Origin of the sequence: Enterovibrio norvegicus (assembly GCF_002876705.1) — a bacterium.
Lineage (GTDB): Bacteria > Pseudomonadota > Gammaproteobacteria > Enterobacterales > Vibrionaceae > Enterovibrio > Enterovibrio norvegicus_B.
On record NZ_MDAG01000002.1, the window covers coordinates 128,565 to 185,137 of the forward strand.

Below are 56,573 nucleotides of genomic sequence, written 5' to 3' on the forward strand. Positions count from 1 at the left end.
TGCGGAATCGCTCGATGGGTTTGATGAGGTGGTGATCGCCACAGGCGTGAAACCGAGAATGCCAAACATTCCGGGTATTGATCACGAGAAAGCCATCGATTACCAAACGTTTATTCGCGAGCAGCCTGAGTTGGGCGGACGCATTGCGATTGTCGGTGCTGGCGGTATTGGTATTGATGTCGCGACCATGATCACTGAACCTGAAGATCAAACCTTGGATGAGTGGCTGCAAGATTGGGGCATTGATAAATCGTTGTCTCATGAGGGCGGGTTACTTCCTGCGCCACATTATGTTGCCCAACGCCAAGTGTGGCTGTTGCAACGTCGCCAAGGACGTGTTGGTAAAGGCCCGGGTAAAACGACAGGCTGGATCCACCGTAAGACGTTGGAAAAACGCGGTGTGGAACTGCTCGGCGGAGTAAGTTACGAAAAGATAGATGATGCAGGTTTGCACATTACCTTGGAAGGGCAAGAGCACATTCTTCCTGCGGATCATGTCATCATTTGTGCCGGTCAAGAATCGGTTAATGGGTTGGTGGCTGAGCTCGAAACCAAGGGCATTAATGCACACATTATTGGTGGCGCAGAAAAGGCCGGAGAGCTTGATGCAAAACGCGCGATTCGACAAGGTGTTGAGCTCGCAATCACGCTTTAAACGTTCGATATAAATCCGCAAAAGCCAGAGGGAAATATCCTTCTGGCTTTGTGTTATCTTGAGGGTAATTGTTTTCTTAAATTGGATCATTCATGGACGCTTTAAGCCTACTGACACAACGTCGCTCTATCCCTCGTCTTTCTGAGCCAGCGCCATCCGGCGATGCCCTAAACAACATGATTGCTGCGGGGCTTCGTGCTCCCGACCATGGCGGATTAACGCCTTGGCAATTTGTGGTGGCGACAGGCGAAGGGTTGGAGACGCTTTCTGACATTTTGAAACGTGCCGCTGAATCCGAAAACGCCGAAGACGCTGTGGTTGAAAAAGCGATGAAATCGCCGTTTCGTGCGCCCATGGTGATCACTGTCATCGCTCGCACCAAACAGCATGACAAAGTCCCTGTGATTGAACAGCACATTTCTGCGGGTTGTGCTGCTCAGGCGATGCAAATGGCGGCGGTGGCTCAGGGCTTCCAAGGATTTTGGCGAACAGGGAAGTGGGCGTATCACCCTGTCGTACGTGAAGCGTTTGATGTGTCCGGTGATGATGAAATCGTTGGCTTTTTGTATGTAGGAACACCGGGGTGCGAGCCTGCCAATCCACCTAAGCGTGACACCGACAAATACGTTACCTTCCTGTGATCTTCTGAATCCAACTTAACGCAAATAACTGGATGAATATCCAGTTATTTGTTGTTAATAATACGCGATTTCGCTAAATTAACGCCAATACCCTCAGTTTAGATTTCTTCATGGCTCGACTCTTTATCGCAGAAAAACCCAGCCTTGGCCGCGCAATTGTTGCCGCTTTGCCTAAGCCTCATAAAAACAATGACGGCTTCATTCAGGCCGCGAACGGTGACACAGTCACATGGTGTATTGGGCACTTACTCGAGCAAGCCGAACCCGATGCCTATGATGAAAAATACAAGACATGGCGTCTTGATGATCTGCCTATTATCCCTTCTGAATGGCAATTAAAGCCGCGAAAATCTGCCGCGAAGCAGCTTTCTGTTGTGAAAAAACTCCTACGTCAGTTCGATGACATCATCCATGCTGGTGACCCAGATCGAGAAGGGCAATTGCTGGTGGATGAGGTGTTCAGCCACGCGAAATTGCCTGCGGCGAAGAAACAAAAAATCCAACGTCTTTTGATTAACGACCTGAACGTGTCGGCAGTAAAAAAAGCACTGTCAGCATTACGCAGCAACCTTGATTTTGTCCCGCTCTCAGTTTCTGCATTAGCCCGCTCTCGCGCTGATTGGCTATATGGCATGAACATGTCTCGCGCCTACACCTTGCTCGGTAAACAGGCTGGGTATCAAGGCGTGTTATCTGTAGGGCGCGTTCAAACGCCGGTATTGGGTTTGGTGGTTCGACGTGATCGAGAGATCGAGGCTTTCATCCCCAAGCCTTTTTATCAGCTAGACGCAGTGATTCCGTATCAAGGGAGTGACATTTTGGCACGCTGGCAGCCCAGTGAATCCTGTGAGCCTTGGCAAGATGAAGAAGGACGGGTGCTGTCGCGAAAGCTGGTAGAGAACGTTGCGAAACGCATTGAAGGCCAACCTGCAACGGTGACGGAATCGGAGCGCAAGAACAGTAAACAAGCACCGCCTTTGCCATACAGCTTGTCGACCTTGCAGATAGATGCTGCAAAACGCTTTAACATGAGTGCAGCGGACGTATTGTCATGTTGTCAGTCGCTCTATGAAAAACACAAAGTCATCACCTATCCACGCTCTGATAGTCGCTACTTGCCGAAAGGCCATTTTAAAGAAGCGGGGAGCGTGACAACAGCCATCAGTAAAACCGCGTCATCACTTGGTGAGGCGGTTAAACATGCCAACTTATCGCTACGTTCTAAGGCGTGGAACGATGCCAAAGTTGAAGCGCACCATGCGATCATTCCTACGGGTAAGAGCAGCAGTGCGTTAAGCAGCTACGAACAGAATGTTTACGAGTTGATTGCTCGCCAGTATCTGATGCAGTTTTATCCTGCCGCAGAGTATGCCGAAGCCAAACTGCGCTTCGTTATTGCGGGTGGGCAGTTCATTGCGAAAGGTAAACAGCTTATTGTTCAGGGTTGGCGCGTGCTGTTATCCCGTGATAAAGCTGCACAAAAAGACGACATTGAAAGCCAAGTTCCACCGCTGGAAAAAGGCACCGTACTGACGTGTCTGCGTGGGGACATTAAAGATTGCATGACAGAGCCGCCAAGGCATTTCACGGAAGCTACCTTACTTCAAGCCATGACGGGTATTGGTCGATTTGTGCAAGATGCCTCATTGAAGAAAATTCTACGAGAAACGGATGGTCTTGGCACAGAGGCTACCCGTGCGGGTATTTTGGATTTGCTCTTTAAACGCAGCTTGCTTTCACGAGAAGGCAAACAGATTCGGGCGACAGCGTCTGGATGTGGCTTGATTGATGCCTTACCTGAAAAAGCGGCGTACCCAGACATGACAGCGCAATGGGAGCGTCAACTGCATGACATGGCAGAAAAGAAGGGTTCGTATCAGCCCTTCATGACGGCGTTGGAATCTGAACTGTTAGCGCTAATGGGCTCCGTTCGACAAGGGCCAGTGCCTGAGAGCTTGTGCTCATTGCCACAAAGTCCTTCGTCGTTTAGGAAGAAAAAAGGTCGATCATTTTCAAGCAAGAAAAAGGGCTACCAGAAGAAATCGGTGAGCAAATAGTGGCTGACATTTACGGCCAATATAAACGAAAAAATAGCGAAGTTTGCCGCGCTATTTTTTATCAATGACACCTAGAGGCAAATGCCGCTACAAGACAAACGCACAATCTTTGCCGCTGCTTTTGGCTTCATACAAAGCAACATCAGCATCAATGAATAGCTGTTGTTGGTTGCTTGCTCTATCAGGGATCGTGGTTTTACCGCCAATGCTGATGGTAACACATGGCGAAACCGGTGACGTTTCATGCATGATTTGAAGCTTGCGAACGGCATTTAACGCGCGCTGAGCAATGGCTGAAGCACTTTCTGAATCACAGCCAGGAAGCAGATAAACAAACTCTTCACCACCAAATCGTGCAAACAACGCGCCTGCGCGTCTCTCTACTTTGCTTAAAGCGCTCGCCACTTTCATCAAACATAAATCGCCCAATGCATGTCCGTATTTATCGTTGTATTGCTTAAAATGGTCGATATCGACAATCAGCATAGACAGTGGCATGTGATAGCGTCTTGCACGTCGCCATTCCTCTTCAAGCTTCTCGTCGAGCATGCGTCGGTTGGGGACTTGTGTCAGGCTGTCTTCGCGCGAAATTTGATTGAGGCGTTTGTTCGCATTTTCCAACTGCGCAGTGCGTTCTGCAACACGATGCTCCAACGATTGGTTGAGCGCTTTGAGGTCGTCTTGCGCATGTCGTTGTATCAGATGTTGAGACATGGTCACGCCAAGAAGTTTCAACAACTCGCTGTGGTAACTTTTCAACGGTGTCCCCGTCAACAAGTTGTCGCACGCAATCCAGCCAATCGCTTCATCACTGTCCCACAATGAAATGGTGGCATTCCAGCCAACGCCCACTTCTTTGCTTGCGTGATAGAGCGGTGTCCCTTCGTTGATGGTGATATGTTGACGACGGTCGAGTGTCTTTTTCGCGTGATAATGTTCATCAATGGCAGCGGAATACCACTGTTCATTGGTAACAACACCGTGAACGTCTGTGCCATACGTTCCGCGCAAAATACCCGTGCGATTGTTCACCAAGAAAATCGCCATACGGTCGAAATCTAATGCGTGGATGCATTCATAAACAGCGGTATGGAGCATGTTATCAAGGGAGTGAGCATGCCATAAACGCATCGATATTTTATGCAAGATATGCAACTGCTCGAGTAGGCCTTTTTGTGAACGGACCTCTAAGTGCCACTTTTTGAGTGTGAGGTCATGGTGGCTTTTCTCGCGCTCTAACGCGTCATGTTGCAAATGGCCATCAAGTGCACCTGCTATGAAGGTCGCTAGCATCGTAAGCGTCGAATACACATTGGCGTCTAGTGGCTGAGAGAAACGGATGGCAAGGCAGCCAAAAGTGTCTCCTCGCACTGATAAATCGATCAGTAAATGGCTTGAGCCAAGAACATCGATACGTTTATCGGCAGCAAGCCACGTGTTGATCTGTGCCACGGATGTGGAGGTCTCTTTACTAAATGCGATAGCAGGCACGTGAACATGGATATCTTGGTTTTCCATGGCCGTGAGTAAGTGCCAGCTGTTCTCAGAGCCAGAAACGACAAACAATTCGAGGTGGGAAATATCAGCATGGTTGGAGAGTGTTTGGGCGAGCGACAAACAAAAAGAGCTCGTGTCTTTTTGCTGACAAACGACTTCATTCACGCTGAGGCAGAACGCAGAATCCAAAGCTTGCATGCCCGCCAACTCCCTTTTCACGACCAAATTCAAAATGTGATCTTGCTTCTAAAGTATGTAAGGATTAAGTATGACACCTATTGGTATTAGAAATGCCTGAATATCTATCATATACGACTTATATCACAGGTGGGATGGTTGACATGTGATCATGGCAAACACTTTGATAACAAAGAGATGCGAAGTTGTTTCAGGGCTCAATATTACATGACATATAAGATCGATTTATTGTCATTAATTCTATGCACTGTAAGCAAAAACACACCCGACTAACGTCATGATGAACAAGAACCATTTCAAGGTTTTGGGTTTAGCTTTGACGGCAAACTTCACCGCAATCCATGCACCAAACATAGAGCCGGTGGCGAGCAGCAAACCTGGCAGCCAAAGAATCAAATCTTGCCAAATAAATATCGCAAGAGACACTCCCGTGAATGCAAGGGTGCAGACTAGCTTAAGAGCATTACCTCGAACCAAATCGTACCTTAACGTTCCGCACAGTGCGGCTAACAGAACGAAACCTACCCCCGCTTGAACAAATCCTCCATAAAACCCAGCGATGCCTAAACTCAGCCATGATGCAGGCGTGTCAGCCACCTTTTTTATGTCTGCTGCTTCTTCTGGCGCAACCAATGAAGGCTTCACGAGCATAATGAAAGCCATGAGTAACATGGTGCCTAAAAGCAAAGGCTTGATGATGGATGATGGCAACCACGCTGCCGCAGAAGCACCGATAGTGCCACCTAGCAAGGTTGGGATAAGAATAGGGATCAGATCGGAGGTATCCAGTCGCTTATGGTGACGAAAGCCTGCAACACCAGACACGCTTTGCATCATCACGCCCACGCGGTTAGTGGCGTTGGCCACTTCTGCAGGCATACCGAGCACGATCAACGCGGGAATGGTGAGGTTTGAGCCGCCGCCAGCAAGCGTGTTGATGATACCAGCAACAAAACCCAGCACGATGAGTAGAACACCAAATGCTATCGAGATATCCATATCATCAACCTTTGTGTTATGAAGCGAAAACCAGCGCGTAATTCTATAACTTAACATGCTGTAAAAACGGGGCATGCGGCGTTTAAACGAAAAAAGCCCGCAGCGATTATGCTGCGGGCTTTCGAAAAATGGTCGGTCTGAGAGGATTTGAACCTCCGACCCCTGACACCCCATGGGCTACCTATTACAGCTAACCCTATGATCTTATGAGGCTAGTTAGTCATGTGCAATTTGGAGTATGTACATGGCAACGTTCAGAACCCTTCCGAGCGGTAATGTCAACGCGATGATTCGAAAGCGTGGACAGAAAGCAATAACGAAGACTTTTACCTCCTTAGCCGCTGCAAAAAGGTGGGCAGAGTTAGTGGAGTCTGTCGAACCTGTCACCCTTCAATTCATCGGTAACAAGTATTTGGCAAAGCTAAAAGGACGCGGAGGCACGGAGTCTACGACATATAGGCTGCGCAATCTTTGCACTCACTTACCGAAAGACCCTAAGAAAATCAAACCAGAAGACTTGGACGTATATATAGAGGAACGTTCGAGGACTGTCTCTGATTCGACTATCCGCCTTGAGTTGCAACTACTATCTCGCATCATGAAATCAGCTAGGATGGCCAATCCAGTTGAAGGCTATACGTTGCCCAAAGCCGGTAAACCAAGAGAGTTGATACTTACTGCTGAGCAATACAAGCGAATAGTTAATGATATTGCGCCAAAGGTTAAACCGTTAGTCATTCTTAGTTGGGAAACCGCTATGAGACGCAGCGAGATGTTAAGTATCACTACCGACTGTATTGACTGGGATAGACGAACGCTACTTCTGCTCGATACTAAGAATGGACATAGTAGGGAAGTACCATTAAACACGAGGGCATTAAAGGTGTTGCAGGAGGCTTCTCATTTGGTCACAAGTGGCATTTTATTTTCAAGCAAACCATACACAGTAAGCCAAGCATTTAGGCGATCTTGCGACAGACTGGGTTTGCATAAAGCGCTGTGTTTTCATTCTTTGCGACACACAGCGATTACACGCTACGCCAGACTTGGCTTAAACGCTATGCAATTGCAGGTCATCTCAGGGCATAGGGATATAACGATGCTTGCTAGGTATACGCATCTTCAGGCGTCAGACTTGGTTTTCCTGATTGAGTAGAATTACTACAAGGTTTCGGAAGTCAGTAAGGTACCTAGCCTTTTATTTAAAAGAATTAAGGCGTGGAACGACGCGATGCTTTATCTTCTCAGTTCATCACACGGGGGAGGCACTTAACTATTATTGCGAGCTGGACTCGAGGTTAAGCGGACCCCTTCAACTGCAAGTGTCAATAGTAATATTTTGAATTTAAGAGGGAAATGATTTTTCATGGGCAACTTGACCGAAATTTTCAATCAAGCTATTCCCGCAAGCAGCCACTTCGACCTGAACTACAAATTATTGGCTAGTTTGTGTCGTAGTACGGAGTTGGCCATATCAAATTCAATTCAGCACTATGAACAGAATGGTCTTGAATTTGAGGAAATCGATGTCGACCCCGAAACAGGTCCAATTGGCTTTGAGCATTACGATGATATCACAGACCATGATGTCCTAGATCTTGATAGTACGGTGAAAGTTCACTTTCCAAGCATGCAGAGACGGTCCGTTTATTTAACCATATTTGGTGTTTTCGAACATGAGCTAGAACTTTTCTGCAAGCTTATTTCGCGTAAAAACAGTACGAAGATTGAAGTTACGGATTTCAAAGGCTCTGGCATTGAGCGTTCTGCTCTCTATCTGAATAAGTGCATGGATATCAGAGTGTCAACGACAATGTTACGTAAGTTGCAGAAGTTAAGAAATATATGTGCTCACCAAGATGCGAAATACAAACTGCCCGACGGACAAGATATCCAAGAGATCACTACGCTGGTTAATGCGAACCCTGACCTACTGGAGCTCGACCAACTAGAAGGGAAGGTCATTCTAAAAGCAGGCTTTCTCGACTGGGCTTTGGGTGTTATTTATGATTTCTTTCGGGATATTGAACAATGAGCTAGTTGAGAATGCAGCTATAGAGAACATACTCTCCTAATCATTTGCTTTTGCCCGATTATGGTCGAATTTGAGTCCAAATTTCGTCGCGGCGTATTGCTAGAAAACCGTCGCTGTTTGGTCGTGTAGAAGCTTTGCTTCGGAGGATGGGAGTTACTACAAAGTAGAAGGGTTGATCGAACTTAGGAATACTAAACACGTCCAATCGGACCTGTTCAACAACGAACCAGGGAACCCGAACTTGATGAAAGCGTTCGACTGCCTGAACAAGCGATATGGAGAGGGTGCTTTGTTCATGGCTGCGCAGGGTATTTCGCCAAAGTGGGGAATGCGTCGGGAGTATCTGTCGCCGCAGTACACAACGAACTGGAAAAACATCCCCTCAATCAGGTGCTGATACTCTGAAGTATTCCCAGTTAAGCACACTGCTCATTTCAGCTCAAATCAGGGTGTGACAAATAACTAAATTATTGGGTGCTTCAGTCTGTTCCACATGTCCATATTGGTTGTCATTATGAATAAAAGGTTTTTGGGTGAAACTATCTGATTTTAATCGATTATCGGCAGTTTTTTGCCGTTAAAATGGACATGGATGACAGAGTTTGCCACTACGTTGTGAGCGACAGATCTTTTTGTTTGGGAATACACTTCTACTTCCACTTTTTGGTGAATTTTATATTGGTACGGAAATTGCTTTAACCAGCCGTCAGCTGTCTTTATTTTGAGTCGAAAATGGTTGGAATTGCCGTCAATACAAACAAAAACGCAATGGCATTGCAGAAGCATTTGAACAAAACGAATCTTGCTCTTATCGATGATATGAAGAAAGTCTCTTCAGGTTCGAAGATCAACAGTGCAAAAGACGATGCAGCAGGGTTGCAGATTTCAAACCGTTTGATTGCGCAAAAATCTGGTCATGACGTTGCAGTTAAGAATGCCAATGATGGTATCTCTATACTGCAAGTCGCTGAAGGTGCCATGCAAGAGATGAGTGAAATGCTGATGCGCATTCGCGATCTGTCTGTTCAATCGGCTAATGGCAGTTACACAGAAGCCGAACGTACCGCAATGCAAGAAGAAGTCGACAACATATTCGATGAAATGAACCGAGTCAAACAAACGACCAGTTTTGGTGGGCAGCGACTCTTAAACGGCACATTCGAGGGGCGGTCTTTTCAAATAGGAGCTGACAGTGGAGAAGCGATTAGAGTCGAGCTTCCGGAGCTGATTGCCGATGAAGGCTACCGTCAAGATGCAATTGGAGTTTGGCACAGCAAAGGTGGTGCCGTTAAAAGTGATTGGACGGCTGGGGCTGACAACACCTTAATTATCAAATTTCGATATTCCGACTCCCCAATAGAGTCTAACAAGCCTTTCACGGTGGAGGTTCCCGTCAATGAGGGGGACGATTTACAAACTGTCATGACTGCAATCAATGGTGCTGATGAAAGATTCAACGCCTTTATTTCTGACACAGGACAAACGGTTGCTTTTGACCAAGCACTAGACAGCAATTACGTATTGCCAACACTTGTTATGCCGAAGAAGAACTCACCATATCTTTTTGTTGGGTTTGAGGGAACTGCTGCTCTAGAATTGTTCGCGACTGGTAACTCCAGACCGGGAGGACCATTGATGCAAGATACGATTTGGAAATTTGATGTATCGAGCCAAGGCAATGCACAACATACTGTAATTAGAACTGATGAAGTGCTCCGAAAAATAGACCAGCAAAGAGCTAGCCTTGGTGCTCTAGAGAACAGATTTGAAAGTGCAATTGATAATCTATTAAACGCGAAGGAAAATACCGCTGCTTCCAACAGCAGAATTCGTGATACTGACTTCGCAAAAAGTGCGGTTACACTCGCAAAGAGACAAATCAATTCGCAGGCTGGCAGCACAATGCTAGCCCAAGCGAACAAAACGCCGGAAGGTATATTGAGTTTACTTTCATAGCGCACGGTAAGAAGGGAAATGCGTGCGGCATCGACTGAATGGTTTTAGTGGTCAATTCAGAGAAAACAAAAAAGTTTCCTGACTTTTAAAATTGGATAAATTTCCGATGGGCATATTTTGACCCAGGGGAGGGGGTGTTGCCGGTGGTCCCGCCCCTCCCTTGACTGGGTTATCGCTTGGATGCTTGTTGCTCTAGCCTATCATCGAGACGACGAGTTAGCTCTTGAAGGCTAAGCGATATCTCCATCTGGGTTATCTCTATTCGTTCGAATGATTCACGGAACGCGCGCAAACTGGCTTGGTGTGAACGATCTAAAAAGAGTTTGGTCTCCGAAAAGCGTGTCTGTTTCGTTTCGGCGAATTCAAACCGAGACGTAGTAGCCTCACCTATTTGATGTGGCTTGCCATCGAGTTCCTCAGAAGTTGTGGCACTGGCAGCTAAAGCTACTGAAAGGAACAGGATTGAACAGGCAATGTTCGAAGGCTTCATTGGGGCGAATGGTATCGTACGTTGCATTTCGTATCTCCGTAAACGAAAAAACCTCGCGAGTGCGAGGTCAGTAAAAGGTATGATTTGTCGGCGTTCAGTGTGCGATTAGCCACTATGGCCATTGTACCGCACTTCACAGCTCTGCTTTCGTCTCTGTTGTCTGTTTGCGCTTATCGTCGCATCAAAAGTTTGGATTATGGCGGTTTCGGACGAATTTCAAAGCTCTCCGATTTATGCGCTTTTTATGCACGTAATATTCAGACCAAAATGACAGTAATTTGTTGTTTATACAGGTTTCTGTCATTTTCGACGACGAGTGTCTTTCGCGCAGTGCGGCTTACATTCATTATGTTAAATACGGTCATTATTTAACAAATTATCTCTATCTCGGCAGGGCTGAGCTTTCTTCTGCTTCTTTCTCTACTTCTTCCAACAAGAACGCCAGTGGGTGATGTGCATCACCAGACAATTGAATGTGTTGTTTCGGGTTCCAATTCTGACGGTTTCGGCATTTAAGCCAGAATTCCATCGCACGAACATCAGCGGGCAACTCTTCTACCGTATCAATCACTTCTCCCTTCAATGTTACTCGCTGCTTCTTTATTGTCGTCCCTACTGCGCGTTGAAACAGGCAATAGGCAACTTCAGCATCTGCCTTCATCTTACCGTTGCGTTTGGCTTGCTCGAATTCAGGGTGAAGCTTCCCCCAGTGATGGATAGTGTCACGATGAACCTCAAAAAAGTCCGCTAGGTCTCGGTCACGAGCGCCTAAGAGGCAGATCTTGTAGGCTTGCTGCGCGTATTCCGGCTGGTACTTATTGTTGTTTAAGTTTCCGTAAGGAGCCGGCATGTAAGATTCCTTATGTCAGAGGTGCTGAATTTTACCCCGCTTCACTATATCGAGGTATAGGGTATGTGTCGGAGTTAACTATTAGGTCTCTGATACTGTAAGTGAATATATATTTGCTCATTGAAGTTTCTATAATAACATATTTAGATCAGTTGGTTACGAGCGAAATGATGAATCTGTATGGGGATGCAGCCATAGAGCTGAAGTCCAAAGGTAAGAAAGTATGGAATGAGTGGGTTGAAAACAACCCAGATGCTAATGTGGACTTTTCGAATTCAACCTTTGATGAGAATTTGGGGGATTTTTCTGGCTGCAAATTCCCGCTAGGAAACGTTAGTTTCAATTCAGCGAAGTTTTTGAAAGGGGCGAAGTTCAATGGGGCCGAGTTTAAGTCAGGATTGGTGACTTTTTCATATGCTACTTTCTCTGGTAGTTTGACTGATTTTAGGAGAGTAGATTTTGGCGACAGTGTTGTTCTGTTTGAAGGAACCATCTTTTCTTCCAGCGAGGTAGACTTTTCGAAGGCGACATTTAATCGTAAATGCGACTTTGGATTTGCAAAGTTTGAAACAGAAAATTCAAGTTTTAGTGAGGCCAGATTTAATTCGGATACTGCTGATTTTAGCTTTGCAATGTTCCTTGGCAGACGAGTCGACTTCTATGGTTGTGCGTTTGATTGCGACGTTTTGTTCTTTCAAACCTCATTTTTAAGTCATGCCGTTGATTTTCAGCGCTTAACATCAAAGGGGCAGGATGTATCTTTTCGCGAAGCTAGGTTTTCCGACGATTCGGTTGTGAATTTTAGTGATTCGAATTTCGATGTTGAAACACTAGACTTTAGCTGCGCTGATTTTGGACGTCACGTTAACATGACTGCTTTAAATTTTAGTGAAAGGCTGAAGAGTTTTAGCTTAAGGAATTCAGTTTTTAAAGGGAGTTTAGAGCTTTCCCTACAAAACGCAGCAGCAGTTGTGCCAGACTTCGTCGGTTCAAAAACTTCCAGCCACACCTCCCTACAAGGTTTGACAATCAAATTGCCAACCTCTGTGTTCAGAAAAGCAAACGATGTGGATGATGCACATAAACTGCGACGTCTCAAGGAAATAGCCGAAAGCAACAAAGACCATGAGGCAGCCTTGCGCTTTCACGCTGATGAGATGAGGGCCAAGCGCTGGCATTCACTTGGTACGGGGGCGAGCTTACTTGATGCATTTTTTGATTTCACAAGCCGCTATGGACAAAGTATTGCAAGACCGGTCATTGGCCTGCTTCTATGCATGATCGGTTTAACGTTATATACAGTTGGCTTTGCGCCATTCACATCGAATTGGCTTAGTAATATGGTGTCGATAGATTGCCAAACTTGGCTAAATGGCTTGGATGTAGCGTTAAATAAAACCATCCCATTTCTAGGCAGTGTAAAAACGGAAGGCAAACAGGCTTATGATGCGTTGCATGACTCAGGGGTACTTCCAGAAAGCTATGGTGCAGTTAGCACGTTGTTTTTCGCATTGCCCAGCTTTGCCTTTCTGTTCTTAATTGGTCTGGGTTTAAGGAATCGATTTCGAATCTAAAACGACGCAAAGCAAAAACTCTCCGCTTACGCGGCGCTGTTGCTTCACGTCGGTGGAGGGTTTGGTGGAAAAAGTGATGTTTTTACGGCTAAGCTTTTCGTATATAAAACATAGTGTCTGACTGAAGTGGTATTTTCCAATGTAGAAATGTAGTCAGATTTACTCCACTTTTTCCACCAAGGGCTGTTAGGCTGCCTTAATTCCCAAAATCGTGGCTGTGCGGGACGTCAACCCACTGAAGACGCGATACCCTCCATAGAGTGAATCAGCGTTGCCAAGGGCCTCCATCTGCTGCATGAACGTCGCTTTTTTGTAAGCTCGGACGCCACACCGAATACACCAGTCACGGTACAAGCCATACCCCTCGGACACCTTCAATGGTTTCTTCATGTTCCCGTCGCCACGAAGCTCGATATAGTTATCATCGTGGTCGTTCAGCCACCCCTGTACGCTGTTGCCTTCGGCCTTCCATTTAACCAGGCACTCGGAATGAGCTGGTGAGAGGTAAATGCCATTTGCCAAATAGTCTTCCACTCCCTCAATTGCCCATGAGAGGATTGCAGGCAGTTCTTCAGCTACGATTCGTTCAAGTAGGCTAGGGTCACGCTCTGATGCTGGCTTAGTGTTGTTGAAATGGAAGATAGCCCAGCGACGGTAGAACCCCTCAGAATGATCCGTTGTCTTCGGGAAAAAGTTACCATTGAACCAGTTTGTGGCTCGCGGAGTGTAAGTAAACACCTTGCCATATGGCTCACGTGCACTGATTTTGTCACCACCAATGATTGATTTGAAATCTGCACTTGGGATGGGTTTGTCCTTATCCAGCTCTGGGACGAGATTAAAGCGCTTACCTGCGAGAGCTGCGCGTTGATAGGCATCATCCATAAACATCGGTGAAACTGAAGCAACAGCAGTATCAGGCAGCATATTAGCTAGTACCTTCAATAATACCGACTTACCTGACCCCGCTTGGCCGAAAAGCATGATGGCCAATTGAAGCATTGGCATTACACCAAAAAGGGATAAACCAAAGCACATGCGAAGTTGGCGAACCTGCTCATCTGAGTGGCAACCCGCGAATGCCTCCGATAGCATTTTTTGGAACGATTTCGCTTCAGTGCCTTTTGCTGCAGGGTTAAACGTCAAGCGATGACGGGCGCGATGCAGTGGGTTAGCCTCTTCCAAGATAATGGTGCTGCCTTTGATGCACAGGAACCCGCTTGGCGTGTTTACTCCGCAAGGTGCCTCCTCAAAGAAATCTTGCTCCTCCTGAAGGTCATACGCAAAGCCTGAGATTGATTTGTAGTCTGGAACGCGCTGGCATAAGTCTTGAGTATTGAATCGTAGAGAGACCTCAGTGCCGAGCTTTGAAAGCGTCTTCTCGACCCAAACACCGGCGCTTTCCTGATAGGTCCACATGCTGCCATATGCCCCAACCATCTCGGTATCCCCGCATTTTTTTACTAGTTCTCGTGCAATATCACCATGACTAAGCCCATCCGTGTTCTCAGCAGCTTGAATCTCACTGATATGGGCATACATATCTTTAAATGTCACCCCTGTTAGCTTCTTCAACTCTTTCATATGGCGTGATTTGAACAGTGTTTTTGCCTCGATGATCCGTTTTATCGCTTGGTCAAATGCCCACGCGTCATCAGGGTCGGTACGAAGACATTCGATAGCCTCTTCAAATAGATTGATTGGCTTTCGCGGTTCAATAATGTTTTCATTCATTACCTTGGCAACGGCACCGTTACCATGCTTAATGGCAAAATCATTCCAGTCGGTGCCTTCTGATGGGCTTTGAAACGTTGGCATCGAGTAAGGCAAGTCCTCTTTCTCAAACAGCTTCTCTGCGGTTTCCTTTCCTTTATTGCCTTTCCCTTCGGCCTCTTTAGCGGCATCGTTATCGGCGGCCACGATGACCTTGGAATCAGGAAACAGCTCTTTGACGATGGGCGCTACGACTAAAAGGTTATTTGCATTGAAGGCACAAACGACAGTTTTACCTGTAGCGTCATAGACAGTGGCTGCAGTAGCAAAACCTTCGGCAATGTAAACGGTATCAGTATCACCTTCGAACTTGAACATGCCGCCTTTCGTCGTCCCTCCTGTCATAAAGAACTTGGAGCCATTCCCCGTGATAGCCTGAAGAGAGACAACAGAACCGTCTTTATCCTCAAGAGGAATGAGCAGTACGTCGTCTAGTGAACCTTTGCTCTCAGGGTTATCAAAAAATTCAGCGCATGGGATGGATGATTTCCACTTTGCCCCTTTGACGGAGATATCGCCTTTGCTCTTGACGTAAGGGTGACAACCTTTAGCGGGCTCTGCTGACTGAACCACAATAGCTGCATATTGAGCGCGAGACTGCGCTGCTTTCTTTGCTGTTTCCTTGGCAGCATGGAGAACTTGTTTGATTGCCAGCCTATCTTCCAAAGAAACTGAAGTGTGGTTGTTTGAGCACCATGTATGTTGCTCACCAGATCGCCAGCACCCGAATACACCCACGATGATGCCATTTGGATTAGTGTGGAGGACGTAATAACCTGACTTGTCGCTCGGTTTACCATTGCTGCTGAAACGGTGAAGACGGCCGCGCCAGTAGATCTTGTGGCGCAACCAAACCAGCTTGCTCGATTGCCTGTGTGAATTTTTGGATCGTCATATGATTTCCTTTGCGCCCCTATGTTCAGAGGCGCATACAATACGATTAGAGGGTGATCAGCAGCTCTACTGAGCTGGACTTGGCTAAAGTTTGCGGTGTCTTAGATTGGCTGCTTTGAATCAGGTCAGCTTGTTCCTGGTCAGGGTGATAAAGCTCTCCAGAAGCGTCTAAATATCGGAGATAAGCCTCGTGCGTGAATAAATTACTTCCCATTGGAATCCCTCAGGCTGCCATCGGCAAAAACTCAAAAGAGCGCTGCTCTTTTCCGACCTTGATAGGCACTTGATGGCGAGTTTCGCTAGAAAGGTATTTGTCTCGGTTGGTATCAGAGATGAACCAGTACGTTGGATGTTCGCTATCTCCCTTAGCACACTCAACTTCACAGCCAATATGGTGACGAATGAAGTACACAACACGGTAAGCATTCGCTTCAGAAACGGTCATCAGCGCAATATCCACTTCAGTTAATTTTTGACCGCGAAGAAGCATGTTGTGAAAGATGTCCCATGCGACCGATTTCCAGCCCTTTCCCTTCGGAAGAAACTGCTTATACACTTTCATCTTGTTTGCTTGTGAGGTGGAAAAGAAATCATGTGGACGTGCATAGCCAGTACGTTTTTCAGACTGTTTCCTGACAGAGGAGTTAGTGCTGGTAAAGTCAATTGTTGGGTTCGATCCGCCTTTGTTCCCTGAACTAACGATGTAGGGATATTTGCGCATACAGGTTCCGGCGGCTTTTTCTGCAAAACTATCAATGATTACCATAAAATTGTCCCTCAATACGTTTTTTCCGATTTGAAATTATTTCACCAACAAATTTGGCTATCTCGGCATCAGAGTAACCGCAGTATCTTGCTTCTAGAATTGACTCAATTTCGCTCACGAGCCACGCTTTTGAGCGAGGAGCCAAGTTTATGCTTGATGGGATTAGCCCCTTTTGCACATGGCGGTATAGGGTCGAGAGGGAAACGCCAAGCATCTGACATGCTTGGCTTGGATTTAAAAGGTTGGGAGTGCTCATTGCTTCTCATTTCCTCGTTGTTAAAGAACGTGAGAAGCATTAAATGTCATAACGTATCAAGGGTGGGGGATCACCACTATTTGTTTACCTGATCCCTTGCTTTTCTCTTAATATCCTGAATGAGTTCGTGGGAGATTTGGATGTGGTGTAAGGCTTCTGGCACTTTATCTATGTTTCTCAAAAAAAGTTCAGCGATACGATTAGATAGGACAAGCTCTGCACAGCTTTGCTGGTGAGGTTCAATATCGGAAAAGACATATTCTCGGAATTTTCGTCGGCATAGTTTTAATTGAGTCGGGTAGTCTGCGCCATCCGAGATCTTAAATCCCAGAGCTTCCGCCAAAGCCATCCTATCCATTTCGTTGTTCCAATGTTCTGGAAACAAAATACTGTAAGCGATGATCAACAAGCCCTTGTGAGCAGCAATCAACGGACTTTTTTTTGTTGGGTTGGCATATGCCAAGCTGATTGGAGCGCGGGTGGGATTACCTTGAGCATCCCCACAGCTAAGTGTGTGTGTAGCTAGTGCTAAAAATTCAAAAGCGTCTATCTGGACTTCATGTAAATCAGATTGCAATGCATTGATTATTTTATCTGCCCCGTTCTTAGCAGACTGAAGATATAGATCGGTCGGAACCGGAATAGTTACGCGATCACCAATATATCTTCTTTGGCTATCGAATTGAGCGTCGTCTAATGGGTATTGCACTACTCTTGACTCATTGCTGGCGGGGACTTTTTCAAAGCCAAGTCCTAGGTTTTTGAAATCGAGTTTTAGTTTGTTAGTTACGAAGACCTTCAAATTGCTTTCTACCTTTCTGCATAGAGGGGGCTAAGTGGCGAGGAGGTTATCCTACTAGGGGAAAGGTCGAGTTGACTTGAGGCAAATGTTAATGATTGAAATTGGGAAGGTTTACCACTAGTGACGGCTGCGGTAACGGCAAACCATCGACTTTTAGAGCAAGCTGTCAGGCAGAGGTCTTGGAGCTGCTTAACTACGGCAGGTACAAAAAAAGCCAGCAAACGGAATGCTTGCTAGCTTATTTGCGCCTGAAAGGCGTATGCACCAACTAAGAGTGAGTGTACACGTGGTGTGTACATGTACACGTTTGATGCTTTAAGATAACCAATCACAACAACCTATGTGACTGATTAACCTCGAAAAATGGTCGGTCTGAGAGGATTTGAACCTCCGACCCCTGACACCCCATGACAGTGCGCTACCAAGCTGCGCTACAGACCGACTAACTGAAATTCATGTTACGAACTGAGTGTTAATGTGTCAATTGTCTTTATTCATTTTCTCTGGGCGATTCAACCAGTTGGATAAGGAATAAAAAAAGCAGCCGTTGGGCTGCCTTCTTTTTATTGTTCTTCTGGGTGATAGAACCGTTTTAGTTCGTGCATGACTTGCATTAACACGGACAGCTGCGGTTTCCCTTCTGGCTGTTGTTTATAGTTGCTGTCGTAAACACGGTAATTACCAAACTTGTCCACCACAGTGGTTTTGTCTGGTTGCACCACAACGATATCTCGGCTGTCTCCCGCGAGCACCCATTTACGTGGCTTGTCAGCAAGCTCAAAAATATTGCGACCACTGGTGTAAAGCTCCGCAGGGCTATCAACCGCCAACATCGACTCCATCAAGGTTGGCACGATATCGAGGTGTGAACTGTATGCCTCGATCACTTGTGGGGCTTTGTTTGGCCAATGCACAACCAATGGCACTTGTAACTGATATTTGCTGTAGTTGGTGTTGGCACCCCAACTGTTCGATCCTGTCTCGTTAAACTCAGTCCCGTGATTGGCGGTCACAATGACGATGGTGTTATCGAGTTGTCCGTTGGCTTCAAGAGAATCAAACAGGTCGCCTAGCAATTCGTCGACATAATACGCCGCGTTGTTGTAGCTGTTTTTCAGCACCAAGGCAGTATGGTCGCCAACACTCGCCAATTCATTGTCGAGAGAGGGCTGGAACGGGCGTGTATAGTCCCCGCCTTGTTCATAATTGGTGACGCTTTTAAGCTCTAAATAGGCGAACCAAGGGGCTTTCGTGTCAGAGGCATTGACCCACGTGTTGAGGGCATCCGTTGCTTGATCGTCAGCAACCCACGACGCTTTTTCTTCAAAACGCTGTGCGGTGTCTAAATGCTTACCAAAGACGCTTTGGTAATAAATCGGATTGCTGAAGTTGTCTGCGCTGAAAAGCCCAAACGCATATTTCTTATTGTCGAGTGTATCGATAAGCAAAGGGCTTAGTCCCTCTGTTCTCGCGCTTTGAGCGTAGCTACCTGGTAGACCATAAAACAAACCAAAGATGCCAGCCATTGCATCATTGCTGGTGCTGAAGTGGTGCTCGAATTTGGCGTTATTATTGGCAAATTCATTGAGGCGAGGCATCACAACAGGATCAAGCATGTCGGCGCGAAGGCTTTCTACCATCACGACCAACAGGTTCTGGTTGTAGCTGTTCGCATTGGAGGCGAAAGAGACACTGTCCAGTGGATAACGGATCACTTCGCTATCTTGCTGACCGAGTTCATCTCGGCGTGCTTGGTACTCTTGACGGTCAAGCAGACCGTATTTCTCCATGAAGGTTTTTGCCGTCATAGGATAAGAAATTGGGAAATTAGAACGCTGCGCCGTCACAGGGCTATATAAGAAAGCATCTGCCCATATGTGGATCAGATGACTGCCAATGAAGCAAAGCGAGAACACGGTGGCGATAGGCACACCAACACGCTTACGCGACAGCTTACGCAGTTTGCGCCATACCCATTCAGACATGGCAATTTCGAGCAAGAAAATCGCGGGCACGACGACAAACAAGTATTGCCAGTGCGCGTTCATGTCCGTTTTTTCACCGCTCAACAACAGCTCCCACACCAAAGGATTCAGGTGCAGGTGCAGTGTTTGATACGCGTAGATGTCCAGCAATAACGCGGTCAGTCCGGCAGTGGCTACGAGCACTGCAAACAGACGCATTAAGCGCTGCGACGGAATGATAAAGCTGGCAGGGAAGATAATCAGAATATAGACAGCGAAAACCAGAAAGCCGAAATGACCTATCCACGTAAAAAGTTGATAAGTTTGTCCAATCAGGGTTTCTGGCCAACCCGACTGAGCGATATAACGTGTGCCCAGCAACATGGCTGCAATGATGTTAAAAAAACTAAACCAGTGTCCCCAGCTGATAAGCTGTGACACTTTATCCCTGTAGGTATTTCCGCTGTCTACCATAAAGGTCAATTCTTCTCTTTATTCTTACTGCGCGATATCCGAATTAACGGCTTATTACTCTGTATCGATTGAAGACACGAGAGCTTGAGCAAATTTTTCCGCGATAATTTTACGTTGCGCGGCTGGCAGGTTGTTATTGATCAAATTTGTCGCAATATTACCAACAACCATCAGCGATAAGTCAGTTGATGCTTTGTGCTTTTCAAGAACATTGACCACATCGCTCAGGATCTGTTCAACGTTTTTATCTTGATATTTAGAAGTAACAGGCATAGAAACTCTTGTCTTGTGTCATCAGAAGCCGCGTATAATACCCCACACTCTAGTCTGACTTAAAATGTTTTCAATTATGAGCCTCACGCTTTCAAACGTAATTCTTCATCAACTGAAAAAAGATGGTGAAGACACGCTGGTCGTTCAGCTACGCGATCAACTGTTAAACCATTCTCCTTCAACGGAAAATTTAATCAGTGAAATCCACCGCATTTATAACGCAAAAGCCGGAAAAGGTTTTGGTCAATTTGCGCAAGAGAGTGACGTATCTGCGTGGCTGAAGGCCTGTCGCAAGCAAGAAATGGATTTTTTAACCTTTTCTTCTCAAACAGCAGAGCGTTTGAAGACGGAACTTTCAAAGTATCCTTTTGCTGATGAAGGGGTTTTGGTATTGGCAGAATACCGTTCACTTGCGACTGAATATTTGTTCATTGGCCTTTTAGAATCGAAAGCCAGCATGAAAGTGACCGATGATCTGGAAATCAGCTCAACGGATTACCTTGATGTGGCAAAAATGGACATCGCTGCACGTATCGATTTGTCGACCTGGGAAAGCGATGCGGATTCAAACCGCTACCTCACTTACATCAAAGGCCGTGTTGGCCGTAAAGTGGCGGATTTCTTCCTCGATTTCATGCAAGCCGAAGTGGGCATGGACACCAAACAGCAAAACTTGGTGCTGATGCAAGCTGTCGAAGATTACTGCGCAGATTCGCGTCTTGAAAAAGATGAAAAGCAGCAATACCGTAAGCAAGTTTACGATTACTGTAATGGCCAATTGCAATCTGGTGATGAAGTCATTGTAAAAGAATTGGCGGGTGAACTGCCTAAAAATGACCAAGGCGTGGATTTTTACCAGTTTGCGTCAGAGCAAGGTTATGAGCTTGAAGAAAGCTTCCCGGCGGACAGAACCTCAATGCGTAAGCTCACGAAATTCGTGGGTGGTGGTGGCGGCCTTTCGATTAACTTCGACAGCATGCTGCTAGGCGAACGCATTTTCTACGATCAAGACACAGATACACTCACCATCAAAGGCATTCCACCTAACCTCCGTGATCAACTTACGCGCCGCCTAAACGTTGAAGAGTAAATCTTGCTGATTTATCAATAAAAATGAAGTCGCTTATTGCGGCTTTATTTTTATATACTGCTATGCAAAAACACGCACAACATTTGCAAAATTGGGCAAAGTTTCTAACTTAAAGAAAGCATATCTAGAAAAGCTTACATAGTTAGTTTTAGCGCTGGCAGATTAATGGTTTAGGTAGTGAACAACACACAAGCTTAAGCCTTTTTTAAAGGAACTCCTGTGATATCAAAGTTATCCATGTTCGCCTTGAACAGTCGGAAAAAAACAAGAAACAGCCAACGTCTCCAACTGAGTCGGCTTTCGATGTTGGTATGGGTGCTTTTTTTCATCTCTTTTTTCTACGCGATGGCGACCTACAAAGAGATGTATCACGTTAAAGAGCACGCTACGCATGTTGTGAAGCTCAATAACGCGGCGCAGCAGTTACGACAAGCCGTGTCGGCCTCAATGCTTAATCAGCAAATTGAGCTCTCGAACATTGAAAAAGAAATCCAACATTTTCGTTATCTGCTGCTGCAGACTAAATCCCACACGATTGACGATCAGTGGAGCGATATTCAAAGCACCTTGTTAGATGCTGATGCATTCGTGGAAGATGTGGATAATTTGCTCGCTTCCATCTACTCAGTCGCGAATGTGACCAAGAAACTCAAACAACTCTCCGAATCAGAAATCAGTGTCGATCAACAATTGTTGTATCAAAGTATTAGTAGCTACCTACTTTATGAATTGCACGGGTTAAATGATTCTGGAACAACCCGCCGTGCAGACCGTTTTAATGAATACATTGCTTCGTTAGAAGCCATGCTTGCTGAGCGTTCAAGTAAGCCTGCGAGTGTCGAGGTTTACGCCCTATATACCGGTCTAGAACGGTTGAATCAGCAGTTGGAAAACGTTGATAGCATTATGAATCATCGTTTCGTTAGAGCGATGACGCAACAGCAAACCTATTGGACCACGCAGGTCATCGCGTTGTTAGATCGCACATTGCTGCTGTTCGGCATCGCGTTTTTGTTTCTCGCTGCGCAGGTTCTTGTTCGTTATAAACTCGAAAGATTGTCGACCAATTTCTCGCGAAAAATGCCACCGATATCATCCGAAGATATTGGCTTTATTCAGAACGATGCGGTGCAGTACGACCAGTCAGTGTTTGAAATCGAGAACTTGATGGAGCAACTAGAGGGCGACACTGATGCTATTGATGCCGTTCTCGGCATGTTTGTCGAAGAGCATAAAACGGACGGCGAGAAGCTCCAGACGTTTGCAAAAAACGACGATGTAGAAGGTACGCGCGGATTGATCCACAGCATGAAAGGGGTCTCGGGTAATATTGGCGCGTATGCGATGCAGCATTTTTGTATCCGGCTTGAAAAAACGCTGTCAGCGGGTGAATCACCCGACAAGCGTGTGGTTGAACAATTCGACCAATTGTTAGCACTTACTATCAAAGACGTGCTGAGCGAGATGGAAAACCTGAATAAAACGACCACTTCCTGAGGCTCAATCCGTGTTTAAAAATGATATTCCTTGGTACAAAACGATCAGCGTTAAAGCATTATGGATCCTCGGGCTTATGCTGGCGGTTGTGGTGGTGTCCATTGTGTATGTGCTTGAAACAACGGGTGACAGTATGGTGCGTGACAGCGCCAATCAGCGGGTTGAAGCGCAGGTTGAAACCGTTGCGCAAAGCCTCGGACAGCTCTCAAATAACATTGGAACTGTTGCCCTTACCATTGCCGATATTCTGTCGGTCGATGACACGGAAGCCCAAATTGAACAAAAGCTTGCGACGCTGCTGAGCAATGCCAACATCAAGAATGTGGTCGCAAGTGGTGGCTTCTGGCCTGAACCGTACCTTTATAATCCATCAAAAGCGAAAGCATCGGTGTTTATCGCCTTTAACGAGGACGGGTCCTATCGACGCGTAGCCGATTACAACGATGCATCTGCGCGCCCCTATCAAATAGAAGAGTGGTACGCGCCTGCACGTTGGTCTGTGCCAGGCTCAGCGTATTGGTCTCGCGCTTACATCGACCCTTACACGCAAGAACCTATGGTGACGTGCAGTGTGCCTATTTACGCTGAAGGCGTTTTCTTTGGTGTTGTCACCATCGATGTGCGGTTGGCTGAACTTCAGGCATTTTTAACCCGCAGTGGGCAAAAACTTGGCGGCTACCTTGCCATGTTTGACCGAAGTGGACGCTTAATGTCAGACGCAGAATCGGTGACGCAAGGGAGCCCAAGGTTTGGCCCATTGCCCACTGCGCGTGAAATTGCTGCTAGCGAACCGCAGTTTTCTGAGCTTGCTTTAGTCATCAGTGTTGCAACGCAAGGTGACCACCTTGTGCGCCAAAGCAACCACAAGCTGCAAACCTTAGCGAAATCCATGGTGCAAGCGTCACCAGACATTGATATTGGCTATGCGTTGTCAATCGCGTCGGAAATGGTTCCTGATGAGTCATTGTTTCAAGGCTCTGAAAGGCTCTTTACGCACCGTCTTCAAAACGATCCCATGCTTCAAGAGCCAACCTTGGTATTTGGTCGCATTTTACCCGCGTCAAACTGGATGCTTGTCGGTGCGCTCCCTGAACGTTTATTGCTGGTAGAGGCGACAACATTAAAGAATGATTTATTTTTTGCGATGGCATTGGTTGGCATTTTGCTAGTAGGTGTAACGTATGCAGCGATTCACTTTTATGTTGTTAGGCCAATGGCGAAAGTGCGTCTTGCGCTGATCGAACAGCGCGGTGATGGTCCTTTTTCTCCGATTGACTACACAGAACAAGATGAGTTGGGCATGTTGGTATGTGAGTTTAACGACATCAGTACCGATCTTGTGGATGCCCGGGAAAAAGCGTTAGATGCGGCGCGTGCCAAGCAGTTGTTTCTTGCCAATATCAGCCATGAAATTCGAACGCCAATGAACGGTATTCTTGGTGCGACCACTTTGATGCAAGACGAGCCGATGACGGGGAAGCAGGCCGAGTATTTGTCAGTGATTGCTCACTCTTCTCGTGGTTTGATGTCACTCATCAATAACATTCTTGATTTCAGTAAGATGGAATCCAATCACCTGAAACTGGAAGAAGCGCCTTTCGACTTAGAACAGGTCGGGCGCTATGTGCATGATCTGATGCTGCCAACGATCAAAGACAAGCATCAACTCTGCTTTGAATATGAGTTTGATGAGCACTGTCCACGCCGTTTTGTGGGGGATGCACACCGTATTGAACAAGTGATGTTGAACTTGGTGTCTAATGCACTGAAATTCACCGAGAACGGTTTGGTGAAATTGAAAATTGGTGTCAGTAAGCAAGGTGGTTTGTATTCCGGTGTCGTGGTTCGCGTAACGGACACTGGGGTAGGCATTCCCTCTGACAAGTACAAGCTGATCTTTGATGAATTCCAGCAAGCGGATGCATCAACCACGCGTCGATTTGGTGGTTCAGGCCTCGGTCTCGCCATTACAAAGCAACTGGTTGATCTGATGGGGGGAGACATTTCAATTGCGAGCAAGGTTGGGCGGGGTAGTCAATTTGATGTTTCTCTGCCGCTTCAAATAGAGAACGATGTCTCGAACGAAACGGCGCAGGCATTGATAAGCCAACACTTAGATGCTTTCTCAGGAAAACAGTGCTTGCTGGTGGAAGACAATGCCATTAACCGGATGATTGCAGAGAAAATGTTATCTAAACTTGGCTTTTCTATTGATATCGCAAGAGACGGTGTGGTGGCGCTGGAAAAAGCAGCGTTACGCAGTTACGACATCATTTTCATGGATATTCAAATGCCACGAATGGATGGGTTAGAAGCCACACGCCAAATTCGAGCATCGCAAAATATGAATCAAAGTACGCCGATTGTGGCGATGACGGCGAACGTGCTGAAAGATGATATTTGGCGTTGTATCAGCAATGGCATGCAAGGACACATAGGAAAACCGTTGCGTGAAAATGACATCTACGCAGCGTGCGTTAAAATCATGTCTCATGAATTTGAATCGTAAATTGAAGGCAAAGTAATCGATACCGAACAATTAACTTGATCTGGGTCAATGGTTTTTCGCCACGCGCGAGCAAAATAGCGCGCCTATGAATACTGTATCTGTAACGTCAACCCAACGACGCCAGCCTCTGTGGCTCGTTCGCGCGATGACGACATATTATTGCAAGCACATTCACCGTGGCAGCCAGCTTTGTCCTCAGTGTTCTGCCTTGATTGCCTTTGAAGAAGCACGATACTCCCAGTGTGCAACACAAATGGGAAATGCTTCTTGTCGTGAGTGTCATCGTCAATGTTATCCCGATGCGAAGCGACTGGAAATCAACCACATTGTTCGATGGGCAGAGCCGAAAATTCGCTGGCGTATCCCGTTCATCATCGCTCGCCATTACATGCATGGCCTTTTCCAACCGCATTAAACTTAACGCCACGTAACGGTTCGGCGTGCGTCTTCTTTGTCTTCTTTCTTAGAATGGGAAATGGGTGGAAATTCACCCCTTTCCCAATTTCGATCTCTCAAATTTGTTTTTGAATTGTTAATTAAATGTTTAAAGCATTTAACCCTCTTCCTCCTTGCGCTACTGATTAAAAGGAAAGCAAACATTCTCTGTGTGAATGTTTATCAAAGTAGGAAGAAGAGGACATTCTATGAAAAACCTTCAGAAGATGGTTTCCGCCATCGCACTGTGTGTGGGCATGGTTGCTGGTGCACAAGCGGCACCTGACACGATCAAATTCTCCCATGTGGTGGCTGAGAACACACCGAAAGGCCAAATGGCACTCAAGTTTAGAGATCTTGTGGCTGAGCGCATCGGTGACAAATACGTGGTTGAGGTTTACCCCAATTCACAACTGTTTGGTGACGGCAAAGAAATGGAAGCGCTGATCCTTGGAGACATACAATTTATTGCCCCCTCTCTCTCTAAATTCTCCAAATACACTAAACAACTCCAGATTTATGATCTCCCATTCCTGTTCAAAGACATGGCGGCGGTTGATCGCTTTCAACGCAGCGAAGCGGGCCAAGCATTGCTGAATTCGGTGCAAGGTAAGGGGCTGACGGGACTTGGGTATTTGCACAATGGCTTAAAGCAATTGTCAGCGAACGATCCACTGCGCGTGCCTTCTGATGCAGATGGGAAGAAATTTCGCATCATGAGCTCTGACGTGCTGGCTGCACAGTTCGAAGCGGTCGATGCTGTGCCGCTGAAAAAGCCGTTTTCCGAAGTGTTTACCTTGCTGCAAACACGCGCGATCGATGGTCAGGAAAATACCTGGTCAAACATCTATTCGAAGAAATTTTTCGAAGTTCAGCCTTACATCACTGAGTCCAATCACGGCGTGTTGGATTACATGGTGACGACATCGAATGAGTTTTGGTCTGGTTTGCCTGACGCAGACCGAGATGTGCTAAAAAAAGCGTTGGATGAAGCCGTGGCGCACGGTAATCAGATCGCCAATGAGAAGGGCATGAAAGATCGCCAAAACATCATTGACTCTGGACGTAGCCAAGTGATCACGCTGACTGATGCAGAGCGCCAGCAATGGGTTGAAGTCATGAAACCTGTTTGGGGTGAGTTCCAAGAACAAATTGGTCAATCGCTGATTGACGCTGCTGTTGCCTCAAACCAGTAAGTTGTTTTAGCCCGACCTAACACGTCGGGCTTTTTTATGTTTGGAGTAGAACATGGTTCAGTTTTTACACCGCTTTGAAGAAGCCGGCATCGGCTTGTTGTTGGTGGCGATGACCTTGTTGGTGTTTTTCGAAGTGATATTGCGATTCTTCTTTAACGAAGGGCTGCTGTGGGCTCAAGAGCTTACCTTGTACATGTCAGCATGGTTGGTGTTGATGGGCGCGTCGTGGGGTTTACGGGAAGGTGCACACATCGGCGTGGATGCCTTGGTGAAGCATTTGCCTGCTGGCACGCAAAAGGTTGTTACCTTGATTGCGCTCGGCGGGTGCTTGGCTTATTGCGGGCTCTTTCTGTATGGGTCTTGGATTTACCTCAGCAAAATGAGAATGATCGGCATTGAAATGGAAGACATGCCGATTGAGAAGTGGAAAGCCATGTCATGTCTGGTCTTGGGCTTTGCACTGTTAGCGCTTCGCGTATTTAGTTTGGGATACGAAGTCTGGACAGGAAAACGTGCTGGGTTTGGCTTCATTGATGAAGCGAAGGAAAGCATGCATTTGGCGCAGGAACTTGAAGCTGAATATGACGCCAAAGAGGGGCAAAAAAAATGACCATTGCAGCACTGTTTGGATTGCTTTTTCTTTGTATGTTCATAGGGATGCCCATTGCGATTGCACTCGGTTTGTCGAGTGTGGCAACGATTTTGATGTTTTCAAACGACTCATTGGCATCCATTGCTTTGAAGTTGTTTGAGGCCACCAGTGAACACTACACCTTATTGGCCATTCCTTTTTTCATTCTTTCTTCGGCGTTTCTCTCAACGGGGGGCGTCGCAAGGCGTCTGATCAATTTTGCCATTGATTCCGTGGGTCATGTGAAAGGTGGCCTCGCCATGGCGTCTGTTATGGCCTGTATGCTTTTTGCGGCGGTGTCTGGCAGTTCTCCTGCCACAGTGGCCGCTATCGGTTCTATCGTCATTGTGGGCATGGTGAAAGCCGGATACCCCAAAGCGTTTGCCGCCGGTGTGATTGCCAATGCGGGTACCTTGGGCATTTTGATCCCACCTTCTATCGTGATGCTGGTGTATGCCGCTGCAACGGAAGTGTCAGCGTCACGCATGTTTATGGCGGGCTTCATTCCTGGCTTGATGATGGGCGGGATTTTGATGCTGGCTATCTACATCGTTGCACGTATCAAAGGCCTTCCTTCACAGCCGTTTCCTGGCGTTGCTGCGCTAATGCATTCGGGGCTTCGCGCGTTGGGTGGCCTGATGCTGATTATCATCGTGCTTGGCTCGATTTACGGCGGTGTCGCCAGCCCGACGGAGGCGGCTTCGGTGGCGGCGGTTTACGCGTGGCTTGTCAGTGTGTGGGGCTATCGCGATATTGGTCCACTCAAAGATGTGCCTTGGCGTCGTGATGGTGAAGGCACGGTAAGCATGTTGCTGAGAAACCTGGTTTCACTGCCGATGGTGATGGTGAAGTCATTTACTGACAAAGAAGTGAGCCATGTGGTTCGTGATGCCTCGAAAGTCAGCATCATGCTGCTGTTTATTATCGCGAATGCGATGTTGTTCGCCCATGTGCTCACCACTGAGCGTATCCCTCATACCATTGCCGAAACCATTGTGGCGTGGGGGTTACCGGCGTGGGGCTTCTTGATTGTGGTGAACATCCTGCTATTGATTGCGGGTAACTTCATGGAACCATCGGCTATCTTGCTGATCATGGCACCGATCTTGTTCCCTATCGCGATGCAGCTTGGTATTGACCCGATTCATTTGGGCATCATCATGGTGGTGAACATGGAAATAGGCATGTTAACGCCGCCGGTGGGGCTGAATTTGTTTGTGACAGCGGGGATAACGGGGGAAAGCATGGGGTGGGCGATACGTGCCGCGTTGCCTTGGCTTGGTCTGCTGCTGATCTTCCTGATTCTGATCACCTACATTCCGCAAATATCGTTGTTCTTGCCGGATTATCTCGATTCACTTCGAGGGTATAAATCCTGATGTAACGACCAGAGACAACAAAAAAGGGGCGAATTCGCCCCTTTTTATTTGTACGTTAGCTTACGTCTAACCTGCGTTGGATCAGGGTGAGCGTATTGGCCGACGGAGAATACTTATTTCGCCAATTTCTCAAGCACTGCTTTCAGTAGTTTGATGCGTGGCTCAATAGAGTGAAGCTCAAGGTATTCTGCATCGCTGTGGAAGCCTGCACCGATTGGACCCAAACCATCAAGGGTTGGTACACCCAATACTGCAGTTAGGTTGGCATCAGAGCCGCCGCCCACTTCCTGCCAAGTGATGTCGATACCCAGATCTTTTCCGGTTTCTTCGATCATCGCCATAAGGCTTTCGGTTTTGCTTGTTGGTGCCATTGCAGGTTTGGTCGCTTCGCGCACCAACGATACGGTGACGCCATCAACGAACGGGGTTTCCGTTAATGCACGGATTTTGCTGTCTACGAGCGCATATTCATCGTTGTCCCAGAAACGCACGTCAACAACCGCTTCAGCGTGTTGTGGAACAATGTTTGCGCCGTCGCCGCCATTCACAACGCCTACGTTCAGGGTGGTGCCTGTTTCAAAGTCCGTCATCGCGTTCAAGGCAAGGATCCAATGCGCCATTTCAGTGATTGCACTGCGGCCATTTTGAGGTTCGTTACCTGCGTGTGCCGCTTTGCCGTGGAACGTCATTCGGTAACGCGCCATGCCTTTGCGTGCTTTTACCAATGAGCCATCAGCACGTGCAGCTTCTGCAACCAGCACGTGGCGTGCATCTTTCGCCACGGATTTCAGCCATGCTTCTGAGTGCAGAGAGCCAATCTCTTCGTCTGGGTTCATGCAAACACAGATAGACAATGCATCACGAACACTCACATCCAGCTCACGCAGTGCGTATACCACGTTCAGCAGGCCTGACTTCATGTCAGAAACGCCTGGGCCGTATGCACGGTTTTCATCGTTGCTCATTGGGCGGTCAGCCGCTGTCCCCACAGGGAATACGGTATCCATGTGACCAATCAACATCACATCGATGTGTTCTGCTTCAGGCTTGTTGCGGATCTCAAGACCCACGCCAGCAATACCACAATCAACACGTTTGATGTTCCATCCGTCCATGTCTTCGTATTTTTCGGCCATGATGTTGGCAATCACTTCGATGCCTTCAACCGTCAATGTGCCGCAATCTACATTGATCAGGGGACGTAGTTCTTCTAGATAGGTGTTCAGAGAAAAGTTCATAGCAACTCCGGAAATCCGTTTGGAAAGCAACGCCGAGCCTTTATTGAATATGAAAGTGCTCGGCGTGAGAGAAAAGCGTTAAACCAGAATGTTCATCACCAACATTGCGCCTAGGGCGTTGATGACTGAGATGATAACCATGGCCGGGATGTAGCGACCTTCAGTACCGATTGGGCCAAGGATGCGGCCAAGGTATTGAACTTGTGAACCCATTAGGTAGATAGCAGGCGCAAGAATGGCAATGTGTTCGCCATTTAAGATGCCTTGGTCAAACAGGCTAATCACCACGCCCACTGCGCCACCCATCGACATCCATGCGCCGATAAGCACGGCTGCTGCTTCACCAGGAAGGCCGAACACTGCCATAACTGGAGAGAACAAGGTGCCCATCAGATCCAATGCGCCTGTGATTTGAAGTGCTTTGATGATCACGAAGGCCATCAGAACGTTTGGCACGGTTGACGTTGTTGCGATGTTCCAGCCTTTTTTAGCGCCTTCTACGAAAATGTCCGTCACCATCGGCTTTTTTGCTTCAGTCATTATGCTTTCTCCTCGGTTAGCGCGTTGCCTGTTTTGTCTTCTTTGCCTTCAGTGATGTTCAAGTAAACGCGGAACAGGTTTGCACCCACGAACTTGAATACGAACATCACGGCAACCGCGAGACCGATAGAGGAAGCAACAGCCAAAGAACCGTCCATCAATGTCAGGGTGAACAGTACCGCGCCTGATGAGAAGAAGTTCACGATCGCTGCACCTGCAGAGAATTGGAACATGGTGAAGATATCCGCTTCACGCTTGGTGAGATGACCTTCGTCTTTTAGCTGACGTGTCATTGCTGCACCCGCATCGGTACTTTGTAGCGATGCAATCAACGCAAGACCTGTGTTACCAGGAATGTTCATCAATGGACGAAGCAGTGGCGTAAGCAGTTTACGTGCTGCATCCAGTGCGCCGTAGTGCTCAAGCACGTTGATCATACCCAGTGCGAACATCACAGTTGGGATCAGTGTTAGGGCGAACAGGAAGCCGTCACGCGCGCCGCTACCGCCTTTACCACGCATCGATGTGGTTGCAGCTTGGATACCGTCAGCGGTTTCGTTGACGCCGTAAACAACGCTACCGAAAGAACCGTTCAGGGTGGTGAAGTCAAAAACGCCATACCATTCGTTAGATTGGAGTAATCCTGAAAAGAAAACGACGGCGAAGGCGAGGGCAAAGTAACTACCGATAGTAACTTTGCGAGTTTGCTCGCTAGGAGTGCTCATAGATACCTCTTTGGGCTAATTGTATTTGCGTATGCAAAATGAAATCTGCCCCCATTCTCTTCTGCGAGGGATTCCGCACTTTGATTGGGGTCAATATGTGCTACTGAATGGTGGGGAATTCGCGTGGTGCAATGTTGAATATGTGATCGTGATCTACTATCAGTAGCAGTGTCGAGAAGGCTGAGATTTTCCGCTAAAACAAGGATGTAAACACCTTTCGTGAGATGTAAAAAAGGCAGCTATCGCTGCCTTTAGAAAGGGGTTGTTCAGATTACGCTTTTTGCAGTGCTGCAGCGCCTTCTAGGTTTGTGTTATCGGATGCCACTTCGCGCTGTTGGTTTGGTTCAACAGGGTCCACAAACCAACCAAGGTACGAGGTCACAATGGTCACGATAATACACACGAAGCTCAGCCACATGAACGGGGCATAAGACAGGGTTGCAACACCCAAGATGCTCGCCATGTAAATGCCGTTGTCACTCCAAGGCACCATGCCGGATGTGAGTGTGCCGCCGAACTCTGCATTACGAGAAAGGTTCTTACGGTGGTAACCAATGCGGTCATAGTTTTTCGCACAAATCTTAGGTGTCAGAATCAAAGACACGTACATGGCCGAACCAAACACGTTACCAAGGAATGCCGTACCAATGGTTGAGGTCGCAAGGCTGCCCGCAGAATTCACTTTGCGCTCGAAAATCTTCGCGATGGTTTCAAGTACGCCCACTTTGTCTAGTAGACCACCAAAGCCCAGACCAAAGACAATCACAGCCACTGAACCGAGCATAGATTCCATGCCGCCACGGTTTAGGATGGCGTCAATGAAGCTCACTCCAGAATCAATTTGGAACGGAGCCCATGCCGTGTTGATTGCTGCTAGCGGATTCATGTCTTGCACCACGATAGCCCACACGATACCCAATACAGAACCAAGAGAAATCACTGGGAATGACGGTAAACGCAAAGCCAGAAGCAATAACACAATACCCACAGGGATAAAGGACATTGGTGAAATCACGAATTGCTTGTCCATCGCTGCAATCACGTCACTCACTTGCGCCATGTCAACATTGCCAGCGTAGTGCAGGCCAAGTGCAGTGAACAAAATGCCCGTGATGATGTAACTGATCAGAGCGATTGGCAGCATGCCTTTGATGTGTTCAACGATCTCGACACCAGACATAGAAGAAGCAAGGATCACCGAGTCAGAAAGCGGAGACAGTTTGTCGCCAAAGTAACAGCCTGACAGCACAGCGCCCGCAGTGACGGGGGCAGGAACGCCAAGACCTTGACCAATCCCCATCATCGCGATACCCGCAGTACCTGCCGCACCCCATGATGTGCCCGTCGCTAGCGCCGTTAATGAACAGATGATCATGGTGGCAGCCAGGAAGATGGATGGGTGAATGGCTTTCAAGCCGTAATAAATGATGGTTGGAACGATACCGCCCGCAATCCAGGTACCGACAAGCGCGCCGACAGCCAGAAGAATTAATACCGCACCTAGGCCGTTTGCGATGCCGTTGGTGGCCGCTTTTTCAAGGTCTTTGTACTGATGACCAAGCTTAATACCAAGGCCGATGATTAAGAACCAACCGATGTACAGCGCCAATTGAATAGGTAAGTTAAGTTTGGCGGTGAAGGAGAATGCCAACAACAGGAACAGACCGAGCGCCATGAATACTTGGAACAAAGAAGGAAGTTGCGCCGAGCGTTTTTTCATATATGAAACCTTTCTTGAGAGTCGGGCCCGTGTCGGTTCCTTCCGGTGAAATACATAACCAAGTCACGTCAAAATGAACGTCTGTGCGCATCAATATCGCGCTCTAACGTTTCTTTTTCTGACATCCTAGACATCATTACCTTGAGGTCGCTTGGGTATACAAACAATCACAAACAGTGGGCTGTTATTACTACCATCCTGGCGGCGAGAGTTACTTTAGCGAAAGAGGATAGAAGAGGTGAACAAGAATTTCATTTTATGTGACTTATGCGCTTAAGGGGTTATTTTTCATGGTTTACCTGATGATATTTGTATAGATATGGTTAATTTGTGTGATTGTGATGCGGTTAAAGTGTGTTTCTAAAATGTGTGTGAAAATGTAAATGTGCAGCATTTGAGATGGTTAAACTGCAATGTTTTGGCTCTAAACGTCGTTTTGGTTGGTTTATATAGGTATTTTTGTCTCTATGCGAATGAGAGGAAGATCGTAAAAATCGTCTTTTGGTTGCTTCGGTTCGTTTCAATGCCATCACTTCCATAATGAGGTATTTAAATTTGGGTTGAAGCCAGTTCAATGAAGGCAGGCTGAGATTTTTCTCGTGCTTAGGCAAAAAGATGCAGTTTTTGCTTGTTATTTGTGTCGTTAATTTTCAAGATAAGTGGAGAAATTTAAAACAAGGAGTGTGAGAGCGAATGAAAAGAGTAGGGTTAGTAGGCTGGCGCGGTATGGTTGGTTCTGTACTGATGCAGCGCATGGTAGAAGAGCGTGATTTCGATGTTATCGAGCCGGTTTTTTACAGCACCTCTCAAATTGGCATCCCTGCGCCAAACTATGGCAAAGATGCAGGTCTTCTCGAAGATGCCTTTAATATCGAAAGTCTAAAAACATTGGACGTTGTTATTACCTGTCAAGGTGGTAGCTATACCGAAGAAGTGTATCCAAAACTACTGGCCGCTGGCTGGAAGGGATATTGGATTGATGCCGCATCAACACTTCGTATGAAAGAAGACAGCATCATTACGCTGGATCCTGTCAACTTTAAGCAAATCCAAGAAGGCATTCACAAGGGGACGAAAACCTATGTGGGTGGTAACTGTACTGTCAGCTTGATGCTGATGGCGGTGGGTGGCCTTTACAAAGAAGGTCTGGTTGAGTGGATGACCGCGCAAACGTACCAAGCAGCATCAGGTGCTGGTGCGAAAAACATGCGCGAATTGATCAGCCAAATGGGCGTGATTAATGATGCAGTGAGCCTTGATCTGGCAAACCCTGCAACGTCCATTTTAGATATCGACCGTAAAGTGGCTGAAACGCTGCGCTCTTCAAGTTTCCCGACTTCAGAATTTGGTGCGCCGTTGGCGGGCTCTTTAATCCCTTGGATCGACGTGAAACGTGAAAACGGTCAAAGCAAGGAAGAGTGGAAAGGCACCGTTGAAACGAACAAGATCCTTGGTCTTGAAAGCAACCCAGTACCGATTGATGGTACGTGTGTTCGCATTGGTGCAATGCGCTGTCACAGCCAAGCACTCACGTTGAAGCTGAAGAAGAACGTTCCTTTGGACGAAATCGAAGGCATCATCGCTGCGCATAATGACTGGGTTAAAGTGATCCCGAATGAGCGTGACATTACGGTGCAAGAGCTGTCTCCTGCAAAAGTAACAGGGACCTTGTCTGTGCCTGTAGGTCGTCTTCGTAAGATGGCAATGGGTGATGACTTCTTGAATGCGTTCACTGTCGGTGACCAATTGCTGTGGGGTGCTGCAGAGCCTCTACGCCGTACACTTCGCATTATTCTTGCTGAAGTGTCGTAACACTGCGTTTAACGCCAGTTGAAATCTTAAGACCTAAGACCTAAGACCTAAGACCTAAGACCTAAAACAAAGCCGCTGATCATCAGCGGCTTTTTTGTGCCTGATGTTTACAACGCCTCTATCGCTTGCTCGCTCGGTGTTTTTGGTGAACGCCAGGCAAAAAAATACCCCGCCGAAGCGAGGTATTTCATTCACACTCAAGGGTGCGAGAGAACCGAGAGATTACGCTGCTAGGTTTTGAGCAACGAATTCCCAGTTAACCAATGCCCAGAATGCGTTCATGTAGTCTGGACGTAGGTTACGGAAATCGATGTAGTAAGCGTGTTCCCACAGGTCAACAGTTAGAAGAGGTGTAACACCTTCTTCAGTCAGTGGCGTGCCTGCGTTTGACGTGTTTACGATATCTAGAGAACCGTCAGCTTTTTTCACCAACCAAGTCCAAGAAGAACCGAAGTTGTTGATTGCTGAATCAGTGAATTTCGCTTTGAAGTCTTCGAATGAACCGAATGCTTTCGCGATTGCATCAGCAACATCACCTGTTGGCTCACCGCCGCCATTTGGGCTTAGGCAGTGCCAGTAGAACGTGTGGTTCCAGATTTGTGCTGCGTTATTGAATACACCGCCAGTAGAGGTCTTGATGATCTCTTCTAGAGATTTGCTCTCAAGCTCAGTACCTTCAACTAGGCCGTTAAGCTTAACAACGTAAGTGTTGTGGTGCTTACCGTAGTGGTATTCCAAAGTCTCTTGAGAGATGTGCGGCTCAAGTGCATTTTTTTCGTAAGGAAGAGCTGGTAGTTGAAATGCCATTACTCGATTCTCCATGATGGGTGGGGTTGCCCCCTGACATTATTGCTTCCTGTAGATTTGTCTTACACTTTAGGTAACTAAATTGTCGACGTTTCTACTTATAGACTGACTGCAAAACAGTTTAGCAAGTTTTTACTTTATTAAAAGAATAATTTTAAAAAAAGCGGCTGAATATGCCCTTACAGTTTTTAGGCATTTTTTTCCGCGCTTTTCCCAGTTAATATGGATGAAGTCATCACACTTGGTGTTCGAGGAAGTAATGGAAACTATTGATAAAATCAAACAGCAGATCGAAGAAAATGCGATACTGCTTTATATGAAAGGCTCACCTAAGCTACCTAGCTGTGGCTTTTCGTCGCAAACTAGCCAAGCGCTGATGGCGTGCGGTGAAAAATTTGCGTACGTAGATATTCTGCAAAATCCAGACATTCGTGCCGAGTTGCCAATTTACGCAGAATGGCCGACCTTCCCTCAACTATGGGTTGAAGGTGAGTTGATCGGTGGTTGTGACATCGTACTGGAAATGTTCCAGAAAGGTGAGCTTCAGCCTATCATCAAAGATGCGGCAATGCGCCGTGATGCGGAATAAAACCTCGCCGTTTTTAACGCAATGATTCAAAAAGAAAAAGCCGCTGATCATCAGCGGCTTTTTTATTGGGTGGTATTTTATCGCTAGGGCGAAAAGTGCTCAGATTACAGCACCATGGCTGCGAGCCAACCAAAGCCAATCAACGGCAAGTTGTAGTGAACAAAGGTGGGCACAACCGTGTCCCAAATGTGCTCATGCTGACCATCAGCGTTCAAGCCAGACGTAGGGCCAAGCGTTGAGTCAGAAGCTGGAGATCCAGCATCACCCAAGGCTGCGGCAGTACCCACCAGAGCGATCGTCGCCATCGGTGAGAAGCCAAATGCCAACGCCAGTGGTACGTAGATAGTGGCGATAATCGGGATGGTGGAAAATGATGAACCAATGCCCATCGTGACTAATAGACCCACAACCAACATCAATAGTGCAGCGAGGGGCTTGTTGTCACCAATGCTCGATGCGAGTGACGCCACCAAAGTTTCAACACCGCCTGTTGCTTTCATCACGGCAGCAAAACCGGCGGCTGAAATCATAATGAAGCCAATCATGGCCATCATATGCACGCCGCGCGTGAAGACATCGTTCGTGTCCTGCCACTTGATCACGCCGCCAATGGTGAACACCATAAAGCCTGCAAGCGCGCCGACGATCATTGAGCCAGTATAAAGTTGAGCACCCAAGGTGGTCGCAATCGCAACGATTGCCACAACAATATTCTGTGGTTTAATCTCGGCTTTTTCGGGTTCAGCCGCGCGAATTTTTTCTTCCGAGTAGTGACGAGGTTTACGATAGCTAATGAACGCAGCGACCAACACACCGAACAACATGCCTGCTGCGGGTAAAAGCATGGCTTGAGGCACTTGGCTTGCAACAACATCTAGCCCGTTATCGTGCAGGTTTTTCAGCAAAATGTTGTTAAGGAAAATGCCGCCAAAACCAATGGGTAACACCATGTATGGTGTGATCAAACCAAAGGTCAGGACACACGCTACGAGACGTCGGTCTAGGTTCAATTTTGCGAACACATGCAAAAGTGGCGGAATAACAATAGGGATGAACGCAATGTGTACAGGAATGACGTTTTGAGATGACATTGCAAGCAACGCTAAGGCGACAAGTACCATGTATTTCAAAGCGCTAGATGCGTTTGCATTGTCTTTACCGTTTAGTTTACGGATGACGGATTGGGCTAATAGGTCAGTAATACCAGAACGACTGATAGCGACGGCAAAGGTACCTAGCATAGCGTAACTTAATGCGATGGTTGCACCGCCGCCAAGCCCGCCTTCAAACGCTGAAATGGTATCGGTTAACGATAGACCACTAACCACTCCGCCAAGAATGGCACTAAAGGTGAGCGCGACGACAACGTTAACCCTTAAAAGGGCCAACATTAGCATCACACAAACCGCGATAACGACCGGATTCATGAGTTTTTCCCTACTTCTCTGTGCCCAAAACGGGCAAAAAATTATCCCAAATGTGTATAACCAAACCACCTCGTCATCCTTGATGAGTCAAGAGGTAGCTTGGGTATCACGTTGCGAAGAGCACAGTTTGCGTTTTTTTTTAACGTTGTCGAGAGGAATTTGTTGGGAAGGGAGAAATAAAGAAAAAGGCCAGCGGGTGCTGGCCTTTTGGGGTGTTTAGTTGAGTTTACTCAAGCACACTAGCGTCTGAAACAGAGTAGTCTTCAGCTACACCGCTCAAGAATTGCACGAGTTGAGATTGCATCTCTGTGGTGTGGCCTAGATCTGCTAAGTTTGCATCTTGAGGAGCAATCACAGAGCTATGCTGACCAACATCACTGAACTTCGTAAAGTTGCGACCATTGTTGGTGGCTTGTGATGCGGTGTCAACAACAGCCAAGCCTAAGCTTGTGGCGAGTGGTATAGTGCCTGCAAAGGGTGCGTTTGTTACTGCATTAGGAACAGTGTCATCATCTTTTACCTGCTGCATGTAGATTGGGAGGCCATCTAAGACATTTGTACCCTGATAATCATTTAGTGCAACAAGATTAAATGGGTCAACTGCGTCAATTACCGTTTGCGCGGCGTAAGCAAACTGATTAATTACGCTTTCTTGTTCTGCAGCTGGCACGCCAGCAGTCACTTGCGATCGAACCAGTGGCCCAAACGATTCTGAACCTAAAAGCAGATTTACGATTTGCCCACCCGTGTTTGCTGCCGCAACGCGAGAGAATGTAAACAAGGCATCCGCTGCACTATTGTCTGTGGTAGCAGTGCTTAGTGTATTGTTAGCAGTGGCGACAGTGCTAAACCCGGTGATTCCTCCTAAAGAATGACCGAACAATGCTGGGTGAGTTGTCGCAGTATTATCCAGCGTGGCAAGTGGTGTATTCGTAAATAAACCAGCTACTTGCGAGAGTGTAACAGCGGCGCGTAGACCGACATTGTCTAGGGCACTTTGGCGCAAGTTATCACGTCCTACAGGCAAGTAAGCCAAGTTGAGATAGTTAGTCGCGTCAACATTAGCCGAGCGAGTCGAATCCAAGCTACGTTCCCCATGTATAGGTTGGTCAATCGCTAGTACCGCAATATCCTTACCTAATCCTTTCGCACCATTGATAATATTAGCTGCAAACGCATACGCATTTTCTTTTGCTGACGTAATACCATGTTGATAGATCACTAACTCAACCGCACCAGAAGGTGTTGTTGGTGAGAATAGAACAAAAGGAACGTCATCCAACGATTTTACTTGAGGGATAGGGCTGAACTTGGTGATGATCCGCTCAGCATCCAATTGAGCGCCATTTGCACCTGTTAACGTTAAACCGATAAGCTTGAGTTGCTCTGTTGCATCATCCGCCAGTTTCGCTGTATCAATACCTGCCGCTGCAAGTTGTTGAGCCACTGTATTGGCGTTTTCATCACCGAGTGCGCTGGAAATGATAGCAAGGCTTGGCATCCCAGATTCGAAGGGAGTAGTGTTCCAATTAGCTGCTCCTTTTTCGAGGAAATAGGGCAGTTTAACGGTTCCCTTTGTGACGGTAACGGTATTGGCGGTGTACGATCCCACGAGCAGTGGCGCTATTGTTCCATTAGGGTCGACATAAGTAGCAAAGTTTGTATCAGCTTGAATTGCGGTTGCATAGTCCTCACCGGATGCTGGGACAGACATTAGGTATGCTTGTGATAGATCAACGTTGTTTGGGTTGGCAGAGTCTTTCCAGATTGCATTGAAGTCACTAACACCGGACGCAATTGCCGCTTTTGTGGCATATAAGGTACTGCCCACGGATTGGGTCGTAAACCAAGAACTATAAACAATATCCTGAGGCTGGACGCCTACCGCTGAGAATATGGAATTAACCCCTTGTGTCAGCGCACTTGCGGGTTTTAGTGATTCCACCAAGGTGGGGTTTGAGTCTGAAATTAACGTCGCGTAAGAGCGGGTCATGCCCACGCCGTCGCCATTTTCATCTGTAAACGCATTGGTTATTGCAAATGCGTATTCGGAAGAGGGTTCAAGTGCTTGGGTAAAAACAACAATGGCAGACTCAGCGCTCGTAATGACATTAAAGTCAGTACCAAGTTGAAGTACCTTTTCTACGGTAACAGCTGGGTCTGTTAAGCTCTCCGTTAATTTAACAATGCTAATCCCTGTGGTTGCAAAGCCATCGGCAAGGCCTGCGCCTTTAAACGATAGGCTCATTGGCATTGACACTGGCCATCCGTCCATCGTTCCCATTGCGGCGGCTGGATTTGATAGTGCATTGTCGCCACCTGTTGGAATATCTAGCGTTCCATCAGTTTGATTCATCAAAAGAAAGCTTGGTCCCGGAATGCTAGCGTCAGCACCGGCCAATTGGAAATTAACTTGTGTTGGTGCGTTCAAGCTGTCCTGGATGTAGTCTTCGTAGCTACCGTTTGCGCTTCCACCGCTTAATTCTGATTCTCCGCCACATGCGGTTACACCCAGAGCTGATGCTAGAGCAAGTACAACTAATTTCTTGTTCATAGGTAATCCTTTATTCATCTTCAATACTCCCTGGATGGATGGCTAGAAGCTGTAGTTAGCTTGCATCGCACCGATATATGCAGCCCCTTTTGCAGAGAACGTACGCTCTCCCGTCAGGCTGGTTTCGGTGAAGGTTCCAGATTTACTGGCGATATAGGTAACACCAGCATCGAAGGTCAAACTTGGGGAGTAGCGATAGGTTGCACCAGCAGAAAACCAGTAGCGATCAGAGTCAGGAATACTCAGTGTTGATTTGCCTGCTTTCTCATCAAAGGCAAAACCTGTGCGAACGGTCCAGTCCTCAGAAATGTCATACGTTGTGCCTAAAGACCAACGGAATACACTTTCATAATCTTCTTGTTTGTCGAAACAAACGCCCTGAACGCCATCAGAGGTACACTGAGCGCTGGTTGCTTTAAGCTCTGTGAATGAACTCCACTGGCTCCACATCATACTGTAGTGGACGGCAAGGGAAGGGTTTAGCTGATGAAAACCAGACAATTCAGCAACAGCGGGCAATGGTACGGAAAGGTCGCCAGTAACGACTTGGCCTTTCGTGCCAGTGATAGATCCTTGGTGATCTGTGAAATCCCCGCTGAAATCGAGTTCGACTTCAGAACGGTAAGCGATGCCAAAGCGGTTATCTTTGTCTAGTTCAAACAAAGCTCCCACGTTCCAGCCGAATCCCCACGTATCACCTTCCATACTGATGAGTTTCTCGGAGAAATTATCGCTTTCAAAAGTGGGAGCAAGTGCACCAATGTGACGATTCAATTCTGCGATGGCATAAACCGCGTTAATGCCCGCGCCAAAGCTGACTTGTTCATTCAAACGGTATGCGATAGATGGGTTAAGGTTCACACTCGCGAGCGACGTATCACCTGCAACATCACCCGCTTCAAAGGCATCAGGGTAGTCTGTTGCAACGCCGTAGACGGTGTATAAGCCGACTCCCCATGCCCATTTGTCATTGATCGGACTTACGTAATAGGTGGCAGGTACGAATTGCATGGGCGCAACGTCGGACGCTTTTTGATTGTTGCTGGTATCCGTGATGTCTATTTCTGGGTCAACGATGTGAAGGGCTGTAGAGAGTTGTGCTTCCTTAAACATGGTCATTTGCGCGGGGTTGCGCCCTATAACCGATGCGTTATCAGCGATGGCAGCGTCACCGGCATACGCACGACCTAATCCGCTCGCAGAGTGTTCTGATACCTGAAACCCCGCACTCCATGCAGACGGCGCAGCTAATGCAACTGCGAGTGCAATTGCTGTTCTTGATAGTTTTTTTGACATACAGCCTCTCATTCCAATTGAGCAATGGGTTGCTTGGCAACCTAAACGCAATATATTCAATGGGTTGAAACACCAGAACGGCTTTTATAAGTTGTTTTTAAGCTGTTCGGACTTTCTCGAGCATTAATATGTCACGGTATGAATAATTGTTAAACAGCTGTTAAATTGTCTGTAAGTGTCTTAATTTTCGGGATTTATTGTCCAGTTTCAAAACTGATGTTTGAAGTAATTGCACTAATTCAGGTTTTTACTCAGATAAGCCCTATTAATTAGGAGGTTGGTCAATAATTTGACGCGGTGGTCATATGAACACGTGTTTAAAAATAGCGAGGAGAGATGAAATACAGCATATCAATAGGTTACATCCACATTTCATTAATGTGACAAGCAACAAAAAAGCCGATTGCAAAGAATCGGCTTTTCTTAATAATGCGACGGATTATTAGAAGGTGTAGTTGGCGCTCACGCTGTAGATGTAAGCATCACCGCCAGCTTCGAAGTTGTAAGTTGCAACGCTCTCTGTTTCCGTGCCTGATGCAGTATCGCCATTCAAGTAAGCAAAACCACCATCAATAGTAAGTGCTTTTGTTGCTTGATAAGTAGCACCAATGGTGTACCAATTACGATCTGTGTCTGGGATGCTTAGTGTACGATGCTCATCTGGAACTGGGCTTTCGTCACGCGCAAAACCCGCTCGAAGTGTCCATTTATTATTTAGGTAGTGTGTGGCGCCGATGGCGTAACGCCAGCTATCATCCCACTTTTCATCTTTTTGTAAACATACGCCCGGCTCACTACCCCCATTAATACAATCAGATGATGCACCAGTTGCTCTTAGTTCTTGGAAGCTGCTCCAACCGACACGCATCACACTGTAGTGCATGGCCCACTTAGGAGCCAACTCATGGTAGCCAGAGAATTCGAAAATATCAGGAAGGTTTAACTCAAGCTCTCCTGGGACTGTCTGCCCCGGCTTACCTGCAAATGCTGTAGATGTTCCGCGGTATTCGCCATCAAGAGTAATATCGACTTCTGAACGATAGGCAAAACCTAAGCGGTTCTTTTCGTTTATGTGCCACAAAGCACCGATGTTCCACCCAAAACCCCAACCATCGCCAGATAAGTTTGCTGTTTCATCAGTTGCAGGGCTGGACAGAATCGGTGCTAACGATCCGGTATTACGAGTTAGTGACGCGTCAGCATAGACGGCATTTAATCCAAGACCAAGGCTCAATTGTTCATTAATTTCATATGCGAAATTGGCATTAAAATCGACAGTTGCGAGCTCACTTTTACCGGCCCCTGGGCCCGCTATTGCGTCTGTCGGGTATTCAGTTGCAAGGCCGAAGTTAGAAAATGCCGAGAAACCCACTGCCATCTTGTCATTTAAAGGGTGTATGTAGTGAATGTTGGGGACAAAAGCATCAGGTGCAACATCCGAGTAATTTTCGGATCCTGTTTGTGTTGGTGGATTACTTATCGCAAGCTCGCTGCTTGTTACTTTTGCATCCACATCAGGCTGGATAAACGAAATACCACCTGACAATTGAGCAGAATCAAACATGGTCATTGCAGCAGGGTTACGCGCTGCTACGGCTGCATTGTCTGCAATTGCTGCTTCGCCCGCAAAAGCTCGGCCTAGGCCGCTAGCGGAATGTTCACTAATTTGGAAACCTGCACCATGTGCTTGGAATGTCGCCACAGCAATCGCTGTCGATAGTAACGTACGTTTTGTTAGACGGTTCATCTAAATGCCTCTCTTTCACTGCTTTATTGTTTTTCCGCTATCCCTGCGGGTGTACCGAGACAGGTGGTGCGGTTCAGTTCTAAGAGAGTATAAACATGGAAATGAAAATGTAGGTTTTTTGTTATCAATAGTTTGCGCAAGATCTAACCTAATTTTTCGGCATAGATGAGAGTTATTTCATACTTTTGTTTAAAACGTGTGATGGGCAAGGTGGTAGAGTGGGCGGATCGTCTTATTTTTCATGCAGATCCGCCAGCTTATATCAAGGTGGGAGCGAGTTACTCTTCTGGGGTTTGTTCGGAATCATTTTCCACAGGAACGACAGGCCAACCGCCTAATTTCTTCCATCTGTTAACAATCTCACAAAATAGCTCCGCAGTACGCTCTGTATCGTATAGCGCCGAATGCGCTTCGCGGTTGTCGAAGGCAATCCCTGCGGTTGCACAGGCTTTTGCTAACACGGTTTGTCCCAATGCGAGGCCGCTTAATGCAGCGGTGTCGAATGTGGCAAAAGGGTGGAAGGGGTTACGCTTTAATGCGCTTCGCTCAGTCGCAGCCATAACAAAGCTATGATCAAAGTTGGCATTGTGCGCCACCATGATAGAGCGCTGGCAACCTTGTGCTTTTTGCTCTTTACGAATGAGCTTAAAGATTTCTTTGAGTGCATGTGACTCATCAACAGCCCCACGCAGTGGGCTGAAAGGGTCACGAATGCCGTTAAACTCCAAGGCTTCTTTCACTAAAACTGCGCCTTCAAAGGGGGCAACGTGAAAGTGCATTGTTTTATCTGGCATTAACCAACCTTCTTCATCCATTTTCAGGGTGACGGCACAAATCTCCAGAAGCGCGTCTGTTTTTGCATTGAAACCCGCAGTTTCAACATCGACGACGACTGGGAAATATCCACGAAATCGTGCTTTTAGGGTATTTAGGTTGGTTTCTTGGCTCATGTCTACAAAGGTAAAAGTAAATCAGGCAGGCATTATGGCAGAAGCGACGCGGGTTCTAAAGGCATCTTCCGGTTAGTTATGTATATACTGTTCCCATTGTTATCGTGCGGATAATGTCGCAGCCTCAAATCTTGCCCATGTTTTCTGCGTTAGAGGGAATGTGCAGTCTAAAATAGGCCTAAAGAACTGGTCGTGTTTTCCGATACAATAGAGACTTATCCATTCACTTGAACAGGACATAGCCCTGCCATGACATTCGCCAAGCCTTTTACGCTGTTATCGCTTTGCATTGCTGCTAGCACCTTGCCTGTGACAGCGAATGCCACCAAGTTGTATGGTGCAAAGCCAACAGAGTCTGTTTGGCAAATGACGGTGGACTCTCCGATTGAGTGTCGCGTTGAGCATATGATCCCCAACTTTGGCAATGCCACCTTTACGTCACGCGCCAGTAAAAAAATCAACCTCGATTTTGAATTGCAAATGCGCCGCCCGATGGGCAAAACGGAGAATGTGGCGTTGTTGTCTATGCCGGCCGTATGGATGCCGGGTGACAGGGCGGAGTATATCGATCGTATTCGTTTCTATAAGCAGTTCGACGGATATGTAGATGGTCAGACGGCTTGGAGCATGTTGGCTGAGCTGGAAAATGGGCGCTTCCCGACCTTTAGCTTTAGAGAGTGGCAAAGCAAAGGAAAACGCGTTGATGTGTCATTATCGCCGGTCGCTTTTCAAACAAGTTATAACGAATTCAGCAGTTGTGTAGACAGATTACTGCCGTATTCATTTGAAGATATTGCGTTTACCACATTGCATTATGACGACAATGGGGACGAGCTAAACAAATCTTCCATGGCAAAGCTGGCTCAAATTGCCGAGTTTGTTCGCTACAGTCCTGACATCGATTTGGTGTTACTGGCGACGTATACAGACGGTCGTGGTGCGAAAGCTGCCAACCAAAACTTGTCAGAGAAACGGGCTAAAACCTTGGAAGGCTACTTTATGTCGCTAGGGTTACCGAAAGACCGTATTGGTATTGAAGCATTTGGTGAACGTCGACCGATTGCGGAAAACGACAGCCCAATAGGACGAAACAAAAACCGTCGTGTTGTGATATCCCTAGGACGCTCGATTATCTAAGCATTCATCGTATGGCGTCTTCGATAGACGTTGTCTATCGAAGGACATAGTGGTAAAGAGCAATAAAAATCCCCGAACTTTCGATGAGTGCGGGGATTTTTCGTTTTAGGCTTCGTTAACGGTTGCTGATTGCTTTTCTTGTTTGGGTTTGATGATTCTGAGTAGCGCTGCTTCATCGACGTTATCGCGTTGAGATGCAGGCAAAAAAGCATCGGCATATTGTAGGTATACTTTCTGTTCAATGAAGATCTTATAAAGTTTCGGATCGATGTGCCTATCTTTGGCCATAAACGCGAGGATTTTGAGTGCTTCACTGAGGGTTTTAGCTTTCTTGTAAGGGCGATCGCTGGCAGTCAATGCTTCGAAAATATCGGCGACTGACATGATACGGGCATCGATGGATAAGTTACTTTCATCTAACCCATAGGGATAACCTTTGCCATCGAGTTTTTCATGGTGCCCACCTGCGATCTCAGGCACCAGCTCTAGGTGTTTAGGGTAAGGCAGTTTTTTGAGCATGTTGATGGTTTGGATGATGTGATCGTTGATGATAAAGCGCTCTTCTTCCGTTAACGTGCCACGTTGAATCGATAAGTTATACAATTCACCACGGTTATATTGAAGCTCTGGAATAGCGAGGCTAAATGCCCAGTTTTCAAACGTCTCTTTCTGCTGATCAAGCCAAGGAATGTGGTGATAGAGATCATCGGAAAGCACCTGCTCTTTGCAAGGCAGCGCGCATGATGGCATTTGTTTGCGGCGGCTTTCTTCTTCCCATGAAAGGCCGAGCGTGTCGTCAATGGTGCGGTACCAGGTACGTTGCGAAATGATGTTGAGACGCGTAACGCTTTGCTCATCCATAAACTCTGCGCCGACATTACTTTTTGCAACGAACGCAAAATCTTCATCTAGTGCTTCAAGTTCCTTTTTCAACCAAACGTCGAGTTCTTGTTGAGGTTCACCCTCGGCACGCTTCTTCCAATACTGAATTTCTTTATCGCGCTTTAATACCTCAAAGCGGGTACGCACTTCGTGGATGCGATTGTAAATGGTCTCCAATTTGGTGGCTTTATCAACGACGTATTCAGGCGTCGTCACCTTGCCACAGTCATGCAGCCATGCAGCAAAATACAGCGCCTCTCGTGATTGTTCATTGAGCGTAAAGTCAGGGAAATACGTGGTGTCCTTGTTGACTGCATCGGCCAGCATAAAGGTAAGTTCAGGAACACGTTGGCAATGTCCGCCAGTGTACGGTGATTTGGTATCGATGGCCGATGCCATCATTTCAATGAAGGATTTGAAAAGATGTTTTTGAGCGACGACGCGGTCCCAATTTTCTTTGATGAGTGAGGCGAAACCCAAGAACTGACGAATGAAGGGCAGTTTCTCTTCCTGTTTTGCTGATACGGGTCGATTAAAGCCAACCATGACATAACCAATACAGTCACCGTCGCGATTGTTCAGTCTTAATAACCAAGCATGGTGAAGTGAGGAAGGTAAATTGCCGCTGTCTTGTTCTGCCATCGAAGGCGTAAAACTGACGAAATTTTGGTTAGAGAGATCTGCTTGAACACGCGTTGACGTGGACAGCAATTTTTCTAAATGAATATTGCTGCCGCAAGTCGTGGACGGGTATTGGGCAGTCAGTTCAAGCATGTCGCGATCTTTCGCGGAGTTCGTCCACATCAAGACATAGTCGGCATCTGTAGTTTGTTGGCAATGTAAAACGATGTCGGTGAGAAGCGAATCAAAATTCGTACTGTGTGAGACGCGATGCAAGGTATCGAGGAAACCGCTGATGGTGTCGGACATCATGCTGATGGACTCAGACAACTCTTTCACTTCAACGACATTCGATTTCACCTTTGACACGGTAGAAAAATCGAATTGGCGAATCCTCTTTGTGGCTTCGCCCAGTTTTTTCAGGGGCGTAGCAATTCTTGCTGACGCCACTAAGACCATGGCAGTGCCAAGAACAAGGCCAAGGAAGCTGATGATGATTTGATTGTTTCTCGCGTCAATCGCACTGCCTATCAATTGCTTCTCCGGTATGGCTTTTGCGAGCCAAAGCCCTCGCTCCCCGCCAAATGTGATGCGCGCCAAACTCAGCATCCATGTTTCCCCTTTGTGTTCGACGTTGAGTGAGGTTTTTTGCCAATCGTCGGTTTTATAGAGATTGTTCAATGGAGACGCGGAAAGGGCTTGTAGGTGTTCTTTCTGTGAACGGCCAGACGATGCGTCTGGCAGAAAGCCAGTGTGTGCGAAGATCTTACGGCTGTCGTCGAGCAACATGAGCTGAGTGTCTTCCGAGTCCATCAGACTATTGAGGAAACTCGACAGTGACGCGAGGGTGATGTCTGCAGCGATGACGCCATCGTTGTCGGGCAACTGGCGTGATAGCGTAATGCCCATTCGCTGTATGAAGAAGTAGAAATAGGGATCAGTTATGTGGATTTTACCGCTCTCTGGCGCAGCTTTATACCATGGTCGAGTGGTTGGTTTATAGTCGATGCTATCTGTGTCGACCGAGATGAAATTGAGCTTCTCGTCGTAATAAGAACGCACCTGAAGTCCATTGTTGTTATTGATGTCCACCATGAGGTGACTATTGTCAGGTGTTGAAAATTGGTGCCTCATAAAGGTGGGCTTGGTGGAACGCACAAACGCGGATTCCTCTGACGGATAACCGACGTACACTGACAATACATCTGGGTTGTTTTCCATCACGGCATTAATGGTAGAAAGCCATTGTTTATCGTTAGAAGCATGTAACTGACGGCCATATTTTGAAACTGCTAAAGAATCAATGGCGGTAAGGACGGGCAAAGTGAGCTTTTGAAAAGCCAGCTTTACTTGCTCAGCATTTTGGCGAGTGCGTTCTTCTGCAAGTTCTTGATTGAGCGCTTTTGAGTTTTGGTAGCTGAGCACGATTAAAATAATGGATAGAACAGATACCACCGAAAAGAAAATGCCAGCAATGTGTATTTGAAGTGTGTAACGGCGGTTTAGCATCCTGGTTGTCGTCTTGTTAATGAGACAGTGTGTAGAGACTATCAGATAAAAAGCTGCGTTTTATGGTTTCGTTCAACTATCTGAATTGCATCACGAATATTTTTAATTGTTGACAAATTAATCACTTGCAACGCAGTTGTTAGCACTGTTGCAATGATGCAAATAAGAAGGCCATGCTGCCTTTTTACTTGGCGAATGTTTCATTCTTTTTCTTTGTGATTGACACAACACTTCACGCTTATCATGCAAAATGTCTTTAGGCGGTTTTCATTCAAAAATTGAATATGGAACAAAAAGATCAGCGTCAGCGTGAATGCATTGAGGGGGCGGTAATGAAGAGGGTGGAGAGCATAAAAGAGAAAAGCCATGCGGAATCAGTATCAGCATGGCTTTTAAATACGGACCGTTAAGCGTTTGGGAATGCGAAAACGTCGATTACTTCCCTAGACCTGCAGACGCACTCTTGTTTTGAATAAGCTCGATCTTATAGCCATCAGGGTCTTCAACGAAGGCGATTTCGGTTGAGCCGCCTTTTACTGGGCCTGGCTCACGGGTGATGTTTGCACCGGCTGCACGCAGGGTGTCACAGGTTGCGTAAATATCATCAACACCGATTGCTATATGGCCGAATGCGGAACCGTGCTCATACTCAGTGGTGCCCCAGTTATAAGTAAGCTCAATCACTGCGCCTGTTGATTCATCACCGTAACCCACGAATGCGAGGGTGTATTCGTACTGTTCATTTTCGTTTTTACGCAGTAATTGCATGCCCATGACGTCGGTATAAAAGCCTATTGAACGATCCAAATCGCCAACGCGGATCATGGTATGCAGAATACGACCGTTGCTCATGTTGCTCTCCTTTATTGTTTTTACCGACAGTCTACGCCCTCTTGGGCGTCGCTATCGATTAAGATTCATCCAGAATGCCTAAGGGGGACGTTTGCCCGTTTTGATGACGGTGTGCTTACTCGTCTGGGTAGATTTTGTCTTTAAACTCACAAAGATCTTCAATCACGCAACTACCACAACGCGGTTTTCTCGCGACGCATGTATAGCGTCCATGCAGAATGAGCCAATGGTGCACGTCCACTTTGAATTCTTTTGGTACGACTTTCAGCAGTTTTTCTTCTACCTGATCAACATTCTTGCCCATCGCGAATTTAGTACGGTTAGATACGCGAAAGATATGGGTATCAACAGCGATGGTTGGCCAGCCAAATGCGGTGTTAAGTACCACATTTGCGGTTTTACGTCCGACACCGGGTAACGCTTCTAGCGCTTCTCGGTCTTCTGGTATTTCGCCACCGTGCTGTTCAACCAAGATACGGCATGTCTTGATGACGTTTTCGGCCTTTGAATTAAACAACCCAATGGTTTTGATATAGCCCTTAACCCCATCAACGCCCAAGTCCAAGATGCTTTGCGGTGTATTGGCAACCGGATAAAGCTTATCCGTCGCCTTGTTGACACTTACATCCGTGGCCTGCGCAGATAGCAGTACTGCGATCAGCAGTTCAAACGGTGACGTCCAATTTAGCTCGGTTTCTGGGTGCGGGTTTTCAGCGCGAAGGCGCTCTAATATCTCAACACGTTTTTGGTTATTCATTCTTCATCCGTAAAGCGTTTTTTAATCTGCCGAGGTGATGCGCACACGTTCGATCACGGCTTTTTCTTTTGGCTGTTTCTTCGCTTGGCGTTCATCCAACACGTTCTTCGCAGCAATTAAGAAGCCTACGGTTAAGAATGCACCGGGTGGTAGCATAGCCAGCAAGAATGCACTGTCGAAGTGGAACACTTCAATGCGCATGCCCGCCGCCCAATCACCAAGAAGGCGGTCTGCACCATCAAACAAGGTACCGTTACCTAGAATTTCACGAATCGCGCCGAGCACGACAAGCGATGCGGTCATGCCCATGCCCATCCAAAATCCATCAAGCACTGATGGCAATGGCGTGTTCTTAGAGGCAAAGGCTTCAGCTCGACCGATGATGATGCAGTTGGTCACGATCAATGGGATGAAAATACCCAATGATTGATAAAGGCCAAAGGCATAGGCGTTCATCAGCAGCTGCACACAGGTGACCAGTGACGCAATGATCATGACGAAGATCGGGATGCGGACTTCTTTCGGTACCCACTGGCGAACCAATGAAACGATAAGGTTCGAGCCGACAAGCACTAACAGGGTGGCAAGCCCCAACCCAAGTGCGTTAGTGACGGTGGCGGAAACCGCGAGCAGAGGACACAAGCCAAGAAGTTGCACCAATGCGGGGTTGTTATTCCACAACCCATTTTTCATCAATTCTTTGTTTTGACTCATGATGCATCTCCACAGTCACGAGGTTGGCGAATGATTTGTTCTTGATGTTGGCTGACATACCATGCTGCTTTTCGGGCTGCACTCACCACGGCTCTGGGCGTGATGGTTGCACCTGTGAACTGGTCAAACTGGCCGCCATCTTTGAACACTGCCCAACGTTTGTCATCAGCACTTTCAAGCGTTTTTCCACTGAACGACAATACCCAATCAGACACGTTTAAATCAATTTTATCGCCGAGACCGGGTGTTTCATTGTGTTGAAGTACGCGAACACCCAATACGGTGTTGTTGGTATCTACACCGACAAGCACTTTGATGGCTCCGTTGTAGCCATCTGGTGCGATGGCTTCAATAGCCATGGCTGTTGGCTCACCGTTTTTACTGGCGAGATACACTGGCATAGGTGCATCCGTGCCAAGGTCTTGGCTTGTGACTAGCGTGCAGGTCTTTGCCAAAGGGTTGTCATGAATGTCAGCAGGAATCACTTGGTTCAATACCTCTAACAACTGTAAACGTTGCTGTTCGGCAATGGTGTCTTCCGTGAGTGAGTGTGTTATGGCCACTAACCCCGTAGAAAGCAGCGCAGCGATTGCCAGAATCGCACCGTTGTTTCTCATCGCGCGAATCATTTGCTTTCCTTCTGGTGACCGTAGGTGGTTGGTTTGGTGTAGTAATCAATCAATGGCACACACATGTTTGCTATCAGAACAGCAAATGCGACGCCATCTGGGAAACCACCAAACGTGCGAATGAGGTAGATCAGCATGCCAATCATGGCACCAAATACCAATCGGCCTTTGGTTGTGGTTGAAGCTGAAACCGGATCGGTTGCAATGAAAAAGGCGCCCAGCATGGTTGCACCTGAGAACAGGTGAATGAGTGGGGTAGCGACAGCATCAGGGCTGATGGCATAACCAAAAACGCTAAAAACAAACAGGGTCACCAGCATGGCGACCGGGATCTGCCATTGAATAACGCGTTGTTTGAGAAGCACTAACCCACCCGCCAAGAAGGCAAGGTTAACCCATCCCCAGCCTAGCCCAACAAAGGTGCCAAATACTGGCTCTTGAACGGCTTCAGAGGCCGTTTTACCTGCTAACAATGCCGTTTTCACGGTGTCTAGCGGCGTCGCCATGGTGATACCATCTACGGTATGGCGTAATTGGTCAACGCTGAATCCATCGGTGCTTAAGCCTGTCAGAACCGTCGATACGCTGTCCATAAAACCTAATGGCTGCGCGATCAATGAAGAAGGCGGAAGCCATGTGGTCATTTGTACTGGAAATGAAATCAGCAAGACAACATACGCGACCATGGCTGGGTTGAAGAGATTCTGACCCAGTCCACCATAAAGATGTTTTGCAATCACAATCGCAAACAGTGCCCCGATAACCGCAATCCACCAAGGTGCGAATGGAGGCACGGCAATGCCAATCAGTAAGCCAGTGAGTAGTGCGGTGTTGTCTTGTAAGTAGCGTTTTACTGGACGTTTGCGCATGGCGACGATAGCCGCTTCAGCCAACATGGCTGTGACAGAGGCAATCGTGATTTGGAGTAGCACTCCCCAGCCAAAGAAATAACAAAGCGCAGCAATGCCTGGAAGCGTACAAAGGATCACCATCATCATGATGTCGCTGGTACTTTTGCGGTTGTGGCTGTGCGGGCTACTGGCAATAAAAAAGGCCACGTCTATTTATCCTCGTCGTTTTTCTTTATCTGCGCTGCTTTGCGTGCTTTGGCACGTGCAATGGCAGCAGCGACAGCGGCTTTCTTCGGATCGATGTCTTCGCCTGCTGGTTCGACAGTGTCAGATTCAGAGGCGTCCGCATCTGTTTCCGTTGTTGCCTCGGCCTGTTGTGCCGCTTTGCGTGCTTTGGCACGGGCAACGGCAGCAGCGACAGCGGCTTTCTTCGGATCAATGTCTTCGGCGGCTGGTTCGACAGTGTCAGATTCAGAGGCATCAGCATCCGTTTCCGGTGATGCCTCGGCCTGTTGTGCCGCTTTGCGTGCTTTGGCACGGGCAACGGCAGCAGCGACAGCGGCTTTTTTCGGATCGATATCTTCAACAACCGGTTCAACCGTCTCAGGCTCTGCAGGTGCGTTGTTTGTTTCCGTAGGCGCTTCTGCTTTCTGTGCTGCTTTGCGTGCTTTTGCTCGTGCCACGGCGGCAGCAACAGCCGCCTTTTTCGGATCGACATCCGCCGTGCTTTCATCTTCTGATGTTTGCGGTGTATCAGCTTGTTGCGCTTCTTTGCGCGCTTTAGCCCGAGCAATGGCAGCAGCAACAGCGGCTTTTTTCGGATCGACGTCAGCTGCGCTTTCTTCTTTTGCTGCTTGCGGCGCATCAGCTTGCTGTGCATCTTTGCGTGCTTTGGCACGAGCAATGGCGGCAGCGACAGCCGCTTTTTTCGGATCTACATCTGCAGCGCTTTCGCTGGCATTCACGTTCGATGGTTCAGCCAGAGCCGCTTGCTCTGCTTTGCGCTCACGAGCTTGGCGTTTACGCTCTTCGCGCAGTTTCTTCATCTCGCTGTTATCAGGCTCGGCTTGGCCACTTTCTGCGGCTTCGGCTTGTTTCGCCTTTGCTTTAGCAATGGCAGCAGCCACTGCAGGTTTAACTGCGGTCGCAGCGCTACCTTGTTCTGATTTTGCTTTCACTCGGGCAATGGCTGCAGCGATGGCGTCACCGTCACTGGATTTTTCCATCGCCTTACGACGATTTTCTGCCGCCTCTTTATGACGAGCTTCGCGTTTTTCTTTTTCGCGTTCCATGCGCGTTTTTTTCGCTTCGAAGCGTTCACGTGCACGTTCTGCAGCCACCGCTTCTGCATTTAGATGGCGAATTTCTGCTTTTGCTTGGCGGTAATACTGCACCAAGGGAATTTCACTTGGGCAAACATACGCACAAGCGCCGCATTCTATGCAATCGAACAAGTTATATTCTTCACACTTGTCGAAGTCTTGGTCTTTTGCGTACCACTGAAGTTGCTGAGGCAATAAAGAAGCAGGACATGCTTCTGCACAAGCGCTACAGCGAATACAGGCCATTTCACCTTGGGATGGCGCGATTTCACGTCGGCTTGGCACTAACACACAGTTAGTCACTTTCGTGACAGGTACATCCGCATGTGGCACGGTAAATCCCATCATTGGGCCACCAATGATTAAACGCTCAAGGCGTTTATCTTGTTTGTAGCCATGCTTTTCAAGCAGAAAACGCACGGGTGTGCCAAGCAATACCCAACGATTACGTTGTTCTTCTAGCGTGGTACCCGTGAGCGTTACCACGCGCTGAACCAATGGCTCACCATCAATGACTGCGCGCTTAATAGCATGAACGGTACCGATGTTTTGCATCAGCACACCAATGGCAGCAGGGATCCCTTTCGCGGGAACTTCTTTACCCGTGATGAGCTTAATGAGCTGCTTTTCGCCGCCAGAAGGGTATTTCGTTGGCACCACTTGAACGATGATGTTTTTCTTATCACCAATCGCCAGCTTTAACGCAGCAATGGCTTCTGGCTTATTGTCTTCAAGCGCGAGCACTGCCAGTTTAGGTTGCACAATGTGTTGGAGGATTTCGACGCCTTGAACAATTTCATCAGCGTGTTCCTGCATTAAGCGATCGTCAGCGGTAATGTAAGGCTCACATTCGGCGCCATTGATGATCAGTATTTCTGTGCGCGCAAGACCTGTTTGTAGCTTACGGGCAGAAGGGAAGCCTGCGCCACCCATGCCGGCGATGCCCATCATTCGGATATGATCGACCAATGCATCTGCCGCGGTATCTTGGTAGTTTTCGATGGGGGATTTATCGCCCCATACTTCTTCGAAATCTGGACGAATCACCAAGCAGGTATCGCTTAACCCTGATGCGTGGGCAATGGTGCGAGGCTCAATGGCAACAACTTCGCCTGACGTTGGCGCATGTACAGGACAAGATTGGAGCGTGTCCGATTTAGTGAGCGGCTGTCCTTTAAGAACGCGATCGCCGATGTTCACCAGTACCTGACCCGCAGAACCAATGTGTTGTTTCAGTGGCAGAACAATTTCATTCGGAATATCGACAGGAATGATGGATTGCTCGCTAGACTGACGCTTGTTTTCCGGCGGGTGGATGCCGCCATGGAAATCCCACACCTGCCCATGTTTAATTTGTTCAAGTAACGCGATCATGCTTGCTTAACTCCTTTTGCGCTGTCGGCAGGGAGTTGAACAACAGGAATTTGATTGAGCTGCCATTTCCAATTTTCAGGGGTGGTTTGAACCGGGATCATTTCTATACAGTCAGTAGGGCACGGCGCGACACAAAGATCACAGCCGGTACATTCATCTTTGATGATGGTGTGCATGGCTTTGGTGCTGCCAATGATGGCATCCACCGGACAGGCTTGAATGCATTTGGTGCAGCCAATGCAATCGTCTTCGTGAATAAACGCGACAGTTTTTAGGCTGGTTTCTTCATCATGCGCAGATTCAGTGACTTCAACGCCCATAAGGTCAGCGAGTTTCACGATGGTCGCTTGACCACCGGGAGGGCATTTATTGATGTCATCACCGTTGGCTATGGCTTGCGCATAAGGGCGACAACCAGGATAGCCACATTGACCACATTGCGTTTGCGGCAGAATGGCGTCGATTTGCTCGACGATCGGATCAGCTTCCACTTTGAAACGAATGGAAGCAAAACCAAGCAAAATACCGAATACGGCAGCCAGGACGGCGATAGCAAGTACCGCAATCAAAATTCCGGTCATTACAATTTCACCAAACCAGTGAAGCCCATAAAGGCGAGAGACATAAGGCCTGCGGTGATCATAGCGATGGACGCACCTTTGAAAGGTTGAGGCACATCTGCTGCAGCGATACGTTCGCGCATTGCTGCAAACAGAATCAAAACAAGTGAGAAGCCAGCAGCTGCGCCAAAGCCATAGATAATGGATTCAATAAAGTTATGTCTTTCATTGATATTAAGCAGTGCTACACCGAGAACGGCACAGTTTGTCGTGATCAATGGCAAGAAGATGCCTAATAAGCGGTAAAGTGTTGGGCTTGTTTTGTGAACCACCATTTCTGTGAACTGCACGACAACGGCAATCACGAGGATGAAACTGAGTGTGCGCAAGTACTCGATGCCTAAAGGCTCAAGTACGTATGTTTCCACAAGGTAGGCGCTTACCGATGCGAGTGTAAGCACAAAGGTCGTTGCGAGACCCATACCGATAGCGGTTTCTAGCTTCTTTGATACACCCATAAATGGGCATAAGCCAAGAAACTTAACCAGCACAAAATTGTTCACCAAGACGGTGCCGACAAGAAGCAACAAATACTCAGTCATGCCATTCTTCGAAAATTTTAAAGAGATCTTTATATTATCGGACTTTGGCGCGTCTATAACAACTGATAGGCGGAAGGGTTTTTCATGAAAATGACCATTATGGTCATTCTTTATGCGACTTAGTGCCAACTTTACACGGTATCAATAAGGCAGCAACAATTTCACGCAGGAAGAATTAAAGTGCAGATAACAAAAAACCCAGCTAAAAAGCTGGGTTTTTTGTTTGAAAGTGGCTCCCCCTGCAAGACTTGAACTTGCGACATACGGATTAACAGTCCGCCGTTCTACCAACTGAACTAAGGGGGAACAGATTGTGTGGCTTGTGACATATCGCGAAGCGATACATTCAAACCCGTGATTCGTTCTTCGAACCAATCACGAAAAGTGGCTCCCCCTGTGAGACTTAACGGGGCCGCCTAGGCTTGCGACATATCGCGAAGCGATACACTCAAACCCGTGATTCGTTC

At 47.3% G+C, this 56,573-nt stretch carries 46 protein-coding genes, 2 tRNA genes and 1 pseudogene (1 of these 49 only partly in view); 18 read left to right on the forward strand and 31 right to left on the reverse strand.

The genetic code is table 11. From position 1 onward, the window contains the following. The 3 genes from BCT27_RS01765 to BCT27_RS01775 all read left to right on the forward strand — a co-directional run. On the forward strand, positions 1–655 hold the 3' portion of the coding sequence (locus BCT27_RS01765; RefSeq protein WP_102394866.1) for an NADPH-dependent 2,4-dienoyl-CoA reductase. 1,355 nt of this gene lie to the left of the window's left edge; 655 of the gene's 2,010 nt are visible here — the last part of the coding sequence; the start codon falls outside the window, past its left edge; it ends in the stop codon at positions 653–655. Positions 656–747: 92 nt separating this feature from the next. Further along, on the forward strand, positions 748–1,296 hold the full coding sequence (locus BCT27_RS01770) for an NAD(P)H nitroreductase (protein WP_102394867.1): 549 nt from the start codon (positions 748–750) through the stop codon (positions 1,294–1,296). A gap of 110 nt (positions 1,297–1,406) precedes the next feature. Then, positions 1,407–3,353 carry a DNA topoisomerase III gene (locus BCT27_RS01775; RefSeq protein WP_102394868.1) on the forward strand — a complete coding sequence of 649 codons (1,947 nt, stop codon included), beginning with the start codon at positions 1,407–1,409 and terminating at the stop codon, positions 3,351–3,353. Between the two features lie 87 nt (positions 3,354–3,440). Here BCT27_RS01775 and BCT27_RS01780 read toward each other — a convergent pair whose 3' ends face one another. Both BCT27_RS01780 and BCT27_RS01785 read right to left on the reverse strand, forming a co-directional pair. Next, positions 3,441–5,048 (reverse strand): GGDEF domain-containing protein, encoded by a 1,608-nt coding sequence (locus tag BCT27_RS01780; protein WP_102319600.1) that lies wholly within the window; start codon positions 5,046–5,048, stop codon positions 3,441–3,443. A gap of 240 nt (positions 5,049–5,288) precedes the next feature. Further along, positions 5,289–6,047 (reverse strand): sulfite exporter TauE/SafE family protein, encoded by a 759-nt coding sequence (locus BCT27_RS01785; RefSeq protein WP_102319599.1) that lies wholly within the window; start codon positions 6,045–6,047, stop codon positions 5,289–5,291. A 244-nt stretch (positions 6,048–6,291) separates the two neighbouring features. Between BCT27_RS01785 and BCT27_RS01790 the strand changes: the two genes are divergently transcribed. The 4 genes from BCT27_RS01790 to BCT27_RS01805 all read left to right on the forward strand — a co-directional run bounded on the left by BCT27_RS01790 (position 6,292) and on the right by BCT27_RS01805 (position 10,038). After that, positions 6,292–7,203, forward strand: a complete 912-nt coding sequence (locus tag BCT27_RS01790; RefSeq protein WP_157939224.1) for a tyrosine-type recombinase/integrase — start codon at positions 6,292–6,294, stop codon at positions 7,201–7,203. A gap of 210 nt (positions 7,204–7,413) precedes the next feature. Further along, entirely contained in the window at positions 7,414–8,082 is a 669-nt protein-coding gene (locus tag BCT27_RS01795; protein WP_102394870.1) for a hypothetical protein, read from the forward strand. Positions 8,083–8,326: 244 nt separating this feature from the next. After that, complete coding sequence (locus BCT27_RS25800) at positions 8,327–8,479, forward strand: DUF4113 domain-containing protein (RefSeq protein WP_277871994.1); 153 nt, start codon at positions 8,327–8,329, stop codon at positions 8,477–8,479. 335 nt (positions 8,480–8,814) lie between these two features. Continuing rightward, positions 8,815–10,038, forward strand: coding sequence for a flagellin (locus BCT27_RS01805; RefSeq protein ID WP_102394872.1), 1,224 nt, complete (start codon positions 8,815–8,817; stop codon positions 10,036–10,038). 169 nt (positions 10,039–10,207) lie between these two features. Here the strand turns inward: BCT27_RS01805 and BCT27_RS25745 are convergent, their stop codons facing one another. Beyond that, on the reverse strand, positions 10,208–10,555 hold the full coding sequence (locus BCT27_RS25745) for a hypothetical protein (protein ID WP_102394873.1): 348 nt from the start codon (positions 10,553–10,555) through the stop codon (positions 10,208–10,210). Positions 10,556–10,910: 355 nt separating this feature from the next. Then, positions 10,911–11,378, reverse strand: coding sequence for a hypothetical protein (locus BCT27_RS01815; RefSeq protein ID WP_102394874.1), 468 nt, complete (start codon positions 11,376–11,378; stop codon positions 10,911–10,913). Between the two features lie 167 nt (positions 11,379–11,545). Between BCT27_RS01815 and BCT27_RS01820 the strand changes: the two genes are divergently transcribed. Continuing rightward, positions 11,546–12,952, forward strand: coding sequence for a hypothetical protein (locus BCT27_RS01820; protein ID WP_133153359.1), 1,407 nt, complete (start codon positions 11,546–11,548; stop codon positions 12,950–12,952). A gap of 186 nt (positions 12,953–13,138) precedes the next feature. On the opposite strand, the gene BCT27_RS01825 is transcribed toward BCT27_RS01820, so the two are convergent. The 7 genes from BCT27_RS01825 to BCT27_RS01855 form a co-directional block, all read right to left on the reverse strand. After that, on the reverse strand, positions 13,139–15,574 hold the full coding sequence (locus BCT27_RS01825; RefSeq protein ID WP_133153360.1) for a phage/plasmid primase, P4 family: 2,436 nt from the start codon (positions 15,572–15,574) through the stop codon (positions 13,139–13,141). 268 nt (positions 15,575–15,842) lie between these two features. Continuing rightward, positions 15,843–16,385: a hypothetical protein gene (locus BCT27_RS01830; RefSeq protein ID WP_102394877.1), complete on the reverse strand. Its 543-nt coding sequence runs from the start codon at positions 16,383–16,385 to the stop codon at positions 15,843–15,845. After that, entirely contained in the window at positions 16,372–16,641 is a 270-nt protein-coding gene (locus tag BCT27_RS26030; protein ID WP_102394878.1) for a helix-turn-helix transcriptional regulator, read from the reverse strand. Before BCT27_RS26030 ends, BCT27_RS01830 begins: the two co-directional genes overlap by 14 nt. Positions 16,642–16,717: 76 nt before the next feature. Next, positions 16,718–17,443: a hypothetical protein gene (locus tag BCT27_RS01840; protein WP_102394879.1), complete on the reverse strand. Its 726-nt coding sequence runs from the start codon at positions 17,441–17,443 to the stop codon at positions 16,718–16,720. A 364-nt stretch (positions 17,444–17,807) separates the two neighbouring features. Beyond that, positions 17,808–17,884: transfer RNA gene (locus BCT27_RS01845), tRNA-Pro, on the reverse strand. 122 nt (positions 17,885–18,006) lie between these two features. Further along, positions 18,007–19,881: a DUF3413 domain-containing protein gene (locus BCT27_RS01850; protein WP_102391044.1), complete on the reverse strand. Its 1,875-nt coding sequence runs from the start codon at positions 19,879–19,881 to the stop codon at positions 18,007–18,009. Positions 19,882–19,935: 54 nt separating this feature from the next. Beyond that, positions 19,936–20,154, reverse strand: coding sequence for a YejL family protein (locus tag BCT27_RS01855; protein ID WP_017007688.1), 219 nt, complete (start codon positions 20,152–20,154; stop codon positions 19,936–19,938). A gap of 76 nt (positions 20,155–20,230) precedes the next feature. Between BCT27_RS01855 and yejK the strand changes: the two genes are divergently transcribed. The 7 genes from yejK (at position 20,231) to BCT27_RS01890 (ending at position 28,891) form a co-directional block, all read left to right on the forward strand. Continuing rightward, positions 20,231–21,244, forward strand: coding sequence for a nucleoid-associated protein YejK (gene yejK, locus BCT27_RS01860; protein ID WP_102394880.1), 1,014 nt, complete (start codon positions 20,231–20,233; stop codon positions 21,242–21,244). Between the two features lie 219 nt (positions 21,245–21,463). Next, complete coding sequence (locus tag BCT27_RS01865; RefSeq protein WP_241905154.1) at positions 21,464–22,741, forward strand: Hpt domain-containing protein; 1,278 nt, start codon at positions 21,464–21,466, stop codon at positions 22,739–22,741. A 10-nt stretch (positions 22,742–22,751) separates the two neighbouring features. Then, on the forward strand, positions 22,752–25,250 hold the full coding sequence (locus tag BCT27_RS01870) for a hybrid sensor histidine kinase/response regulator (RefSeq protein WP_241908486.1): 2,499 nt from the start codon (positions 22,752–22,754) through the stop codon (positions 25,248–25,250). A gap of 85 nt (positions 25,251–25,335) precedes the next feature. Further along, complete coding sequence (locus BCT27_RS01875) at positions 25,336–25,665, forward strand: nitrous oxide-stimulated promoter family protein (RefSeq protein WP_102319595.1); 330 nt, start codon at positions 25,336–25,338, stop codon at positions 25,663–25,665. Between the two features lie 229 nt (positions 25,666–25,894). Continuing rightward, on the forward strand, positions 25,895–26,881 hold the full coding sequence (locus tag BCT27_RS01880) for a TRAP transporter substrate-binding protein (RefSeq protein WP_102394881.1): 987 nt from the start codon (positions 25,895–25,897) through the stop codon (positions 26,879–26,881). Between the two features lie 52 nt (positions 26,882–26,933). Further along, positions 26,934–27,491, forward strand: a complete 558-nt coding sequence (locus tag BCT27_RS01885) for a TRAP transporter small permease (RefSeq protein ID WP_102394882.1) — start codon at positions 26,934–26,936, stop codon at positions 27,489–27,491. Continuing rightward, the gene (locus BCT27_RS01890; RefSeq protein ID WP_102258960.1) at positions 27,488–28,891 is read left to right on the forward strand and encodes a TRAP transporter large permease; all 1,404 of its coding nucleotides are present in this window, start codon (positions 27,488–27,490) and stop codon (positions 28,889–28,891) included. The genes BCT27_RS01885 and BCT27_RS01890 overlap by 4 nt, the downstream gene beginning before the upstream one ends. A gap of 113 nt (positions 28,892–29,004) precedes the next feature. On the opposite strand, the gene BCT27_RS01895 is transcribed toward BCT27_RS01890, so the two are convergent. The 4 genes and pseudogenes from BCT27_RS01895 to nhaC form a co-directional block, all read right to left on the reverse strand. After that, the gene (locus BCT27_RS01895) at positions 29,005–30,129 is read right to left on the reverse strand and encodes a M20 family metallopeptidase (RefSeq protein ID WP_102394883.1); all 1,125 of its coding nucleotides are present in this window, start codon (positions 30,127–30,129) and stop codon (positions 29,005–29,007) included. Between the two features lie 78 nt (positions 30,130–30,207). Next, entirely contained in the window at positions 30,208–30,669 is a 462-nt protein-coding gene (locus BCT27_RS01900) for a YjiG family protein (protein ID WP_017007679.1), read from the reverse strand. Continuing rightward, the gene (locus BCT27_RS01905) at positions 30,669–31,394 is read right to left on the reverse strand and encodes a nucleoside recognition domain-containing protein (protein ID WP_017007678.1); all 726 of its coding nucleotides are present in this window, start codon (positions 31,392–31,394) and stop codon (positions 30,669–30,671) included. Before BCT27_RS01905 ends, BCT27_RS01900 begins: the two co-directional genes overlap by 1 nt. Positions 31,395–31,665: 271 nt before the next feature. Further along, a pseudogene (gene nhaC, locus BCT27_RS01910) lies at positions 31,666–33,132 on the reverse strand (Na+/H+ antiporter NhaC); the annotation flags it as partial. A 675-nt stretch (positions 33,133–33,807) separates the two neighbouring features. Here nhaC and asd point away from each other — a divergent pair. Next, positions 33,808–34,926: an aspartate-semialdehyde dehydrogenase gene (gene asd, locus BCT27_RS01915; protein ID WP_102258962.1), complete on the forward strand. Its 1,119-nt coding sequence runs from the start codon at positions 33,808–33,810 to the stop codon at positions 34,924–34,926. 222 nt (positions 34,927–35,148) lie between these two features. On the opposite strand, the gene sodB is transcribed toward asd, so the two are convergent. Next, positions 35,149–35,733: a superoxide dismutase [Fe] gene (sodB, locus tag BCT27_RS01920; RefSeq protein ID WP_102319591.1), complete on the reverse strand. Its 585-nt coding sequence runs from the start codon at positions 35,731–35,733 to the stop codon at positions 35,149–35,151. Between the two features lie 259 nt (positions 35,734–35,992). Between sodB and grxD the strand changes: the two genes are divergently transcribed. After that, entirely contained in the window at positions 35,993–36,322 is a 330-nt protein-coding gene (gene grxD, locus BCT27_RS01925; protein WP_017007674.1) for a Grx4 family monothiol glutaredoxin, read from the forward strand. Positions 36,323–36,426: 104 nt separating this feature from the next. Here the strand turns inward: grxD and BCT27_RS01930 are convergent, their stop codons facing one another. From BCT27_RS01930 to rnt, 5 genes are all read right to left on the reverse strand, one after another. Next, on the reverse strand, positions 36,427–37,749 hold the full coding sequence (locus BCT27_RS01930; RefSeq protein ID WP_102391038.1) for a Na+/H+ antiporter family protein: 1,323 nt from the start codon (positions 37,747–37,749) through the stop codon (positions 36,427–36,429). A 226-nt stretch (positions 37,750–37,975) separates the two neighbouring features. Beyond that, positions 37,976–40,303 carry a VolA/Pla-1 family phospholipase gene (locus tag BCT27_RS01935; protein ID WP_102394884.1) on the reverse strand — a complete coding sequence of 776 codons (2,328 nt, stop codon included), beginning with the start codon at positions 40,301–40,303 and terminating at the stop codon, positions 37,976–37,978. 42 nt (positions 40,304–40,345) lie between these two features. Beyond that, entirely contained in the window at positions 40,346–41,599 is a 1,254-nt protein-coding gene (locus BCT27_RS01940; RefSeq protein ID WP_102319588.1) for an outer membrane protein transport protein, read from the reverse strand. Between the two features lie 442 nt (positions 41,600–42,041). After that, positions 42,042–43,346, reverse strand: coding sequence for a porin (locus BCT27_RS01945; RefSeq protein WP_102319587.1), 1,305 nt, complete (start codon positions 43,344–43,346; stop codon positions 42,042–42,044). A gap of 278 nt (positions 43,347–43,624) precedes the next feature. Then, the gene (rnt, locus tag BCT27_RS01950; RefSeq protein ID WP_017016116.1) at positions 43,625–44,296 is read right to left on the reverse strand and encodes a ribonuclease T; all 672 of its coding nucleotides are present in this window, start codon (positions 44,294–44,296) and stop codon (positions 43,625–43,627) included. Positions 44,297–44,545: 249 nt separating this feature from the next. Between rnt and motY the strand changes: the two genes are divergently transcribed. Then, positions 44,546–45,433, forward strand: a complete 888-nt coding sequence (gene motY / locus BCT27_RS01955) for a flagellar protein MotY (RefSeq protein WP_102394885.1) — start codon at positions 44,546–44,548, stop codon at positions 45,431–45,433. A 105-nt stretch (positions 45,434–45,538) separates the two neighbouring features. Here motY and BCT27_RS01960 read toward each other — a convergent pair whose 3' ends face one another. The 10 genes from BCT27_RS01960 to BCT27_RS02005 form a co-directional block, all read right to left on the reverse strand. Next, the gene (locus tag BCT27_RS01960; RefSeq protein ID WP_102394886.1) at positions 45,539–48,445 is read right to left on the reverse strand and encodes an HD domain-containing phosphohydrolase; all 2,907 of its coding nucleotides are present in this window, start codon (positions 48,443–48,445) and stop codon (positions 45,539–45,541) included. 435 nt (positions 48,446–48,880) lie between these two features. Beyond that, a complete protein-coding gene (gloA, locus tag BCT27_RS01965; RefSeq protein ID WP_074926163.1) occupies positions 48,881–49,297 on the reverse strand; it encodes a lactoylglutathione lyase in 417 nt (138 codons plus the stop codon). A gap of 115 nt (positions 49,298–49,412) precedes the next feature. Continuing rightward, the gene (gene nth / locus BCT27_RS01970; RefSeq protein ID WP_102391034.1) at positions 49,413–50,054 is read right to left on the reverse strand and encodes an endonuclease III; all 642 of its coding nucleotides are present in this window, start codon (positions 50,052–50,054) and stop codon (positions 49,413–49,415) included. Positions 50,055–50,075: 21 nt separating this feature from the next. Continuing rightward, positions 50,076–50,768, reverse strand: coding sequence for an electron transport complex subunit E (locus BCT27_RS01975; protein WP_017007663.1), 693 nt, complete (start codon positions 50,766–50,768; stop codon positions 50,076–50,078). Then, entirely contained in the window at positions 50,765–51,397 is a 633-nt protein-coding gene (gene rsxG / locus BCT27_RS01980; protein WP_102391033.1) for an electron transport complex subunit RsxG, read from the reverse strand. Before rsxG ends, BCT27_RS01975 begins: the two co-directional genes overlap by 4 nt. Further along, on the reverse strand, positions 51,394–52,455 hold the full coding sequence (rsxD, locus tag BCT27_RS01985) for an electron transport complex subunit RsxD (protein WP_102319582.1): 1,062 nt from the start codon (positions 52,453–52,455) through the stop codon (positions 51,394–51,396). Before rsxD ends, rsxG begins: the two co-directional genes overlap by 4 nt. A 2-nt stretch (positions 52,456–52,457) precedes the next feature. After that, positions 52,458–54,944 carry an electron transport complex subunit RsxC gene (rsxC, locus tag BCT27_RS01990; protein WP_102394887.1) on the reverse strand — a complete coding sequence of 829 codons (2,487 nt, stop codon included), beginning with the start codon at positions 54,942–54,944 and terminating at the stop codon, positions 52,458–52,460. Continuing rightward, the gene (rsxB, locus tag BCT27_RS01995) at positions 54,941–55,525 is read right to left on the reverse strand and encodes an electron transport complex subunit RsxB (protein ID WP_017012804.1); all 585 of its coding nucleotides are present in this window, start codon (positions 55,523–55,525) and stop codon (positions 54,941–54,943) included. Before rsxB ends, rsxC begins: the two co-directional genes overlap by 4 nt. After that, positions 55,525–56,106 carry an electron transport complex subunit RsxA gene (rsxA, locus tag BCT27_RS02000; RefSeq protein WP_017009631.1) on the reverse strand — a complete coding sequence of 194 codons (582 nt, stop codon included), beginning with the start codon at positions 56,104–56,106 and terminating at the stop codon, positions 55,525–55,527. The genes rsxB and rsxA overlap by 1 nt, the downstream gene beginning before the upstream one ends. A 230-nt stretch (positions 56,107–56,336) precedes the next feature. Then, positions 56,337–56,412: transfer RNA gene (locus BCT27_RS02005), tRNA-Asn, on the reverse strand. Positions 56,413–56,573 lie beyond the last annotated feature (161 nt).

What these genes read in the sequence shown, in the direction of transcription:
- BCT27_RS01770 (WP_102394867.1), top strand. Translation starts at nt 748, where the DNA reads ATGGACGCTTTAAGCCTACTGACACAACGTCGCTCTATCCCTCGTCTT.
- BCT27_RS01775 (WP_102394868.1), top strand. Translation starts at nt 1,407, where the DNA reads ATGGCTCGACTCTTTATCGCAGAAAAACCCAGCCTTGGCCGCGCAATT.
- BCT27_RS01780 (WP_102319600.1), bottom strand. Translation starts at nt 5,048, where the DNA reads ATGCAAGCTTTGGATTCTGCGTTCTGCCTCAGCGTGAATGAAGTCGTT.
- BCT27_RS01785 (WP_102319599.1), bottom strand. Translation starts at nt 6,047, where the DNA reads ATGGATATCTCGATAGCATTTGGTGTTCTACTCATCGTGCTGGGTTTT.
- BCT27_RS01790 (WP_157939224.1), top strand. Translation starts at nt 6,292, where the DNA reads ATGGCAACGTTCAGAACCCTTCCGAGCGGTAATGTCAACGCGATGATT.
- BCT27_RS01795 (WP_102394870.1), top strand. Translation starts at nt 7,414, where the DNA reads ATGGGCAACTTGACCGAAATTTTCAATCAAGCTATTCCCGCAAGCAGC.
- BCT27_RS25800 (WP_277871994.1), top strand. Translation starts at nt 8,327, where the DNA reads ATGAAAGCGTTCGACTGCCTGAACAAGCGATATGGAGAGGGTGCTTTG.
- BCT27_RS01805 (WP_102394872.1), top strand. Translation starts at nt 8,815, where the DNA reads ATGGTTGGAATTGCCGTCAATACAAACAAAAACGCAATGGCATTGCAG.
- BCT27_RS25745 (WP_102394873.1), bottom strand. Translation starts at nt 10,555, where the DNA reads ATGCAACGTACGATACCATTCGCCCCAATGAAGCCTTCGAACATTGCC.
- BCT27_RS01815 (WP_102394874.1), bottom strand. Translation starts at nt 11,378, where the DNA reads ATGCCGGCTCCTTACGGAAACTTAAACAACAATAAGTACCAGCCGGAA.
- BCT27_RS01820 (WP_133153359.1), top strand. Translation starts at nt 11,546, where the DNA reads ATGATGAATCTGTATGGGGATGCAGCCATAGAGCTGAAGTCCAAAGGT.
- BCT27_RS01830 (WP_102394877.1), bottom strand. Translation starts at nt 16,385, where the DNA reads ATGGTAATCATTGATAGTTTTGCAGAAAAAGCCGCCGGAACCTGTATG.
- BCT27_RS26030 (WP_102394878.1), bottom strand. Translation starts at nt 16,641, where the DNA reads ATGAGCACTCCCAACCTTTTAAATCCAAGCCAAGCATGTCAGATGCTT.
- BCT27_RS01850 (WP_102391044.1), bottom strand. Translation starts at nt 19,881, where the DNA reads ATGGTAGACAGCGGAAATACCTACAGGGATAAAGTGTCACAGCTTATC.
- BCT27_RS01855 (WP_017007688.1), bottom strand. Translation starts at nt 20,154, where the DNA reads ATGCCTGTTACTTCTAAATATCAAGATAAAAACGTTGAACAGATCCTG.
- yejK (WP_102394880.1), top strand. Translation starts at nt 20,231, where the DNA reads ATGAGCCTCACGCTTTCAAACGTAATTCTTCATCAACTGAAAAAAGAT.
- BCT27_RS01875 (WP_102319595.1), top strand. Translation starts at nt 25,336, where the DNA reads ATGAATACTGTATCTGTAACGTCAACCCAACGACGCCAGCCTCTGTGG.
- BCT27_RS01880 (WP_102394881.1), top strand. Translation starts at nt 25,895, where the DNA reads ATGAAAAACCTTCAGAAGATGGTTTCCGCCATCGCACTGTGTGTGGGC.
- BCT27_RS01885 (WP_102394882.1), top strand. Translation starts at nt 26,934, where the DNA reads ATGGTTCAGTTTTTACACCGCTTTGAAGAAGCCGGCATCGGCTTGTTG.
- BCT27_RS01890 (WP_102258960.1), top strand. Translation starts at nt 27,488, where the DNA reads ATGACCATTGCAGCACTGTTTGGATTGCTTTTTCTTTGTATGTTCATA.
- BCT27_RS01895 (WP_102394883.1), bottom strand. Translation starts at nt 30,129, where the DNA reads ATGAACTTTTCTCTGAACACCTATCTAGAAGAACTACGTCCCCTGATC.
- BCT27_RS01900 (WP_017007679.1), bottom strand. Translation starts at nt 30,669, where the DNA reads ATGACTGAAGCAAAAAAGCCGATGGTGACGGACATTTTCGTAGAAGGC.
- BCT27_RS01905 (WP_017007678.1), bottom strand. Translation starts at nt 31,394, where the DNA reads ATGAGCACTCCTAGCGAGCAAACTCGCAAAGTTACTATCGGTAGTTAC.
- asd (WP_102258962.1), top strand. Translation starts at nt 33,808, where the DNA reads ATGAAAAGAGTAGGGTTAGTAGGCTGGCGCGGTATGGTTGGTTCTGTA.
- sodB (WP_102319591.1), bottom strand. Translation starts at nt 35,733, where the DNA reads ATGGCATTTCAACTACCAGCTCTTCCTTACGAAAAAAATGCACTTGAG.
- grxD (WP_017007674.1), top strand. Translation starts at nt 35,993, where the DNA reads ATGGAAACTATTGATAAAATCAAACAGCAGATCGAAGAAAATGCGATA.
- BCT27_RS01930 (WP_102391038.1), bottom strand. Translation starts at nt 37,749, where the DNA reads ATGAATCCGGTCGTTATCGCGGTTTGTGTGATGCTAATGTTGGCCCTT.
- BCT27_RS01935 (WP_102394884.1), bottom strand. Translation starts at nt 40,303, where the DNA reads ATGAACAAGAAATTAGTTGTACTTGCTCTAGCATCAGCTCTGGGTGTA.
- BCT27_RS01940 (WP_102319588.1), bottom strand. Translation starts at nt 41,599, where the DNA reads ATGTCAAAAAAACTATCAAGAACAGCAATTGCACTCGCAGTTGCATTA.
- BCT27_RS01945 (WP_102319587.1), bottom strand. Translation starts at nt 43,346, where the DNA reads ATGAACCGTCTAACAAAACGTACGTTACTATCGACAGCGATTGCTGTG.
- rnt (WP_017016116.1), bottom strand. Translation starts at nt 44,296, where the DNA reads ATGAGCCAAGAAACCAACCTAAATACCCTAAAAGCACGATTTCGTGGA.
- motY (WP_102394885.1), top strand. Translation starts at nt 44,546, where the DNA reads ATGACATTCGCCAAGCCTTTTACGCTGTTATCGCTTTGCATTGCTGCT.
- BCT27_RS01960 (WP_102394886.1), bottom strand. Translation starts at nt 48,445, where the DNA reads ATGCTAAACCGCCGTTACACACTTCAAATACACATTGCTGGCATTTTC.
- gloA (WP_074926163.1), bottom strand. Translation starts at nt 49,297, where the DNA reads ATGAGCAACGGTCGTATTCTGCATACCATGATCCGCGTTGGCGATTTG.
- nth (WP_102391034.1), bottom strand. Translation starts at nt 50,054, where the DNA reads ATGAATAACCAAAAACGTGTTGAGATATTAGAGCGCCTTCGCGCTGAA.
- BCT27_RS01975 (WP_017007663.1), bottom strand. Translation starts at nt 50,768, where the DNA reads ATGAGTCAAAACAAAGAATTGATGAAAAATGGGTTGTGGAATAACAAC.
- rsxG (WP_102391033.1), bottom strand. Translation starts at nt 51,397, where the DNA reads ATGATTCGCGCGATGAGAAACAACGGTGCGATTCTGGCAATCGCTGCG.
- rsxC (WP_102394887.1), bottom strand. Translation starts at nt 54,944, where the DNA reads ATGATCGCGTTACTTGAACAAATTAAACATGGGCAGGTGTGGGATTTC.
- rsxB (WP_017012804.1), bottom strand. Translation starts at nt 55,525, where the DNA reads ATGACCGGAATTTTGATTGCGGTACTTGCTATCGCCGTCCTGGCTGCC.
- rsxA (WP_017009631.1), bottom strand. Translation starts at nt 56,106, where the DNA reads ATGACTGAGTATTTGTTGCTTCTTGTCGGCACCGTCTTGGTGAACAAT.